This window comes from Streptomyces sp. NPDC057474, from assembly GCF_042802555.1.
Lineage (GTDB): Bacteria > Actinomycetota > Actinomycetes > Streptomycetales > Streptomycetaceae > Streptomyces.
Map to the genome: position 1 here is coordinate 1 of NZ_JBHVDX010000063.1, position 43,399 is coordinate 43,399.

Here is a 43,399-nt window from a genome sequence, read left to right on the forward strand (position 1 = left end):
GGCTCATACGGGCGCCGCGAGCTCGCCCGTCCCCAGTTCGCCTGTTCCGAACTCCTTTTCCGGGTCCAGTACGGCCTCCCCGTACTGCTCCAGCGGCCAGCCCGGCCGGTAGATGGTGTCGAGGTAGCGTTCCCCGAGGTCCGGGGAGACGGCTACCGCTGTGGTGTCGGGCGAGCCGTTGCGGGTCAGCCACTCGGTGGCGCCGCTGACGACGGTGCCGGTGGAGCCGCCGAAGAGGAAGCCGCGCCGGGCCATGCGGTGACAGGCCCGTACGGTGTCGGTCTCCTCCACCCGGACGACGTCGTCCACATAGGACGCGTCGAGCAGCGCCGGGGTCACGCTCGTGCCGAGCCCCGGGATCATCCGGCGGCCCGGCGCCCCGCCGAACGCGACCGAACCGACGCTGTCCACGGCGACGATCCGCACCCGGCGCCGCCGCTCCCAGAACCACTGGGCGCAGCCCATCAGCGTCCCGGAGGTGCCGACCCCCACGAACAGCACGTCCAGACGCGGGAACTGCCGGGCGATGGCGGGCGCGGTGGTGCGGTAGTGCGCCTGCCAGTTCGACTGATTGGTGTACTGGTCGAGCCACACGTACCCCGGGTCGGCGGCGCACAGCGCGCGTACGTACGCGATCCGGGCGCCGAGGAAACCGCCGTGCGGGTCCGGCTCGGAGATGACGTGCACCCGGCTGCCCAGCGCCTCGATCATGCGCCGGGTCTGCGGATTGCACCGGGAATCGGTCACACACAGAAACCGATAGCCCCGGCTCGCCGCGATCATGCTCAGCGCGACGCCCAGATTGCCGGACGACGACTCGACGAGCGTCGAGCCCGGCCTGAGACGTCCCTCCCGTTCGGCGGCCCGCACCATCTCGGACGCGGCCTTGAGTTTGATCGAACCGGCGAAGTTGAACCCCTCGCACTTCAGGAAGAGCTTGTGTCCGACGACCTGGCGCAGATCGACGTACAGCTCCTCCTCGTTGAAGTCCGTGGGAACGGATATGACTGGCACTGCGGCCCCCCTGGTTGTGCAATGTCGTACTCGCTGCGCCTGGCGGTCAGCCGTGGCGGCGCAGCTCGTGGAAGAAGTCGTCCACGACCCGCAGACCACCGGAGCGGGCCACTTGGTCATGAACATGACTGCCGACCGCGAGGTCCAGGACCCCGAGGCCGAAGGGCGAGAAGATCACCGGTCGGTCCGCCGGCACGGTGGCCCGGCCGGTGAGGACGTCGTGGAGCGTTCCATCGAGGAAGTCCCGTGCGCCGGTGAGCTGTTCGGTCAGGTGCGGTGACGTGTTCGCCTTGAGGCAGTGCTCGACGTCGTCGACGAAGTTCGCCGACGCGAGCAGCACCTCGGGCGCGAGATCGCGCAGCGACACGTGCAGCACGAGTGGGTTGTGGGCGAACCACTTCGGTTCGTGGATGTGCGGCTCGCCCGCGATCGTCGCGAAGACCACCAGGTCGCTCGCCCGGATCACGTCCTCGGCGCTGTCGTGCACGGTCACCCGACCACTCGCGTTGGACCGCTCCAGATACCCCCGGAACCCGGTCGCGCTGTCGGCGGACAGGTCGTGCACCCCCACCTCCTCGAACTCGAAGCCGGTCGCCGCGAGGAACGTGTGGATGTACCGGGCGATCAGGCCCGTGCCGAGGAAACCGACCCGCGTCGGGCGCGGCGCCCCCCGGCGCGCGTCGCTCAACCGGTCGGCCGCCAGCGCCGCCGACGCGGCCGTCCGGGTGGCGCTGATGATGGAGGCCTCCAGGCACGCGAACGGATAGCCGGTGGCGTGGTCGTTGAGGATCAGCACGGCGGACGCGCGTGGCAGCCCGGACGCCGTGTTCTCCGGAAAACTGGAGACCCATTTCAACCCGTCCACCTGGAACTTCCCGCCCAGCGAGGCGGGCAGCGCGATGATCCGCGAGGACGGACGGTCGGGGAAGCGGAGGAAGTACGACGGTGGGTTGACCGTGTCGCCGGTGTCCCCGTTCCCGTGCAACAGGTAGGCGGACTCGACCAGTTCGACGATCTCCCGTTCCCGGCCCCGCAGGGCCTGCTGCACCTGGGCGCCGGAGATCACGGCGAAACCCGGAACCTCGGTCATCAGAAGCTCACCTCGTCCTTCGAGTCGGAGTCCTGCTTGTCGGAGTGCTGCGTGCCGCAGTCGGTCGGCCGTACCGGATCGGCCATGCCCACCAGCACCTCGCGCGGCCCCTCGAAGGGCTCACGGCTGTGGGCGGAGCGGATGTTGTCGACGAGGAGCAGGTCACCGGGCCGCCACGGTTCGCGGACGGTGTGCGCCTCGTAGACCTCGTTGAGCGTCTCGACGACGTCGGCGCCGATCGGATCGCCGTCGCCGTAGCGGGTGTTGAAGGGCAGCCCGTCGGCCCCGTACATGTCCACCAGGTACTCGCGCACCTCGGGGTCCATGGTCCATTCGCTGAGGAACGCGATCTGGTTGAACCAGCAGCGGCGGCCGGTCACCGGATGCCGGAGCACGGCGGCGCGCCGCTGCCGGGTGTGCAGGGAGCCGTCGACCTGCCAGGCGAACTCGATGGAGTGCGCCCGGCAGTAGGCCTCGACGACGGTCCGGTCGTCGGTGCCGAACGCCTCGGCGACCGACGCGCCGATCTCGTCGTTGTACGAGCGGGTGAGCAGCCAGCCGTCCCGCTCGAACCGTTTGGTCAACTCGGGCGGCAGCGCGGCCAGTACGGCCTCCGCGTCGGCGACCCCGGTCGCCCCGCCCCGCTCGGCGGCTCCGAGGCAGGCGAAGAGCATCAGGCCGGGGAACTCCAGCGTGTAGCTCAACTCGTGGTGCATGCACATCGGTTGGTTCGACGGCCAGGCCGTCGACGAGTACACGCCGTCCGCGTACGTCCGCCGCGGCGCGAAAGCCTCCTTCTCGGTCATCAGCGTGTCGGTCAACTCGCGGAAGACCACGCCCACTTCGGCCGCGTCACGCAGCCCGAGGCCGCGGACGAGGACCGAGCCGTGCTCGGCGACGACGGCACGCAGGGCGTCCCGCTGTCCGGCCGCCCAGTGGGGAGCGGGTTCGGCGGGGGAGACGGTGAGGAGCGGCGGCCTGCCGGGAGAGATCTCGATGTCCGGCAGGAGCAGGGGAGTCGAGAACGACGGGGTCACCGCCCCGTCCTTTCGATGGCGCGCGGCAGAGCGGCGACGGCTCAGGAAGCTCACAGCGAGGACCTCCCCTCGGTCTCGGCGGCGGTGTGCGCGACGGCCCTCGTGTCGATCAGCCCGGCCAGCTCGGACAGCACCGGATGCCCCGTCATGTCCTTGGGGGACACCGCCCGGTCCAGGGCGATCGCGAGTTTCACCGCGGACAGCGAGGTACCGCCCCGGTCGAAGAAGTGGTCGTGCCGGCCGATCCGGGCCCGTGGCACACCGAGTACCTCGGCCCACGCGGCAGCCAGCCGCTCCTCGGTCGGCGTCGCCGGCGGCTCGCCCGACGTGCTGTCCACCGAGTCGAGTTCCTCGGCCAGCGTCGTCAGCGTCCGCCGGTCGATCTTGCCGTTGGCGGTCAGCGGCAGGCTCTCGCGCCAGTGGAACACCGACGGCACCATGTACGCCGGCAGCGAGGCCGCCAGCCGGTCCCGCAACTCCTCGACCGCGAGCGGCCGGCCCGAGTGGAAGGCGACCAGACGCGCGCCCCTGGCGACCACCACCGCGCCGTCCCGCACACCCGCCACCTTGAGCAGCGCGTTCTCCACCTCGCCGATCTCGATGCGGAAGCCGCGCACCTTGACCTGGGTGTCCCGACGGCCGAGGAACTCCAGTTTGCCGTCGGGCCGCCAACGACCGTGGTCCCCGCTGCGGTAGAGCCGCTCGCCGGGCCGGTACGGGTCGGTGGTGAAGGCCCGCGCGGTGCGCTCGGGATCGTTGACGTACCCCCGCCCGACGCACACCCCGGAGAAGACGATCTCCCCCGGCGCGCCCAGCGGCACGAGGGAGAGGTGCTCGTCGACGACGTACACGCGGACGTTGCGGACGGCACGGCCCAGCGGTACCCGGTCCCCCTCCGGAGCCCGGTCCATCACCTCGTGGTTGGTGTCGTCGGAGGTCTCGGTCAGCCCGTAGGCGTTGACCAGGGGTATCCCCGGCTCGGTGGCGAACCAGCGCTCCGCCAGCTCCTTCTTCAGCGCCTCCCCGGTGACCGAAACCCGGCGCAGGCCGGGCAGTTCCCGGGGGTGCTGCTCCAGATGCGCGAGGACCGCTTCGAGGTACGACGGCACGACCTGGACCACGTTCACCCGGCCGTCGGCGATCCGGTCGACGAACCGTTCGACGTCCAGGATCACCTCCTGTTCCACAAGCAGCGTCCGCCCGCCGACCAGCGGCGCGGCCAGCAGCTGCCACAGCGAGATGTCGAAGCACTGGGGAGCGGTCTGCGCGACCACGTCCCCCTCGCCGATGCCGAGGTCGTCGAGCTTGGCGTGGAGGTGGTTGAGCATCCCGGCGTGCTCGCACATCGCGCCCTTGGGCTCGCCCGTGGAACCGGACGTGAAGTAGATGTACGCGAGCCGGTCCGGCGTGATCTCCATGCCGAGGTCGGAGTCCGGGTGGGCCTCGTCGTACGCGTCCTCGACCAGCAGCCGCTGCACCCCGGGCAGCGCGGACAGGGCCTCGTCCAGCGTGGCCGTGCTGCCCCGCTCGGTGAGCACCAGCTCGCACCCGGCGCGGGCGAGCGTGGTGGCGATGCGTGCGGCGGGGAAGTGCGGCTCGACGGGCAGATAGGCGCCGCCCGCCTTGAACACCGCGAGGACGGCCGCCATCCAGTCCAGGTTCCGCTCGGTCACCACCGCGACGACGCCCTCGTGGCCGAGGCCCCGGACCAGCAGGGCCCGACTGAGCTGGTTGGCGCGGGAGTTGAGCTCTCGGTACGTCCACCGCCGGTCGCCATGGACGGCCGCGACCGCGTCCGGATGCGCCACGACCCGCTGCTCGAACAGCTCGTGCACCCGGCGGTCGGGCAGCTCGCGGGGCGGCCCCGCCAACCCGTCGATCTGGAACCTCAGTTCGCCGTCCGACACCAGACTCCGCCGCCCGTGCTCGGCGTCCGGTTCGGCGGCCAGCAGGGTGAGCGCGGTGACGTGGTACCCGGCGATCCGGGCCGCGCCGTCCTCGTCGAGCACGTCCGTGCGGTACCGCAGCCGCAGCGCCGGACCGTCGTCGCGGTGCACCAGCCCCACCCGCAGGACCACGTCCTCGTCGAGATCGCCGTCGCCTCCGCTCGTGTCGAGCACGGTCTCGAACGGCGGCTCGGCGAGGCCGAGTTCGTGCCGCAGGGCGTCCACCGGGTAGGCGGCGTGCGTCAGCAGCTCCGCGGTGACCCGGTGGGTGTGCCCCAGCAGCGCGCGCCAGGTGTCGCCGTGTGCGGCGGTGAGCCGGCACGGCAGTGTTCGGCCGTCCTCCAGCCAGCCGGTGGTGACCTCGCCCTCGCCCGCCAGCGCGGCGAGCACCTTGGCATGGGCGGCGAGCAGCGCGGCCGTACCGTCCGAAGCGGTCAACAACCCCTCTGGAAGAGCCACTTCGTAGGCGGCGACCCCCTTCACCGGATCGGCGCTCCACCGCGGTATCACGGTCCGCCCCCCGGCGGTGAGCACCTCGTGCCAGTACTTCCGGGCAGCGTCGCCCGACTCCAACTGATCCATCTCTTTCCCCCGATTCACCGTGATCCGGTGTTCTCCGTCGCCGGGTTCCCGCCCCAGCGCGCGTGCGGCGGCACCTCCTCGCCCTTCATCAGGAAGGAGTCCGGCGCGAGCACGGCTCCCTCGCCCAGCACCACGCCGTAATGGACGAACGCCTGGACCTCCAGCGTGCTGCCGGCCCCGATCGTGACGTGGTCGGACTTGAAGGTGCCGTCCTCCTGCGAATGCGCCTGGATCTTGCTGCCGGCCGCGAGCGTGCAGTCGTCCCCGACGGCCGTCAGCGTCCGCTCGGTGATGAACACCCCGTCGTCGAAGACCCGACGCCCGATCCGGACCCCCAGCAGCCGCCAGACGAGGCTCTTGTACGGGGTGCCGTTGAGTACCTCCAGGTGCTTGTCCGGCAGCTTCCACAGCCGCTCCTGCCGCCAGAAGACGGGGTCGTAGATGGAGCACAGCCGCGGCCGCAGCGGCCGGAAGCGGGTCAGGGACCGTTCCACCAGCGCGTAGTACAGGACGGTGAACACCAGCGCCGCCGGCGGGAGCGCGGCGAGCGCGAGCAGTCCCGTCACGCCGTCCCCGTGCCCGTACAGGTCGAAGGCCGCGAAGCCGAGCACGGTGAGGGCGAAGGTGTGCAGCCAGCGCAGGAACAGGAACAGTCCCATCGAGCGCAGGTTGAAGCGGTTCTTCGCGGCGAGCCGGCGGTGCAGTTCCTCGCCCTCGCGCAGATGGTCGAAGCGGCTGTCGCGCTCCACCGAGCGGGGGATCTCGAAGGGCGGCGAGCCGAGCAGCCCGACCCCTTCGCGGATCTCGCCGTCGAGCGGGACCAGGACCTTCGTGGCCAGCAGACAGTTCTCGCCGGTCCGGCCGCCCACCGGGTAGGCGATGGCGTTGCCCAGGAAGTTGTGCCCGCCGATCGCCGTCCGGGAGACCCGGAACGACGCCGCGGAGTAGTCCGCGTTCATGACCGAGAGACCGTCCGCGACCATCGTGCCGCTGCCGACCTTCACCAGGTACGGCGTCTCGTGCTGCACCGCGGTGCCGAAGTTGGACCCGGTCTGCTCGACGCGCGAGAGGTCGTATCCGAGGGCCTTGAGGTAGGGGACGATGTACGAGCTGTCGCCGCACAGCCACGTGAAGAACTTGAGGTTGGTCAGGCGGGCGATGGCGCGGTGCACCGAGTAGTGGAAGCCGTACAGCGGATAGGTGCGGTCCGGCTTCACCAGCGGGCGCAGCAGCCGCGGCACGACGAACACGACGACTGCTCCGACGACGATCGAGCCGGCGAACAGCGTGAGCGACAGGGCCGTCGCCTCGACGTAGAAGCGTGCCGAGGAGATGTGCTGCGACGCCGGGTCGAGCAGGGTGTCCAGCTCGGGCGCGGCGGTGAGCAGCAGATAGGCGCCGCCGACGGTCAGCGGTACGTACAGCAGCAGTGTCTGGAGCAGGGCGCAGAGCCCGTATCCGGCCCGCCGGAGCGTGCCGCAGGGGAGCGGGGCGACCCGGATGTGGTCCACGTCCGTGCGCCGGGCCGGTGAGCCGTGCCAGCTCTCGCCGGCCGGGACCGACTCGTCGGCGCGCAGCGCGGAGGAGTGGCCGAGCTGGGAACCGTCGCCCAGGGCGGTGCCGATGTCGAGGACGGTGTGCTCGCCGACGAAGGCGTCCCGGCCGAGGGTCACCGGTCCGGTGCGGATGCGCCCGGCGCGCGCCCGGTAGCAGAGGAAGTAGGAGTCCTTGCGGACGATCGTGCCCGCGCCGATCGTCAGCAGGTCGGTGCAGACCGGGACGGTGTGGCTGAGGATCGTGACGCCCGGCCCGATGCGGGCGCCGAGGGCCCGCAGATACAGCACGTACAGCGGGTTGCCGACGAACAGGATCATCGGGCTGGTGTGCAGCAGTGCCTTGACGATCCAGAACCGCAGATACGCCGGGCTCCACACCGGGAACTCCACGGGCTTCCACCGCCCGATCAGCAGCCACTTGACGGCGACCGGCAGGATGCACAGGGCGAGGAAGGCGAGCAGGCCGAAGACGGCTGATCGCAGGTAGATCCCGACGATCCCCGAGGCGTCCGCCACCCACTCGTATCCCTGTACGTATCCGGAGGTGGCGAGCAGACAGTAACCGGCGAAGAGGAGCAACTGCAGCGCTCCGCACAGGACGTACCGGAACGTGCTGCCCGGGGGCGCGGGCTCGGCGGGCACCGGCGGGGCGGCCGGCTGCGCCGGCGCCTCGGTCAGCGCGGCGGCGAGGCTGCGGACCGTGGGGTGGCCGTAGACGTCCCGAATGGACACCGACGGCAGATCGGGGTGCTTCCTGACGCGGGCACAGAAATGCGCCATCGTCAGTGAGTTGGCACCGAGGTCGTCGAAGAAATGGCTTTCTGCGGGCACATGTTCGATGTGTGCGACGCCGGCCAGGACTTCGGCCAGGAGTCGCTCGGTGGCGGTGTACGATTCCGCCGCGTCCGGCTCGGCCCCCTGGACCTCGCCCGGTTTTTCCGCCACGGGTCGTGGCGCTGGCAATGTCATTGAATTTCTCCGCGACAGGTATTGCGATGGAAGGCGCCCGGGGGTGAACGGGACGGCGCGCGGAATGACAGAAGAGGAGGGGGTGGGAAGCGGTGACGCGTGTGGCGGAATTGATCAGGCCTGGTCGGAGCCTGGAAGAATCCCCCGGTGTGCGCTGTGCCGGCACCTGGTCCAGGTGGGCGCAGCGGAATGCAATCCGGATTCTTTCGGTACATTCGGGAACGGGTCAAGGGAGGTCGGGTAATTGACGCTTTCCCGCCCCTTTTTCGATCTCTTCCGGCCTCTCGGACCGGATCCCACCCGGCGCTTCAGCGGGGAACTTTCCAAAGAGACGGTACAAACACGCCCGAACGTTCCACTTACGGCCCCTCAATGATTCGGCCAGCAAGTTCATGACAGAAAAGGCGATTCGGAATCACCTTTGGTTTCTTCTGGGTTTCCTTTTGTTTGCTGACCCGTGACGCGACCGGAGGGAAGCGTGCGCCGCACGCGGACCCTGTCACGGCCGACGGCACCGGGAGGTGAGGACGGCACGCGCAGGCGGATACCTTTAGGGCGTGCAGCCAGCAAGTCAGTCACCCCCACCGTCCGAGAGCCCCCATGGGCGTCTCCACCGCGCGCGTGCCCTCTACCGGGACGTCTCCAAGCGCCGGACCGCCTGGCTGCTCCTGAAGGACACCGTCAACTCCTGCATCGAGTACCGCATCCTGGGCCTCGCGGCCGAGGCGGCGTTCTTCACGCTGCTCTCCGTGCCGCCGCTGCTGCTCAGCATGATCGGCCTGCTCGGCTACGTCGACGACTGGACCGGCGCCGACACCATCGCCAGCCTGGAGCTCAACCTCCTGGAGGCCTCGCGCACCGTCCTGTCCGACAGGGGCGTCGCCGAGATCGCGCAGCCCATCCTGGACGACGTGATGAAGGGCGGACGCCCCGACGTCATCTCCATAGGCTTTCTCTTCGCCCTGTGGTCCGGATCCCGCGCGGTGAACGTCTTCATCGACACCATCACCGTCATGTACGGCCTCGACGGCGTCCGCGGCATCGTCAAGACCCGCCTCATGGCGTTCCTGCTCTTCATCGTGGCCCTGCTGATCGGCTCGGTCGCCCTGCCGCTGATGGTCGCAGGACCCGACGCCGTCGTCCGGATCGTCCCGTGGTCGGCGACCGTGGTCCAGGTCCTCTACTGGCCCGTCGTGATCGTCCTGTCCATCGTCTTCCTGACGACGCTCTACCACGTGTCGGTGCCGGTCCGTTCCCCCTGGGTCGAGGACGTACCCGGCTCCCTCATGGCCCTCGGCATGTGGGTCCTCGGCAGCTTCCTGCTCCGCATCTACCTCACCAGCACGGTCGAGGGAGCGACGATCTATGGCTCCCTCGCCGCAGCCGTCGCCGTCCTCCTCTGGATCGGCGTGAGCGCCTTCGCCGTCCTGGCCGGCGCCGCCGTCAACGCCGCCATCGACCGCGTCTGGCCCGCTGCCGCCACGGCCGCCGCCCGCGCCGCCAACGAGCGCCTCCGCGAGGAACAGGCCGCCGAGTACGTCGCCCGCGCCGCCGCCGCCCGCTCCCACGACCCCGAGGACCCGGACATGCCCTCCGAGTTCCCGGAGCGCTGGTCCCGCTTCCTGCCACCCGAGGACGTGACATCGAGGCTGCGGTCACCTGCGAAGAAGGGGGAGGATTAGAGCGGCTTTTTGGGGGCGCACCCTGGAGGGCGCGGCGGTGGCCACCGGCGTAGCCTTTTCGTGTGTATGCGGAAAGGGCGTCTCGGCTGGGTGGGGCCGTCGTGTGGACGAACAGCCCCGGTGGTTCGGACGGGCCCGGCCCCGGGCGGGTGCTGCCGGACGGGTGCATGGATCTGCTGTGGAACGAGGGGCGGCTGATGGTCGCCGGGCCGGACACGCGGGCGTACGTCACCGAAGGAGGTCCGAGCAGTTGGGCGGGCCTCCGGTTCTATCCGGGCTCCGCGCCCGCCTTTCTCGGTGTGCCCGCGCACGAGTTGCGCGACCGGCGGGTGGAGCTGGCCGAGCTGTGGTCCCCGGTGGTCGTGCGGCGGCTCACCGCCCGGGTGAACGCGGCGGGTGATCCGGCGAGCGGGCTCGAAGAGGTGGTCCTGGAGCGGGCGGCCGAGGTGGGGCGGCCCGATCCGGTGCTGCGGCAGGTCGTCGTCGCCCTCGACGCGGGGCGGCCCGTCGCGGCGACCGCCGACGAACTCGGGCTCGGGGCTCGGCAGTTGCACCGCAGATCACTCGCCGCTTTCGGGTACGGGCCGAAGACGCTGGGGCGGGTACTGCGGCTGCAACGGGCGCTCGCGCTCGCCCGGGACGGGGTGCCCTTCGCCGAGGCGGCGGCCCGGACCGGGTACGCCGATCAGGCGCATCTGGCGCGTGACGTACGGGAGTTGGCGGGGCTGCCGCTCGGTGAGCTGCTCGGCGGACGGTAGCGGTGACGGGCGGCGGCGGGCTCTCCGGCGGGCCGGCCACTCGGCGACGGGCGGCTGCGGGGCGGCTACTCGGGGGCGGGCGTCGGCAGTGGTGCGAAGAGGTCGACGCCGTTGCCGTCGGGGTCGAGGATCACGGCGTACCGCTGGCCCCACACCGCGTCCCACGGCTTGAGCTCGCCGTCGTACCCGGCGTTCACCAACTCCTCGTACACCGCGTCGACTTCGGCCGGACTGTCGCAGAGCAGGGCCAGCCCGGCGCCGCCTCCCGTCCCCGGGCGGTACTGGGGGTAGAAGGAGCGGACGGTCTCCTCGGTGTCGAGCATCAGCCGCAGTCCGCCGGGCAGTTGGGCCTCGGCGTGCGGCTGGTTCTCGGCGCCCTCCGGGAAGGCGAAACCGAGCCGGCGGTAGAAGGTGACGGAGGCGGCCATGTCCGTGGCCACCATGCCGATCGCATCGAGTCGTGGAGTCATACGGCCACCGTAGGCGGACCGGCGCCGGCCGGTCTTGAAGGAATCGGACACCCATGCCCGTCGTGGGACCCCGCCACCCCACTCCGCTGTGGCGCGAAGGGAACCGCGAACCGTGTGAGTAAGCGCTCTCGCCAGAACGGACTCTTTGGCTCACCTGTGGAACAACTGTGCGGCAGGATGTAGGGCATGCTCATGCTCCGTACCGCGCGTGTTCTGCTGCCCCTGGCGTTCCTGCCGTTGCTGCTCACCGCCTGCGGGACCGAGAAGGTCGTGGTCGCCGGCCGCGAGCCCCTGAGGCCGGCCCCCGACCGGGCCGAGCTCCACGCCCGGGCCGAGGCGCTGGGCCTCGCGCCCGGGCTCGTCTATGTCACCGAGTCCCCCGGATTCACGCTGGCCCGGCAGTCGGTCGGCGTGTACGGCGCCGACGGCTTCTCCGCCGCCTACTGGTCCCGGAAGAACAGCGCCCACCTCCTGCTCCTCGTCGACCACGGCACGATGACCGCCGGGGACTGCCCCGAGCAGCCGGTCGGCCCGGGCACGGGCGAGTCGGTCAGCTGTGAGCGCGACGGGGACACCTGGTACCGCACCTCGGCGGGACAGCACGAGTACGCCGTGCCGGAGAACGGCCACCTCGTCCGGGTCAGCGCCACCACGGCCGCGGTCGAGCGCGACGCCCTGCGGGCCGCCGCCCTCGCCGCCCACCGTCCCACCGACGTCGAACTCGCCGGCCTCCTCCCGCCCCGCCACCACGACAAGCCCCCGCCCCCGCACAACGGCAGGCCGATCGAACGCGGCGACCTGCCCCCGGCGGGCGACGGAGCACCGAACAACGAGGTGGGCGCGTCGGGCTGAGCCCCACGCCATGCCTGGAACGTGCCTGGAACGTGCCTGGAACGGTCCAAGGGCGTGGCCTGGCGTGGTGGTCAACGGTGGCGTGGCGTGCCGATGATCAGGACGCGCCACCCGGCTGCTGCGGGCCGAACGCCGTCATGAAACGGTCGCGGAACTTGTCCATCCGCCACACCGGCGTGGCGTCGGCGGGCTTGAGACCGTCCGTCCAGCCCCAGTCGGAGATCTTCTCCAGCACCTCGGGGTCCTGGGCGACGATCGAGACCGGCACATCATGGCTGGGGTTGTCGCCGGTGACCGTCTTGTTGGGCTGGTGGTCGCCGAGGAAGATCAGGACGGTGTCCTTGGAGCCGTACTTCGCGACGTAGTCGACGAGACTGGTCACCGAGTACTGGATCGACTTGCGGTACTCGTCCCGGACGTCCAGGGGATCCTTCCAGACCTCCGTGGGGTCCTTGCCCTCGGCCTTCTGCAGCGAGTGGTAGACCGACCCGTCGCCGATCTGTTCCTCGGGGATCGTGCTCGGGATGGGCGCCCACGGGTTGTGGCTGGAGGTCAGGATGATCTCCGCCATCATCGGCTCGCGGTCCTCCTTGCCGTGCTCCAGCTCCTCGAAGGCCTTCAGCGTGTACTGGTCGGGCATCGTCGACCAGCTGAACTTCGGCCCCTTGTAGCCGAGTTGGTCGGAGTCGTAGATGTTGTCCAGGCCGAAGTACTTGCCCTCCGGCCAGGCCATCTGGGTGCCCGGCACGATGCCGACCGTGCGCCAGGCGCCGGTACGGCGGAACGCCTCGGTGAGGGTGAGCCGGTCGCTCGCGACGAGGTTGGAGTAACGCGACTGGTTCTTGATCCACAGACCGGACAGGAACGTGGAGTGCCCCAGCCAGCTGCCGGCGCCCGTGATGGGGGAGCGCAGCCAGCCGCTCCGCGACGCGTACCCGGCGTCCTTCAGCTCCTGCGTCTTCTGCGTGAGCGTCTCACCGAGCGGCTCACCCATCCGCGGGTCGTCGATCGCGGAGCGGCCGTAGCTCTCGATGAACGTGATCAGTACGTCCTTGCCACGCAGCCCCGTCAGCAGCTGCTCGGGCGGCACGTCGGCGAAGGCGTCCACCGCGGCCTGCTTCCGGAACGCCTCGCCGTCCTTCAGCCCGTCGCTCACCGCCTCGATCCGGTTCTCCACGAGCGTCGCCGCGCTGTGCGAGGCCACCGGCACGTCGGCCGTCTCCAGGGTCAGCGTCGAGCAGGTGATCCACGCGGTCCCCAGGACGAGCAGCGTACGGCTCGCCGTGTGCCGGTTGCGCACCATCAGTCGGCTGATCCGCACGACCGCCAGCGTCATCAGCACCGGCAGCGCCAGCGCCAGCGCGATCACCCCGATCGTCGCGGCCTGCGCGGCCGTGCCGCCGAGCGAGTCCTTCATGAACGACTGCGCGTCGTCCAACAGGATCCAGTCGAGCACAAGGTCGAACGGACGGTCCAGGGTCCAGTACGACCCCATGTCCAGCACCTTGACGATCGTCAGCAGCGCGAGCGCCACCCCGACCACCACCACCGCCACGCGCCGCGCCTTCGCCGGCAGCGCGAGCAGCAGCCCCGCCACGAGGATCCCCTCCGCCGGGATCCGCAGGAACCGTCCGAACCCGATCTCGGTGACGTCGTTCGGCACGAGCAGCGCGAACATGACGAGAGCGATGGCCAGCCCGCTCACGGTCCAGGCGACGGCACGCGCGGCCCGGGGGTGCTTGGCCCGCCAGCCGGAGGGTGCGGCAGGGGGCTCGGCAGAGGGTGCGGCAAGGGGCTCCGCAGAGGGTGCGGCAAGGGGCTCCGCAGGTGGTTCCGCCGGGGGGCGAGCAGGGGATTTTTCAGGAGCGGGCTCGGACTCCGGCTCCACGTCTGCCTTCGACTCTGACTCCGACGCCGATTCCGGTTCCGGTTCCGAATCCGGTTCCGGTTCCGGCGCCGGATTCGGTGTCGGTGTCGGTGTCGGCGCAGAGTCCGAATCCGGCTGCGGCCCTGCTTCCGCCTCCGGCCTGGGTCCCGGCTCGGGCTCGGGTTTCTGCTCGGGTCCGGTTCGGGGCTGGGTCCCGGGTCGAGGCTCGGATTTCGTCCCCCGCTGCGGCTGTTGCCTCGGCTCTTCGGCTTCGGTCTCAGCCTTGGCTTCGGTCGCTGCCGCTGCCGCTGCCTCGGCTTCTGCCTCGGCCTTCGCTCCCGCGTCCGGCGAACTCTCTACCGACGTCGGCTCCGGAGGGGCGGCTTCTCCCGGGGCCTTGTCGTCGTCCGGTGCCGGTGTCGGTCCCGGAAGCTGCGGAGAGCGTATGTGCGACAACCCGAAGGTCCTTCCCTGTGGAGCATGTGGAGCTCAGTGCTGGTGGAGCGGAGTGGGCCGGGGGCGGCGGGACCGCCGGGACACCCGGCCGGCCATCCCTATGCGTACGGTCCCACGACGCCAACCGTTCACTCGAACTCAGGGTCCCCGCAACCACTTCACCGAACCGCAACGTACCCGGCGCCCACCGGCTCAGGCCGAGCGCAGTGCCTTCGTACTGGACCGCTCCACCAGCCGCGTCGACAACTCGGTGCGCGTGCCCTCCGGTTGATCGCCCTCCATCATCCGCACCAGCAGTCGTAGGGCGGTCTGGGCCATCTCCGATAGTGGCTGGCGGACAGTGGTCAGGCCGGGAGTCGCCCAGCGGGCCTCGGGAAGGTCGTCGAAGCCCACCACACTGATGTCGTCCGGCACCCGCAGCCCCCGCTCGGCCAGGGCCTCGTACACGCCGAGGGCCATCTTGTCCGAGCAGACGAACACAGCGGTCGGCGGCTCGGGGAGGTCGAGCAACTGGAGCATACGGTGGCGGGCGGTGGTCTCCATGAAGTTGCCGTAACGGACGTACTCCGGCCGGTACGGCATCCCCGCGGCCGTCAGCGCCGAGCGGTAGCCCGCAACCCGGGCGCTGCTGCACATCTTGCGCCGGTACCCGGCGATCACGGCGATCCGTTCGTGCCCCAGGGTCAGCAGATGGTCGGCGGCGGTCATCCCGCCCTGCCAGTTGGCCGCGCCCACCGACACCACGCCGGGCGGCGGTTCCAGGACCGGGTCGATCAGTACGAACGGGATGCGGTGCTGGGTGAGCCAGGAGTACTGGGCGGGGGACAGCTCGGCCAGGTTGAACAGCACGCCCGCCGAGCCCCGGGTGGTCAGCTTGTCGAACCAGCCGCGTTCGGGGCGAGCGCCCCGGGTGCGGGTCAGGCCGGCCGAGACCACGACCTCCAGGCCGGCGTCGTGGGCGGCCTGTTCGACGCCGTGCAGTACCGCGCCCGACCAGGAACTCTCCAGCGAGTGCACCACCAGGTCGACCATGTGCGGCGGCTTCGACGCCTCGAACCGGGGTCTGCGGACATAGCCGAGCCGGTCCAGCGCCTCGGTGACCCGGCGTCTGGTCTCCGGGGCCACGTCCTCCCGGCCGTTGACCACCTTCGAGGCCGTTGGCACGGACACCCCGGCCTCGCGCGCCACCACCGCCAGCGTCGGCCCGGCCGTCGCGCTCCCGCCACGCACCATCGCGACTCCACCTCTCAGGGCCCGTCCCGAGGGCCGGTGAAAATTTCGAACAGCATCGCTCGCGCGATGGAAGCCCCCACCGCGTAGCAAGCGCTTCCTACGGTAAGCCCAACTCATCACGGCGGGAAGAAGCAGGGAATCAGAGGACCGCACCAGCCAAAACTTTCGAAACTTCGAACAAGTGGGGCCCTGTCGGGTGCTGGCCGGAGGGCGAGGTGGGGGCCGGACTTCTGGGAGGCCGGGATGCCCCGTGGGGGAGGGCGAACGCGCCTCCATCGGGGGTGGTCCATCTCGCCGCGCCGGCCTGCCGAGGTGCCTTCCGCCGCGTAGCCGACGGCGGTTTCCCGGCTGCGCGGCAGGCATGCTCGCATCAAGAAAGCCGGAGGCGTGACCGACCCCCGGCCGTCTGGCCTGGGGGTGACTGGACCCCTTACAGGCCGACCGGACGGGCCTGCCCGGACTCCGGTCGCCGCCCAGGGCCGGGCCCGGGCGGGCGACCAGAAATCCCCGCGGTCACCTCAGCTCACTTCTTCATTCCGCCTCGCACACCAGACTTCCTCATTCCGCCTCGCACACCAGCCGGAATCCGCCGAAGTCCGCTGTGAACTCCGCGGCGACGAGGTCCTGGGCGTGGATGCCGGCCAAGGTGCCGGTGAAGCGCAGCTTGGAGCCGTAGTCGTCGGAGAGGTGACTGATGTCCAGGACCGGTCCAAGAGGAGTGCGGTGGCCGTCATGGAGGTACCAGAAGCGGGCCTCCGTGCCGTCGATGTTCGCTCCCAGGGTGACCGGCTGCTCCGGTTCGACCTCGACGACGGCCATCTGCCGGGCCCCGTCCTCGTCGCGTTCGAGGAGGCTGAGCACGGTACGGCCCCCGCCCCGCCACTGCTGGCCGCGCTGCGGCTCGCCCTCGGTCTCGGACCAGGTCAGGTCGAGGGTGACGTAGGAGGCGGTGTTGTAGCGGAGGGTGAGCCCCGCGGCCTCGCCGAAGGTGCGCGGTCGCGCTTCGACGGTGACCTCCACCTCCGCCCGGTGCTCGGTGATCCGCTGGGCCAACAGGCTCTGCTCCCACAGAGACTCGGGGCCCTGCCGACCCCGCAGCCGGATCCAGCCGGGGCGCGCGGCGGTGTCCGCCCACGACGCGTCCGGCTCGGCACGCGGACTGCTCCACGGCCAGGTCAAGGTGCCCTCGTGCGTGGCGGACACGACGGTGGACGTCGGCGCACCGGCCACCTCCACAGTCGGCACCTCCACAGTCGGCACCTCCACCTCCACCGCCGGATGCCAACCCCCCTGCCGCAGCCTGGGCCAGGCCTCCGCGTCCCACACCACCGCCTGGACGGCGGTCTCCCGGCCCAAGGGGCAGCGCATGCCCTGTTCGGTGAGCAGGGGGCGGGCGGCGAGGTGGCTGAGGAACCACTCGCCGGTCGGTGTCTCGACCAGTTCGGCGTGCCCGGCCTTCTGCAACGGCACCTTGGGGTCGTCCCGTGTCGTCAGCAGGGGCAGGTCGTCCAGTACGTACGGGCCGGTCAGCGCCCGGCTGCGCGCCACCCGCACCCCGTGTTCGACACCGGTGCCGCCCTCGGCGAGGACCAGGTAGTGCCAGCCGCCACGGACCAGGAGCTTGGGGCCCTCGATCAGCTGGTCGTGCTGGAGCAGAAGGTGGGTGTCGCCGAGGGGGCGCAGGGTGGAGCGGTCCAGCTCCGTCAGGACGATTCCGGCGAACCGTTTGCCGCCCGGACGGTGGTCGCTCTGCATGTTGAGCAGCCAGAGCCGCCCCTCGTGGTGGAACAGGGCGGGGTCGAAGCCGTGGCTCGCCACGCGGCGTGGAGCGGTCCAATCGCCGTCCACCGCCGGGGCCGTGCTGACGTACGTGTCCAGGTCGAAGTACCGCGTGCCGACCGACCGCACGATCGTGTAGACGACCCAGAAACGTTCGCCGTCCCAGCTCAGCGAAGGCGCCCAGATACCGCCCGAGTCGGGGACGCCCGCGAGAGAGCCGCCCGGCGCCGCGCCGCGCACATGACCGGCGTACTCCCATTGCGCCAGATCCCTGGACCGGTGCAAGGGAATCGTCGGGAACCACTCGAACGAACTGGTCGCCACGTAGTACCACTCGCCGACCCTGATCAGGGAGGGGTCGGGGGCGAAGCCACGGATGACGGGATTGCGGGCCACGGTCACGGTCACGTCCACGTCACGGGCTCCCGACGGTCCCGGCGCTCCGGAGGAGACGGTCACTTCAGTGCCCCCAGCGTGACGCCCGACCGCCAGTAGCGGCGCATCGCGGTCATCATGATCGCCAGCGGGACGATGGAGAGCAGGGCGCCGGTCAGGACGAGGCTGGTCAGGTCGATGCCGGATTCGAGGCGTTTGCCGGTCCAGTTGTAGAGGCCGAGGTTCAGGGTCCAGTTCTCCTCGCCGCGCAGGACGGTGAGGGGGAGGAAGAAGGCGTTCCAGGTGTTGACGAAGGCCAGCAGGAAGACCGTGGCGCCGCCCGTGGTCATCATCCGCAGCACGATGCTGAAGAAGATCCGCAGCTCACCGGCGCCGTCGATACGGGCCGCCTCGAGGAGTTCGAAGGGGATCGTCGCCTCGGTGTAGACCTTCGCCAGATACACGCTGAAGGGGTTGATGAGGCAGGGGATCAGCATCGCCCAGGGGGTGTCGACCAGGCCGATCTCCGAGAACATCAGGTACAGCGGGAGCGTGAGCAGGGCGATCGGGATCAGGAACGAGCCCACCACGCACGCGAACACCACACCCCGGCCGGGGAAGTCGAAGCGGGCCAGACCGTAACCGGTTGCCAGTGCGATGAGTGTGCCGCCGAGGGAGCCGACACCGGCGTACAGGAACGAGTTGGCGGTCCAGCGGAGGAAGATGCCGTCCTCGTAGGTGAACAGCTGGTGCAGGTTGTCCCAGAGGTGCATGCCGGAGAACCACAGGCCGTTGCTCTGGTACAGCCCGACCCGGTCCTTGGTGGCGGCGACGATCAGCCACCACACGGGGAACAGGCTGTAGGCGCTGGCCAGTATCAGGCCGAGCAGGATGAACCGCTGGCCGCCGCGCCCGCGTGAGGCGGGGTCGGGGCCGGCGATCCGCCGTACGGGAGGCACGCCGGACCTCCCGGATTTCTCAGGCTTCCCGGTTTTCCCGGTTTTCCCGGGCTTCATGGGGGAGTCGGTGGTGGTCGTGGCCATCAGTCGACCTCCTTCGAGGTCAGCCGGTAGAAGAGGAGCGAGGCGATGCCGAGGATCAGGGCGAGGAGCACCGACAGGGCGGCGGCGTAGTGGTAGTTGCCCGCGTTGAACGCCTGGTTGTAGATGATCATGATCGGGGTGAAGCTGTCGTCGACGGTCTCCGGGGTGATGTTCCGGAACAGGGCCGGCTCGTTGAAGATCTGCAGCATCTGGATGATGGAGAGCAGTCCGGTCAGGACCAGCGCCCCGCGTACGAACGGAATCTTGATGCTGAGCGCGATCCGGGTCTCGGAGGCGCCGTCGAGACGGGCGGCCTCGAACAGCTCGCGGGGCACGCCCTGGAGCGCCGAGTAGATGATCACCATGTTGTAGCCGATGCCGTGCCAGGTGAGCAGGTTGCCGATGGACGGCCAGACCATGGAGGGCGCGAAGAAGTTCCAGTCGAACCCGAAGAGGTCGCCGATCGGGGTCAGCGGGCCCACCTCGGGGCTGTACAGGTTGATCCACACGATCGCCGCGACCACGCCCGGGATCATGTACGGAACCAACAGCACGATCCGGAACCGGTTCGCGGCCTTCGAGGTGAGCGAGTCCAGGAACAGCGCCAGGACCAGGCTGACCAGCAGCATGAACGGGATCTGGACGCAGGCGAACAGCACCACCCGCAGGATCGAGCCCATGAACGCCGAGTCGGTCAGCCCGAGTCGGTAGTTGTCGAACCCGGAGAACTCCCGGGTCGCGCCGCCGAGCCCGAGCCCGGACTGCTTCTCCTGGAACAGCGACTCGTAGACCGCGTACCCGATGGGCAGCAGATAGAGGAAGACGAATCCGAGCTGGAAGGGCACCGTGAACGCGGCACCCTTCCAGCGCTGGGAGCGAATCATCGAAGGATGCCTCAGCCCTTGACGTTGATACCGCGCGACTTCAGGTCCTTGACCGTCCACTCCTGCATGTGCGCGAGCAGATCGGTGACCTTCTGTTCCTTGCTGACGACCTTGCCCCACTCGCTCTGGAGTTCGGTGAACATGGCGGTCCAGTTCGGGCCGTAGACCCAGTCGGCGGTGATGGTGCCCAGGCTGTCCGTGACGACCTTCTCGCCGGGCGCGTAGTTGTCACCGAGCAGCTTCTCGGAGATCGCCTCGGAGACGTAGGAGTCGCTGTCGGACAGAGCCGGCATGACACCGCTGCCGGTCTCCGGGCTCGCCATCGACTTGACCGCGCCGGTGTCGGTGGACAGCCACAGGGCCGCCTCGGCCGCCTGCTTCTTGTATTTGCACTGCTCGGTGACCAGGTTCATGCCACCGCTCTGGTTGGTACCGGCCGGCGTCTTGGCTGCCTCGCCCTTGTACGTCGGCCACGGCGAGAGCGCCCACTCGCCGAAGGAGTCGGTGAAGTTCTGCACCATGCCGGACATCTGCCAGGTGGAGATCTGACGGGTGACCGTGCCGCCCTTGTCGTAGTTGCGCTGCACGGCCGCGTAGTCGGCGAAGGAGAGCTTGGAGTTGAGGTCGTTGTCGATGATCTGCTGGATCACGTCGGCGGCCTTCAGGCTGCCCTCGTCCTGGAAGTCCACTTTCCAGGAGTCGCCGTCGATCGCATACCAGTGCGCCCCGGCCTGCATCGCGAGCACCTCCAGGGTGCTCGGGTCCTCACCGGCGTAGTTGGTGATGTGGATGTCGTGCTTCTTCAGGACCTTGCCGGCGGCGATGAAGTCGTCCCAGGTCGCGGGAGCCTTGAGGCCGTACTTGTCGAAGACGTCGGTGCGGTAGATCGTGAAGGCGGGCGCCGAACTGGTGGGCACGCCGTAGACCTTGCCCTGCACCTGGACCCCGGCCCACGCACCGGCGTTGAACTTGTCCTTGCTCGACCCGACGTACTCGGTGATGTCGGCGAGCGCGCCCTGCGACACCCAGGTCGTCACGTACTCGGCGGTGTTCTGCAGTAGACAGGGGGCGTTGCCCGCCTTCACCGCGTTGCTGAGCTGCTTCTGCATGGTCAACTGGTCGGTGACCTTGGTGTACTTGAGCTGGACGTCCTTGTGGGAGGCGTTGAACGCCTTGACGAGGGCCTCCTGGCCGTTGGCCCAGCCCCAGAAGGGGAGGGTGACCGGACCGGAGGCTCCGGAGGAACCGTCGTCGCCCGAGTCCGAGCCGCCGCACGCGGCGAGCAGACCTGTCAGCGCCACACTCGCGACGGCGACGCGGGCGAACCTTCTCCGGGGGCTGGTGGAGTTCATCGTACGGTCATCCTTCGAGACGTAGACGATCGCGGAAGCGGGGGAGGTGGGGGGAGTGGGGGGCGAGGGGCGACTCGGTGGGGCGACGGTGAGCGAGGCGGACCGTCAGCTCGTGTCTCGGGACCCCTGCGGAACGTTGTAGTAAACGGTTGTCGTGAAACGTAGGTCGCCTGATCGGCTCACGCAAGACCGCGACGACAAATTATTACGCCGGATTGTCGGTGGGGTTGCCGGAAGACGCCGTTCGGCGGCCGCTATGTGACGAAGAGGGCGCAGGTCAGAGGTGCGCCGAGCAGCGGGAGGGCCGTCGTGGGCGCGACGCTCGCGACGCCCCGGGGTGAGAAAACGTTTACGTAACGCGGCTCATCCGGCGAGCACCGTCGTCACTGGACGGGCGGCCGTACCGACTGCCGTACGACCACATGCGTGCCCAGCACCAGATGGCCGGCGTCCCCGCCCCGGCGGCGACCGCCACCCTCGCGGCGGTCAGCCACGGCGCGCAGGGCGGCGCGGCCCATCTCCTCGTAAGGGACGTGCACGGTGGTGAGTTGCGGAGTGAGCTGGGAGGCGAGCGGGATGTCGTCGTAGCCGACGACCGAGACATCCTCGGGAACACGCAATCCGGCCGCGCGCAGCGCCCGGGCGGCGCCGGCGGCGACCACGTCGGTGCCCGCGAGGACCGCAGTGAAGGACTGTTTCTGCCGCAGGCTCTCCTCGACGGCCTCGTAACCGTGCTCGTACTCGTAGTACCCGTGCCGCACCAGGCCGGCGTCGAACGGCACGCCGTACGCCTCGAAGGCCCGCCGTGCGCCCTTCAACCGGCCCTGGGCGGTGGTGAGTTCGGAGTGGCCCGGCAGTACCAGGACCCGGCGGTGGCCCGCGGACAGCAGATGGCTCGCCATGGCGTAGGCGCCGCCCTCGTTGTCGTAGTCGACCGTGGTCGCCGGGACCTCGCCCTCCAGCGGAGGTCTGCCCACCAGGACGAGGTGGGAGTCGGCCGCGTCCAGGGAACGGGCGAACCGGGCCATGCGCAGCTGGTACTCGTCGTGGTCGTACGCGCCGCCCAGCAGGATCACCGCGGCCACGCCCTGCTGGCGCATGAGGTTGAGCAGCGCGAGTTCACGCTCCGGATCGTCCCCGGTGGTACCGACCAGGGTGAGCCAGCCGCGCAGTGAGGCCGCGCTCTCGACGCCCTTGGCCACATGGGTGAAGGCGGCGCCGGTGATGTCGTTGATCAGGACGGCCACCGTGGGCGTCCCGCCGCCGGCGAGGGAGCGGGCGTGGGCGTTGGTGACGTAGTCCAGGTCCCGGACCACCTTCAGCACCCTGCGGCGCAGTTCGTCCGAGACCGGGTAGTTGCCGGACAGGACGCGGGAGACGCTGGCCACCGAGACACCCGCCCGCCGGGCCACGTCCCGGATGGTCGCCCGGCCCGGCTCGCCCGACGCCTTGCGTTGACTCACCGTGCGGCTCCCTCGGCATCGTGTTTCCCCCGCCGGACGCCCGTACGAACCGGGATCCGCCCCATGGGTGGGGGAACCGTATCCCATTGTTTCCCGGGGTGTTTCCGGCGCGGAGGTGCAGAGTGGAGCGGAGGTGAAGGGGGCGCGGAGGTGAAGGGTGGCGCGGCGTGGGGAGGGGCGTGCGCCGTGCGTGCGGGCGCGGCGGCACGGTTCAGGCGACCCGGGCCAGGTCCGTGTGCCGTACCTCGTGGGCCGGTGGCAGACCCGAAGCGAGGCGCTCCAGTTCCTCGACGACGGTGCGGCCGAGGCGTTCCAGCTCATTGCCGAGGGAACCCGCGATGTGCGGGGTGAGGAAGACGTTGGGGAGGTTGTAGAGCGGGGAGCCGACGGGCAGCGGCTCGGGTTCGGTGACGTCGAGGACCGCGCTGAGCCGGCCGGAGAGCAACTCGCCGGTGAGCGCGTCGGGGTCGACCAGGGCACCTCGGGAGGTGTTGATGAGGACGCCGCCGTCCCGGATGAGCGTGAGTCTGCCGCGGTCGAGCATGCGGTAGGTCTCGGGGATGTCGGGGGCGTGGAGGCTGACGATGTCGCTGGTCCGCAGCAGGTCCTCCAGCGCCATCGGCTCGGCGCCCAGCGCGGCGGCCCCCGCCGTGTCGACGTACGGGTCGTACAGCGAGACGGCGAAGTCGAACGGCTTCAGCAGTTCAAGGAGTCGGCGGCCTACTCGCGAGGCCCCGATGACCCCGACCCGGCGGCCGACGTTGCCGATGGCCGCGGTCTCGGCGGGGGAGGGGTAGGTGTGCGTCTGCCGGAAGCGTTCGCGCTGGTCGAAGGTGTCCTTCCCTGCCAGCAGGATCATCGCGAGGGTGTACTCGGCGACCGGCAGTGCGTTGCCGGCCACCGCGCTGCAGACGGTGACCCCGCCCTGCCACAGGGCCTCGCCGACCAGCGCGCGCACCGAGCCCGCGGCGTGCAGGACGGTACGCAGCCGGGGCGCCGCCACCAACACGTCCGCGTCGAGGCGCGGGCAGCCCCAGCCGGTGATCAGTACCTCGGCCCCGGCCAGCGCGGAGACGGCGGCGGGATCGGTGAAGTCCCGTACGACGAACGAGGGGTCGATCTCGACCACCTGCCGCAGCCGCGACATGAGCGGCGGCGGGAAGAGCAGGGGCAGATGCACCGGATCCATGGCGAACACGGCTCGCGTCGACTGGGCGCTGGGCATGACTCTCCTGGAGAGCTGGGGGTGGACGCAGGGGCTGCTGCGGGAACAGTTTAGAAAACGTCTTCTACCGTAGATCCGGGTCCGACGGGTGGTCAATCGTCGTGATCGGGTGTCGTGTGCGGATCACGGCTGAGGTATGTCCGTAAATGCGCAGGTCGTACGGCTGTGGAGTGGGGGGCGAGGGGGAGCTCGGCGGGGTTCGTCGGGGGTGGAGGTGTCTGCCGCTGTGGTGGGGTCGGTGGAATCTGTGGTCTGGCGTAATCGGTTACCCCTCGTCGCCGGTTGCTGAAACGGCGGAGGCGGCGGCGAGATCCGTACGGCGATCCCCGGAGAGGGCTGCGGAGGGGCCTCGGGGTGGCCTCGGGGTGGCCTCGGGGTGGCCTCGGGGTGGCCTCGGGGTGGCCTCGGAGGTCGCCTCAGAGGTGAGGGTAACCGGTTCCTATGTCGATGAGGGTCGAGGTCGGTGGACCGGCCGGGGCGCTGGTCAGAAATTGCAGCTGACCTGGAATGTTCACTCTCGCCGCGTGGCCGTCGGTGGCGCCCGGGACGGCATCCAGCCATGTCCCAGGGGTTACGCGGAGTTTTTCGAAAACTGGTCAAGACCCTTGACGCGGTTTGCGGTCAGGAACAAGCTCTGCCCGTCGACCGGTAGAAACCGGTTGTTGCTCAACGGGTGGTTGCTCTCGAAGGTGAGGTGTCCATGCATACCCGTGCCGGTGGTCCCATGAGCCGTCGTCGATTCCTCGCCCTCTCGGCGGCCGGCGCCGCGGCAGGCGGGGCGGCGCTGAACGGCTGTGCGCTCCCGGTGTCCAGCGGGGTCGGCGGCTCCGGGGAGAGCGTCACGCTGATGGTCAAGGCCGAGGACATCTCCCCGGAACTGATCAGACAGGCACAGCGGGACATCGGCGTCCGGATCGTCACGGTGAAGTACGACATCACCAAGCTGATCGCCATGCTGACCAGCGGAAACCCGCCGGACCTGGTGCGCGGCGTGGGTGCCGTGGACGCGCCGTACTTCGTGGCCCGGGACGTGGCCGAGGAACTGGACCCGTACTTCGCCGGGAGCGGTGTGCTGAAGGCCGACGACCTCGACCCGGTCAACGACCTGTGGCGCTACGACGGCCGTACGCAGGGCAAGGGCCCGCGGTACGGCATGGTGAAGGACTTCTCCCAGGACTCCATGTACTGGTACAACACCGCGCACTTCGACGAGGCGGGCATCGGCTATCCGTCCGAGTCCGAGCCGGTCACGTACGAGGAGTGGTTGGACCGTGCCAAGCGGCTCACGCAGCGGAGGAACGGTCAGACGTTCGTCTTCGGCGGCAGCTACAACGGTCTCTACGAGGCCACCAACCTCTCCACGCTGACCGTGGCCGCGGGCGGCCGTCTTTTCAACGACGACTTCTCCCGGATCGACTTCACCGCCCCGGAGGCCCGTAAGGCGCTGGGCTGGTACATCGACTACTGCCGGACCAGGGTGGGCCCGAGCGCGATCCAGCCCGACCCCAACGCCTGGGACGGCCCCACCTATCAGGCGGGCCGGATGGCCATGACCAACAGCGGCTACTGGCTCGGCGGCATGATCAACACCGACGAGAAGCTGGCGAAGGTGTCCCGGCTCGCCCCCGCCCCGGTCTTCGAGGGCGGTGCGCGGGTCAGCCCCTGTCAGGGCGGCACCGGTTTCTGGATGCCGAGGAAGGCACGGAACAAGGACGCCGCCTGGCGGGTCTTCGAGTGGTTCTTCGGCGAGGCCCCGGCCAAGGCCCGCGCGGGCGGTGGCTGGGGCATCCCGAGCCTGAGGTCCCTGCGCCCGCTGATGCCCGCCGAGCAGGACTACCAGCGGCGGGTGCTGAAGGCGCAGGAGGCCGAGCTGGAGCACTTCTCGGTGATCTCCTTCACGCCGTACATCACGGCGGAGGGCTTCAAGGCGCTCTTCAACCAGGTGGCGCCCGCCGCGATGAAGGGCGAGATCTCCGTCGACACCCTCGCCGAGCGTCTGAACTCGACCATCAACGAGCAGCTCGATCGCGGTAAGGAGCAGGTCGCATGACGGCCGACCAGATGTCAGCCGCGGCGAAAGGGCCCGCGACCGGCGGCGGCGCGATGTCGGTCGGTGCCCGGTCGCGCACCTCCATGACCACCCGCAGGCACCGGGCGTTCTACATGTTCGCCTCGCCCTGGATCATCGGCTTCCTGCTGCTGACCATCGTCCCGATGGCGTACGCGCTGTGGCTGAGCCTCACCACGTACGACGGGATCTCGCCGCACTGGCGGTTCATCGGGCTCGACAACTACCGTGAACTGCTCGCCGATCCGGTGACCTGGGACGCCCTGGGCCGCGCGGGACTGTTCGCGGTGACCTCGGTGCCGCTGTCGATCGTCGCGGGGCTCGGGCTCGCCGTCCTGGTCAACCGGCCGATCAGGGCCCGGGGCCTGTTCCGTACCCTGCTCTATCTGCCGGCCGTCGTACCGCCGGTGGGCGCGGGCCTCGCCTTCAAGTCGCTGTTCGACCAGAACTCCGGCGCCGCCAATGGGGTGTTGAACATCTTCGGCATCGACGCGCTCGGCTGGCTCGCCGATCCGTACGCCCGCTACGTCCTGCTGATGACCGTACTCTGGGCGGCGGGCAACGTCATGATCATCTCGTTGGCCGGTCTCCAGGACGTACCCCGTGAGCTCCACGAGGCGGCCCGGATCGACGGGGCGGGCGCCTGGCGGACGTTCCGCAGCATCACCGTGCCGCTGCTGTCGCCCGTGCTGCTCTTCCAGACGGTGACCGGGGTGATCGCCTCGGTGCAGACCATCATGCCGCTGCTGCTGGCCGCCGAGCCCACCACGGGCGGCGTCACCGCGATCCCGCAGTCCAACTACATGTACATGATGCATGTGTTCGCCGAGTACTTCGCGCTCGGCCGCTACGGCTACGCCTCCGCGCTGCTGTGGGTGCTCTTCGTCCTGATCCTCGTCGTCACCGGACTCATCTTCAGGTTCACGTCCGGAGTGGTGTTCTACAACGTCGATCCGGAGGCGAAGAAGTGACCGTCACGAGCGACACCGCAGGCAGCGCCGTTCCGGGCGGCGCCACCGCCACCGGTCGGCCCCTGAACCGGTCCAAGTCCCCGGAAGGGCCTGCTCCGGCCCGCGTCCGGGTGCGTACCGGCCGGCTCGTCCTCTACACCGTGCTGGTCGTCGTCACCGGCCTGTTCCTCGGCCCCTTCGGCTGGCTGGTCCTCACCGGTCTGAAGACCTCCGCCGAGACGGCCGCCGCGCCGGTGCACTGGCTGCCCGCGGACTTCCAGTGGCACAACTTCGCGGACGCCTTCAACCTGATCGACTTCCTCGGCTACGCCCGCAACTCCCTGATCATCGCCTTCCTCTACGCCACCCTGGTCACCCTCAGTTCCGCCTGGGTCGGCTACGGCTTCGCCCGGCTGGACGCGCCCGGGAAGAAGACGCTGTTCGGCGTGCTGCTCGGCTCGATGATGCTGCCCCAGATGATCACCCTCCTGCCGACCTACCTGATCTTCGCCAAGCTCGGCATGGTCGACACCTACTGGCCGTGGGTGCTGTGGGGCCTCGCGGCGGCGCCGTATCTCGTCTTCCTCTTCCGGCAGTTCTTCGCGGGGCTGCCCCGCGAGCTGGAGGAGGCGGCGATCGTCGACGGCTGCGGATACGCGACGATCTTCTGGCGGATCTTCCTGCCGCAGTCCTGGCCGGTGCTCTCCGCGAGCTTCGTGATCGCCTTCACCTGGACCTGGGGCGACTACATCGCACCCCAGCTCCTGCTGTCCACGGACCGTTCCACACTCGCGGTCGCCGTGATGTCCACCTACGTCACCTCGGCCGGGACACCCGTCACCAACCTCCAGGCCGCCGCCTCGGTGATGTACGTCGTCCCCATCCTGCTGATCTTCCTCGTCGCCCAACGCGGCTTCGTCGCCGGGATGTCCACCTCCGGGCTCAAGTAAGTCCCGTGCCGTCCCGGGCAATCGCACGTGCCTTCCCCTGACTCCCCGCGCATATAAGGAAGTTACTCATGACCGACATCCAGGGCTCCGGTCTGTCCCGGCGTACCCTCCTCCAGGCCGCCGGCGCCACGGCCGCCGCGTACTCCCTGCTCGGAGCGGCCACCGGCACCGCGAGCGCGGCCGACAGACCGCAGGCCGACCTCCTGGTCGTGTACCCCGTGCCGACCGGACTGCCGCTGAACGCCAGCTTCTCCGTCAAGGCCCGTACGCCCGGCGGCGAATGGCAGTCGGTGCCCGTGCTGCGGGCCCGTACGAAGACCATCAACGAGAAGACCGGCTCCGGCACAGTCCGCAGCTCCTCGGTCGCGAGCCTCGACTTCCGCGGCACCGTGGAGGTCCAGGTCACCTCCTCGAAGGGCACCATCCCCTCCGCGCGGATCCGTCCCCTGTCGTACGACATCGCGCACGAGGCCGGCGGCGACACCATCACCTTCAGCCTCACCGAGCCGCGCAACCTCTCCATCGAGATCGGGGACGCAGACGGCGGCGCGTTCGACATCTACGACAACCTCCAGCTGCACGCCAACCCGATCGAGAGGTGGCGGCCGGAGGAGGACGACCCGGACGTCATCTACTTCGGCCCGGGTATCCACACCGTCACCGACAACGTGGTCAAGGTGCCCAGCGGCAAAACGGTGTACCTGGCCGGCGGCGCGGTGCTCAAGGCGCGGGTGGAGTTCAGCAACGTGGAGAACGCCCGCCTGCTCGGCCGGGGCATCATCTACGACTCGGACGCCGCGACCCTGGTGGCGTTCTCCAAGAACATCGAGATCGACGGCATCCTCGCCCTCAACCCCAAGACCGGCTACTCCTGCACCATCGGCCAGTCGCAGCAGGTCACCGTCCGCAACCTGCACTCCTACAGCTTCGGCCAGTGGGGCGACGGCATCGACGTGTTCAGCAGCGAGGACGTGCTGATCGAGGGCGTCTTCATGCGCAACAGCGACGACTGCATCGCCGTATACGCCCACCGCTGGGACTACTACGGCGACTGCCGCAACGTCACCGTCCGCAACTCCACCCTCTGGGCCGACGTAGCCCACCCGGTGAACATGGGCACGCACGGCAACCCGGAGAAGCCCGAGGTCATCGAGAACATCGTCTTCAGCAACATCGACGTCCTCCAGCACCGCGAACCGCAGGTCCTCTACCAGGGCTGCTTCGCCCTCAACCCCGGCGACAGCAACCTCATCCGGAACGTCCGCATCCAGGACGTCCGCGTGGAGGACTTCACCTGGGGCCAGTTGCTCAACATGCGTGTGATGGCCAACCGGTACAACGCCTCCCCTGGCCGAGGCATCGAGGACGTGTACGTCCGCAACCTGACGTACAACGGCACCCACGCCTCCATGGCCATCCTGACCGGCTACGACGCGGACCGTCCCATCAAGAACCTGACCTTCCAGAACCTGGCGGTCAACGGCACGGTCGTCCACGACAAGATGAAGAAGCCCGGCTGGTACCTGACCACCGACATGGTCCCGATGTTCGCCAACGAGCACGTCCAGAACCTCCGCTTCCTGGACGCCGACACGGCGGCCGCCACCACGGCCCCGGAGATCACCAGCGCGGGCGAGGTGACGGCCACCAAGAAGCGGGTCTTCAACCACCTCGTCACGGCGACCGGTCTGCCCACGTCGTTCGCCGCCGAGGGCCTGCCCAAGGGCCTGAGCATCGACACGAAGACAGGCCTGATCTCCGGCGTCCCGTCCCGTCCCGGCTCCTGCACGGTCACCGTCTCGGCCACCAACAGCGCCGGCACGGCCACCAAGTCCGTCAAGCTCACCGTGCGGCACCCGTAGGACCAGGAGAAACCAGTGCTTCCCCTCAGCCGACGGTCGTTCCTCGGAGCGGCCGGGTTCACGGCCGTGGCCGGGGCCGGACTCCTGTCCGCCTCCGCCACGGCCGCGTGGGCCCGCTCCACCGAAGCGACCCTCACCTTCAGCCACCCGGGCCTTCTGCACACCGCCGCCGACTTGGACCGGTTGAAAGCCGCCGTCGCCGCCAAGCAAGCGCCGATCCACGACGGCTATCTCGCATTGGCGGCTCACGCCCGGTCCAAGGCGACGTACACCGTCCAGAACACGGGCCAGATCACGTCCTGGGGGCGTGGCCCGAGCAACTTCATGGGGCAGGCGGTCGCCGACTCGGCCGCCGCCTACCAGAACGCGTTGATGTGGTGCGTGACGGGCGAGCGGGCCCACGCGGACAAGGCGCGGGACATCCTCAACGCCTGGTCGGCGTCCCTCACGGTGATCACGGGCGCCGACGGACCGCTCGGCGCGGGCCTGCAGGCCTTCAAGTTCGTCAACGCCGCCGAACTGCTCCGGCACACCGGCTACGACGGGTGGACGGACTCCGACATCGCCCGCTGCGAGCGGTCGTTCCTCGACGTCTGGTACCCGGCGGTCTCCGGCTACATGCTGTACGCCAACGGCAACTGGGACCTGACGGCCATTCAGACCGTGCTGGCCATCGGCGTGTTCTGCGAGGAACCCGTCCTCTTCGAGGACGCGCTGCGCTTCGCAGCGGCGGGCGCGGGCAACGGCAGCGTCCCGGGCCGCATCGTCACCGCCGCCGGTCAGGGCCAGGAGTCCGGTCGTGACCAGGGGCACGAGCAGCTGGCCGTCGGTCTGATGGGTGACGCGGCGCAGGTGGCCTGGAGCCAGGGCGTCGACCTGTGGGGCTTCGACGGCCACCGTCTCCTGGCGAACGCCGAGTACGCCGCCGGCTACAACCTCGGCGGCGACGTCCCCTTCACCCCCGACCTGGACCGCACGGGCAAGTACATCAAGAAGACCGTCTCGGCCGTCGGGCGCGGCAACCTGCCGCCGATCCACGAGATGTACTACGCCCACTACGCCGGAGTTCGCGGCCTCGACGCCCCCGCCACCGAGGCGGCCGTCTTCCGGGGTGCGAACGGTGCCCGGGTGGTCGAGGGCAGCAATGACGACCTGCCAGGCTTCGGCACCTTCGCCTACGCCGGGGCGTCGGCCCCCGCGTCGGCTCCCGCGCCGAAGCCTCCGACCGGGGTGACGGCGGTGGGCGACCGCAAGGCCGTGACCGTGGCGTGGCTGCCGTCGGCGTGGGCCACCGGGTACACCGTCCGGCGGTCCACCCGCCCCGAGGGCCCGTACGAGAAGGTCGCCACCGGGCTGGACGAGCCGACGTACACCGACACGGACGTGCGCAGGGGCCGGACGTACCACTACACCGTCACTGCCACCAACTCCCGCGGGATCAGCGGCACTTCGAGCCCGGTAGCCGCCTGCGCCGGTCTTCCCGAGCCCTGGTCCAGCCAGGACCTGGGGACCGTGCAGATCCCCGGTTCCGTCATGTTCGACGGCGAGCGGTTCGTGCTCCGGGCAAGCGGTACGGCGGACACGTACCGCCTGGCGCATCTGCCGCTGCGCGGCGACGGCACGGTCACCGCACGGATCGTGTGGCCGCTCAGCTCCCAGTACTCCAAGATCGGCGTCACACTCCGCGACTCGCTCGACGCGGACGCCGCACACGCCTCCATGCTGATCCAGGGGCTGCCGCTGCACACCTGGAGCGGAGTGTGGAGCGTACGGAGGGGGTCCGGCTCGGAGATCTCCGCGACCGGCAGCACACCGGTGCCACCCACCCAGCAGCAAACCATCACCACGTCCGCCGCCTTCCCGATCTCCAGCCTGGGCACGCTGCCGGAGTCGGCGACACCGCTGGAGGCCCCGTACGTCGAGGGTGCGGGCGACGGCTACCGGCTGCGTGCCCCGTACTGGGTGCGGGTGACCCGCAAGGGCCGTCGCTGCACCGGGGCGATCTCCCCGGACGGCATCCGCTGGACCGAAGTCGGTACCACCGAGGTCGAGTTGGGAAGTACCGCGTACGCGGGGCTGGTCCTCACCTCCTGCCTGGGCGTGGCCGAGGAGTACGCCGACACCGGCACCGGGGCCTTCGACAACGTCAGCGTCGTATCCGCCGCAGGGGGAGAGGTCTGGTCGGTGGGCCGTCCTGCCCGGCGGGTCACCGACCTCAGGGCGACGGCACGCGCCGACGCGGTCGAGTTGACCTGGACCGATCCAGACCTCTCCGCACGCTACAAGGTGCTGCGCGCCACCCGCGCCGACGGCCGCCACCTGACGATCGCGACCGGTGTCGCCCCGGTCGGCTTCGGCGCCCGCCTCCGGTACGCCGACGCTACGGGCACCCCCGGCACGACGTACCACTACGTCGTCACCAAGACGAACACCGGCGGACGCGGCCCGCACTCGAAGTCGGCCGCCGCCACGATGCCGACGCCCTCGCTGCCCCAAATCCCCTCGCTCACCACGGCGTTCGCCAATAGGGGGGATGCCTTCCAGTACCTGATCCGCGCCTCGCACGAACCTGTACGGTTCACCGCGAGCGGACTCCCCGACGGCCTCCGCGTCGACAGGCGCACCGGTCTGATCTCCGGAACCCCCACCCGGCCCGGCGAGTTCACCGTCACCACCACCGCCGGCAATGCCGCTGGGGACGGGACCGGCACGCTCACCCTGTCCGTCGGCACACCCCCGCCGTCCCCCTGGACGTACGGCGACCTCGGCGACCCGGTCCTCGACGACCGGAAGTTCGGAACCCTCGGCGTGGTCGCCGTCAGCACCCCCGGCAGCACCGCGTACGAGGAGGACGGGACCTTCGTCGTACGCGGCGCGGGCGTCGACCTGACCGTCAACAACCAAGGGATGACAGGCCAGTTCGTACGGCGGCCGATCACCGGTGACTGCGAGGTCACCGTCCGGCTGGACTCCCGTACCGGGGCCACCGCCGATCGGGTCGGGCTGCTGATGGCCAAGTCGCTGTCGCCGTTCGACCAGGCGGCCGGGGCCATCGTCAGCGGCGGGACCAGCGCCCAGCTCATGCTCCGCACGACCGTGGCCGGACGGTCGGCCTTCACCGGCAACGCCACGGTCACCACCCCCTGCCTGCTGCGGCTGAAGAGAAACGGGACCGTCTTCGCCGCAGCGGTTTCCACGGACGGGGGCGTCACCTACACCCCCCTCGCCGAGGGAGAGATCCCCGGCTTCGGTGACGCCCCCTACCACGTGGGCCTGGTGGTCTGCTCCCGCAGCCCGCTGACCCATGGCACCGCGCGATTCAGCGAGGTGAGCATCACCCCCACATGAGCGGAGCCGGGGAGGGGCGGACAGGGACTCGCCCTTCCCCGGAGCCGCCGACCTCCATGGATTGGAGACGCACCGATGAGCCGCACTTCCCCCCACACGGGCCCCGAAGGGCTCGCCCCCGAGGGCGAGTTGAGCCGCCGCGGTCTGCTGAGGACCGCCGGCGGTCTCACCGCCGCCCTCGCGCTGGGCGCCGCCTCCGTCGCGACGACGGCCGAGGCGGCGCCGGCCACCTTCACCCACCCCGGCATGCTGCACGCCTACGGCGAACTCAACCGCGCCAAGGTGCGGGTGGCCGCCGGAGACGACCCGTGGCTGTCCGGCTGGAACCGTCTGACAGCCAACTCCCACTCCGCGAGCACCTGGACGCCCAACCCGCAGGCCACCATCATCCGCGGCGGAACGGGCCAGAACTACGGCATCCTCTACAACGACATCCACGCGGCCTACCAGAACGCGCTGCGCTGGAAGGTCGCCGGCACCACCGCCAACGGCGACGCCGCGGTCCGTATCCTCAACGCCTGGTCGTCGACGCTCACCAGCGTCACCGGCAACGCCGACCGGTTCCTGGCCGCCGGCATCTACGGCTACCAGTTCGCCAACGCCGCCGAGCTCATGCGCGGCTACGGCGGGTTCGACCTGGACCGGTTCAAGACGATGATGCTCAACGTCTTCTACCCGCTCAACAACCAGTTCCTGAACAACCACAACGACGCCTGCATCACCAACTACTGGGCGAACTGGGACCTGTGCAACATGAACTCGATCCTCGCGATCGGGATCCTGTGCGACGACGGCGCCAAGTACGACCAGGCCGTGAACTACTTCAAGACCGGCGCGGGGAACGGCTCCATCACCCACACCGTCCCGTACCTCCACACCGACTCCGCCGGCTACGCCCTCGGCCAGTGGCAGGAGGCCGGCCGCGACCAGGGCCACAGCGTCATGGGCATCGGTCTGACGGGTGCCTTCTGCGAGATGGCCTGGTCGCAGGGCGACGACCTCTACGGCTACGACGGCAACCGGTTCATGAAGGGCGCCCAGTACGTCGCCAAGTACAACCTCGGCCAGGACGTGCCCTTCACCAGCTATACCTGGGGCACCGGCCAGAACTGCGCCCAGCAGACCCACACCGTCGTTTCCTCCGCCGGCCGGGGCCAGCTCCGCCCGGTGTGGGACATCGTCCACTACCACTACGCACGGCGACGGGGTCTGTCCGTCCCCTACATCACCGCGATGGCCGAGCAGGTCCGCCCGGAGGGCGGCGGCGGGGACTACGGCTCGGCCAGCGGCGGCTACGACCAGCTGGGCTTCGGCACCCTGATGTACGCCAAGTAGCCACCGTCCCTCGTACGCGGACAGCAGCCGCGTGCGCCGAACGGCCGTGCCGTACCTCGAACGGCGGCGGCGTCCCCCGAACGGCCGTCAAAACCCCGGCACGACCGGAATACCGCGAAGGGATGTGGTGCTCTGATGTGAACGACGGTTCACGAGCGGGCGGGCGCGAGGAGCTGGTACGCGATGACGGCAGACCGGCTGGGCCCCGTGGCCAGGACGCCGTACGGGGACGTACGCGGCACGCACGAGTACGGGGAAGGCTACGAGGACGGGATCGCGGTCTTCCGGGGCATCCCGTACGCGGCCCCGCCCTTCGGGCCCCGCCGGTTCCGCCCGCCCTCACCGCCCGACCCCTGGGCGGGGGTGCGTGCCGCCGTCGCCTTCGGGCCGACGCCTCCGAAGCCGCCGTACTCGGAGGCGTTCGCCCGCTATCTGTCGGACCCCGTCGTCCCGGGCGACGACTGCCTCAACCTGAACGTGTGGACACCGGAGCCGGGCCATGGGGCCCGGCTGCCGGTCATGGTCTGGATCCACGGCGGCGCCCTCACCCGGGGCTCGTCGGCGGTCCCGGTCTACGACGGTGCCGCCTTCGCCCGCGACGGCGTGGTGCTGGTGTCCCTCAACTACCGGCTGGGCGTGGAGGGTTACGGCCTCTTCCCGGACGCCCCGCCCAACCTCGGGCTGCGCGACCAGCTGGCCGCGCTGGAGTGGGTGCGGGAGTCGATCGCCGGGTTCGGCGGCGATCCGGACCGGGTGACCCTCTTCGGCCAGTCGGCGGGCGCCATCAGCGTCGGCGCGCTGCTGGCCGTCCCTCGGGCGCGGGGCCTGTTCCGGCGGGCCGTCCTGCAGAGCGGGTCGCCCGAGGCCTTGGACCGGGACAAGGTGCGCCGCATGGTCCGCCGGATGGCGGCCCGGCTGAAGGTCCCGGCGACCGCCGCGGCCTTCGCCGCTGTGGACCGGTCCACTCTCGTCGAGGCACAGGCCGAGGTCGGCCGCCTCAGCAGCCCGGTGCTGGGCGGCCCCGCCTTCGGCATCGTCGTCGACGGCGATCTGGTGCCCACCGACCCGCTGGAGGCGCTGACCGAGCACGGCGCGGCCCCCGGGATCGACCTCCTCATGGGCTGGACCCGTGACGAACACCGCCTCTGGCTCGTCCCGGGCGGACTCCAGGAGCGCGTGGACCGCCTCGGCACGGTCGCCCTGGCCGGCGCCCGCGCCCGCTGCCACTGCGGCCCCGAGCTGCCCCGCGGCTACCGCGGCCTCCACCCGGACATGGGCACCGCCGATCTGGTCGGCCGACTCGTCACCGACCACCTCCTCCGCGTCCCCCTGCACCGTGTGGCGGACGCCCGCCTCGAGCAAGCCCGGTCCTACCTCTACGAGTTCGCCTGGTCCTCCGGCATCCCCGCCCTCGGCTCCTGCCACGCGCTCGAACTCGGCTTCGTCTTCGACACCAGCGACACCTCCGCCTCCGCCAAGCTCGCCGGCGAGAACGCCCCCCGCGCACTGGCCACCGCCATGCACTCGGCCTGGGTGCGTTTCGCGACGGACGGCACCCCCGGCTGGCCCGCCTGGGACCCCACCCATCCGGTCCGCGTCCTCAACTCCCCGGACGTCCCGGACGTCCCGGATGACAACGGGATCGCCTTCGGCCCCTACGACCCCGAACTCGCCCTCTGGGACGCGGAGGCGAAACGGCCCCGAAGAGTCCAGGGCTCCGGCACCTTCGTCACATCAGGCGGAGGCCCACTCCCGGCCCTGCGCCGCTTCCGTCGAAGTCCGTGAGGACGGCTGTCTATCCGTGTTCCGAGCCGGGCTCGGCAGCGCCGTCCGAGGGCGTCCGGGGCTTGGTGTGGAGGATCTCGCGGGCCTGTTCCGCGGCGCGGGCGGTGCTCTCGCTGACGAAGTCGAGGAAGCGGGCGACGTTCTCGAGGCGGGCGGCGGCCGGGGTGCCGGGGCCGAGGATGCCGACGCCCTGCCGTGCGACCTCGACGACTTGGGCGATGGAGCGGGCGCTGGCCATCATCGACTGGTACCAGACGTCGTCGTCGACGACGTAGCGCTCGCGGCGGCGTTCGCCCTGTTCCCGGCGGACGAGGCCCTGGCTGTCGAGGAACGTGATCGCCTTGGAGATGGACGCCGGGCTGACCTGGAGGCGCTGGGCGAGTTCGGACGCGGTGAGGCTGCCGGTGTCGGTCAGGGTGAGGCAGGCCATCACCCGGGCCATCATCGTGGGCATGCCCGAGGCCATCATGACGGTCGTGAACATCTCTTCGTACTCGCGTACGGCTTCGGCGTCGCGTCCGTGGGCCTGCGGGGGCGTCTGCGGCCCTCGGGGCGCGGTCTGCCTGCGGCGATGGGCGCGGTGTTCGGTGGCGCGGTGGGCGAGGTCGGCGCGGTAGGCGGTGGGGCCGCCGTTGCGCATCACCTCGCGCGTAACCGTCGAGGTCGGACGGTCGAGGCCTCGGGCGATCTCGGCGTAGGCGAGGCCGTCGGCCAGCCCGGTTGCGATCTGCTGGCGTTCGGGCTGGGTGAGCCTGCCTCCCGGCATCGCGGTCTCCTTCGTGCCTACGGGTGGTGACTGGTGCCGCGAGTATAGCGTTCATTCCCTATTCATTGCAACGGACCTGGCGGTGGTTGTTGCGTTATGCGTCAGGCCGTTGCAACGATTTCTCGTGTTTCACCTGCAGGAATACTGATTACGCGCAACGAGTTCATTGCGGAACATGTGAATGCAACGTAGCTTTTCCATCGTTCGAAACAACGAGTCGAAGGAGAGCACGATGCAGAAGTTCGCCACCCCCGCCCCGATCTCCGCCGTCCTGAACATCCCCGCCGGACGCGTGCAGCTCATCGCCGCGGACCGGGCCGACACCACCGTCGAGGTCCGGCCCGCCAACGCCGCCAAGGCCCGCGACGTCAAGGCCGCCGAGCAGACCACGGTCGACTACCGCGACGGGGTTCTGCGGATCGAGGCCCCGGAGGCCAAGAACGAACTCTTCGGACCCTCCGGAACCCTGGAGGTGACTGTCCGACTGCCGTCCGGCTCCCGGGTCGAGGCGAAGGCGGCCGCCGCCGAGTTCCGCGGCGTCGGACGGCTGGGCGATGTCGCCATCGACGGCGCGCACGGGCAGGTCAAGCTCGACGAGGCCGCGAGCGCCCGCCTGACCCTCCTGGCCGGCGACGCCTCGGTCGGCCGCCTGGGTGGCCCCGCCGAAATCACCAGCGGCAAGGGCGACCTGCGCATCACCGAGGCCGTGCGCGGCACCGTCACCCTGCGCACCGGGCACGGCGAGATCTCCATCGGCGCCGCTGCCGGGGCCTCGGCCTCCTTGGACGCCGGCACCTCCTACGGCCGGGTCCACAACTCGCTTCTGAACACCGAGGGCGCCGCCGCTCAACTCGACATCCACGCGACCACCGGCTACGGCGACATCACCGCCCGCAGCCTCTGACAACCACCGGAAGGGGAGCACCCACCATGACGAACCTGGCCATCGCGGCGAACGGGCTGCGCAAGTCCTATGGCGAGAAGACCGTCCTCGACGGCGTCGACCTGTCCGTTCCCGAGGGAACGATCTTCTCCCTGCTCGGCCCGAACGGCGCCGGCAAGACCACCGCCGTCAAGATCCTCTCCACGCTCATCACCCCCGACGCCGGCGAGATCCGCATCGGCGGCCACGACCGCCCCCAGGCGATCCGCTCCGTGATCGGTGTCACCGGGCAGTTCTCCGCCGTCGACGGCCTGATCACCGGCGAGGAGAACATGCTCCTCATGGCCGACCTGCACCACCTCTCCCGCAGCGACGGCCGCCGCACAGCCGCCGAACTGCTGGAGCGCTTCGACCTGGTCGAGGCCGCGAAGAAGCCCGCCTCCACCTACTCGGGCGGCATGAAACGCCGCCTCGACATCGCCATGACCCTGGTCGGCAACCCGCGGATCATCTTCCTCGACGAACCCACCACCGGCCTCGACCCCCGTTCCCGCCACAACATGTGGCAGATCATCCGCGAACTCGTCACCGGCGGCGTCACCGTCTTCCTCACCACCCAGTACCTGGAGGAGGCCGACGAACTCGCCGACCGCATCGCGGTGTTGAACGACGGCAGGATCGCCGCCGAGGGGAGCGCCGAGGAGCTCAAGCGGCTCATCCCGGGCGGGCACGTCCGCCTCCGGTTCACCGACCCGGCCGCCTACCGCTCCGCCGCCTCCGCACTGCGCGAGGTCACCCGGGACGACGAGGCCCTCGCCCTGCAGATCCCCAGCGGCGGCAGCCAGCGCGAACTACGCGTCGTACTCGATCAGTTGGACACGGCCGGCATCGAGGCCGACGAACTCACCGTGCACACCCCCGACCTCGACGACGTGTTCTTCGCCCTGACCGGCCCGGTCAACGTCCCCAACCAGCCCAAGGAGACCGTCCGATGAGCACCTTCTCCCTCGCCGTCCGTGATTCGTCCACGATGCTGCGCCGCAACCTCCTGCACGCGCGCCGCTACCCCTCCCTCACGCTGAACCTGCTACTGACCCCGATCATGCTGCTGTTGCTCTTCGTCTACATCTTCGGCGACGTGATGAGCGCGGGCATCGGCGGCAGCGACCGCTCCGACTACATCGCCTACATCGTCCCGGGCATCCTGATGATGACCATCGGCGGCACCGTCGTCGGGACCGCGGTGTCCGTCTCCACCGATATGAACGAGGGCATCATCGCCCGCTTCCGCACGATGGCGATCCACCGTGGCTCCGTCCTCATCGGGCACGTCGTCGGCAGCGTGCTGCAGTGCGTCGCCAGCGTGGTTCTCGTCGGCGCCGTCGGCGTGGCCATCGGCTTCCGCTCCACCGATGCCACGGTCCTGGAGTGGCTGGCGGCGTTCGGGCTGCTCGCGCTGTTCTCCCTCGCCCTCACCTGGATCGCGGTCGGCATGGGCCTGTCCAGCCCGAACGCCGAGGCGGCCGCCAACAGCGCACAGCCGCTGATCCTCCTGCCGCTCATCTCCAGCGCCTTCATCCCCTCCGACACGATGCCGGGCTGGTTCCAGCCGATCGCCGAGTACCAGCCGTTCACCCCGGCCATCGAAACCCTGCGCGGACTCCTCCTCGGCACCGAGATCGGCCACAACGGATGGCTCGCCATCGCCTGGTGCCTCGGCCTCGCCGTCCTCGGCTACTTCTGGTCGGCCTCCAAGTTCAACAACGACCCCAAGTAACCGCCATGACAACGCGGGCCCCGACCCGCAGCCCCGTCCCACCCCGGGGCGGCGTACACCGACACCACGTCGGCGTACGCCGCTCCGTTCGTATGCGGGCCCGGCACAGACACCGAAGTGCCACACCCCGAGCCGTCCAAGGGGCGCGGGGTCGTGTAAATATGCGGCTCCGCCGCGTGGGCGAGACCAGCCACAACGCACCCGCACCCGCACCCGGCAACACACCTCACCGGGCAGACGAGGAACCGCCCCCCACCATCCCCACCGAAGCACGCACCACCACATGCGTCCCCAACAACAAATGCTCGTCGGGCGACGCATCGCGCCCCCGCCCCCGCTCCAACGCCGTCCGCACCGCAAGCCGCCCCAACTCCTCGTACGGCACCCGCACAGTCGTCAGCGGCGGACACAGATCCCGCGCGAACGGGATGTCGTCGTACCCCACCAGGGACACGTCCCCCGGCACGGCCACCCCCGCCTCGTGCAGCGCGGTGAGCGCCCCCGCCGCCACCATGTCGGTCGCCGCCATCACCGCCGTGAAGTCCAGCCGTTCATCCAGGGCCCGTCGCATCAGCCGGTATCCGGAGTCGCGCGTGAAGTCCCCGGCCAGCCGCAGCGCGGGATCCGCCTCGACACCCCGCGCACGATGGGCCGCCAGATACCCCCGTTCACGCCCCTGCGCGGTGGTGTGCTCCGGCTTGCCGCCGAGGAAGAGGATCCGTCGGTGGCCCTGGGACAGGACATGCCCGCACAGGGCGTACGCGCCGCCCTCGTTGTCGTACTCGATGACGGTGACCGGCGCGCCGGGGTCCAGCGGCGGCCGTCCGCACAGCACGAGCCGTGATCCGGCGGCCGCCAGCGCGTCGGCGACCCGGGCGGTGCGCGACCGGTACTCGGGGGTGTCCGCGCCGCCGCCGACCAGGATGACCGCGGCGGCCCGCTGCGCCCGCATCGTCTCGATGAAGTCCAGCTCGTGTGCCGCGTCACCGTCGGTGCTGCACACCAGGCAGAGATGCCCGAGCCGGGTCGCCTCACGCTCCACACCGTGCGCCATCAGCGCGAACGAAGGCCCGGTGATGTCGTCGAGGACGAACCCGAGGGTGGGCGTGCCGACGCCGGCGATCGCCTTGGCACGGGCGTCGGCGACGTAGTCCAGTTCGCGGACGGCCCGCAACACCTGCGTGCGGGTCGCCGCGCTCACCGGGTAGACCCCGCCGAGCACCCGCGACACCGTCGCCGCCGAGACCCCGGCGCGCGCGGCGACGTCCCGGATCGTGCTGCGGCCCCCGCCGTCGGCGTTCTTCCTCGTCATGCCCCGCCCCACCCAGCCTCTCGGCAACACCTCGGTAACCGGTTTCCCCGGAACGGAGGCTAGCAGCGGGGGAGCGGCGGATACGCCGTCTCCGTCAGGCCGGCGTCTTCGTACGTCAGCCCAGCGTCTTCGCGATCGCCGAGATCGCCTCGGGGCCCACCCGGCAGCATCCGCCGATCAGCCGGGCCCCGGCCGCCCGCCATCCCTCCACCTGTGCGGTGGTGAACGTCGACCGCCCGGTCCAGGCCCGCGCCGACGCGTCCCAGGTCTCGCCGCTGTTCGGATACACGACGACCGGTTTGCCGGTGACCCGCACGGCCGTCTCGATCGCGCCGTCCACATCGTCGGGCGAGCAGCAGTTCACGCCCACGGCGACGACCTCCTCGGCGTCGGCGGCCGGCGCGAAGGCCTCCTCCAGCGGCTGCCCGGCGCGGGTGCGGTCGCCGGCGACGGTGTACGACAGCCAGGCGGGCACGTCCAGACCGCGGATCGCCCGCAGCAGCGCCTCGGCCTCGTCGGTGTCCGGGATCGTCTCCAGGGCCAGTACGTCGGGGTGGGTGGCGGCCAGCGCCTCGAGGCGGGGCCGGTGGAACCGTTCCAACTCGGCCACGCTCAGCCCGTACCGGCCGCGGTACTCGGAGCCGTCCGCGAGCATGGCCCCGTACGGGCCGACCGAGGCGGCCACCAGCAGCGGACGCGTGATGCCCTTCGCCTTGGCCTCCACCGCCGCGTCCACGGCCAACTCGACACTCAGGGACATGAGTTCGGCCGCCCGCTCGCGCCGGATCCGGCGTTTGGCGAAGCCCTCGAAGGTGGCCTGGTAGCTGGAGGTGATCGCCACGTTCGCGCCCGCCTCGTAGTAGGCGAGATGGGCCTCGGTGATCGCCTCCGGCCGCTCGGCGAGCAGGCGTGCCGACCACAGCTCGTCGCTCAGGTCGTGCCCGGCCGATTCGAGCTGGTTGGACATACCGCCGTCGAGGACGAGCACCTCGGCGGCGAGCACCTCGGCGGCGAGGGCCGCGGCGAAGGGGCCGACGGGAGGACCGGGGATGTGGGGGAAGCTGCCGGGTGTGTTGCTGGTCATGCCGACGACGGTAGTCGAGCCGCCGAGGCGGGCACACCCGATTGTGTCCAGTGCATGAACAGATTGACCACCATGTGGAACGCGGCGGTACGATCACGCCCTCCCCGTCCCCACCCCGCCCCATCCCCGGGAACCGCCATGACCACCACCAGCACCCCCGAGGCCACCGAGCCCGAACCGACCCCGGCCACGGAATCCGGGACCACCCCGGCGACCGAGCCCGGCACGAGCGCGGCCGCCCCGGGCCGCAGGTTCGGCCTCGCCGCGGCCACCGCCCTCGTCACGGGCAACATCATCGGCGGCGGCATCTTCACCCTGCCCGCCGCCGTCGCCCCGTACGGCACCGTCAGCCTGCTCGCCTTCGTCATCCTGTCCGTGGCCGCCGTACTGCTGGCGCTGCTCTTCGGAAAGCTGGCCAGGCGCAGTCCGGTCACCGGCGGCCTCTACGTCTACCCGCGCGACGCCTTCGGGCCCTTCGCGGGCTTCCTGTCGGCCTGGTCGTACTGGACGATGTGCTGGGTCAGCATCGCCGCGCTCGCAGTCGGAGTCGTCGGCTACGTCGACGTGCTGATACCCCTGGGCGACAGCAAGGTCGTCCTTGCCCTGGTCGCCCTGGCCGCCCTGTGGGTGCCGGCCGCCGCGAACTTCGCGGGCACCCGCTATGTCGGCGCCGTGCAGATCGTCTCCACGGTCCTGAAGTTCGTGCCACTGCTGCTGGTCGCCACCATCGGCCTGTTCTTCATCGACACCGACAACTACGGCCCCTTCAACGCCTCCGGCGAGAGCACCCCCGGCGCGATCGCCGCCGCTGCCGCGCTTCTCCTCTACAGCTTCCTGGGCGTCGAGTCGGCCGCCGTCAGTGCCGGCGAGGTCCGCGACCCGGAGCGCAACGTGGGCCGCGCCAGCGTCCTCGGTACGCTCGCCTCCGCGCTCGTCTACATCCTCGGCACGGTCGCCGTGTTCGGTTTGGTCCCGCACAAGGAACTCGTCGACTCCGGGGCGCCCTTCGCCGACGCGGTCAACTCGATCGCCGGCGGCAGCTGGGGCGGGACGGTGATCTCGCTGGTCGCCGTCGCCTCGATCGTCGGCTGCCTCAACGGCTGGGTCCTGCTCAGCGCCCAGATGCCGTACGCCGCCGCCCGCGACGGCCTCTTCCCGAAGCCCTTCGCCCGCGTCGGCAAGGGCGGCGTCCCCGGCTTCGGCGTCCTCGCCACCGCCGTCCTCGGCACGCTCCTCATCGTTGTGAACTACGCGGACGACCCGGACACCGCCTTCCGCGTCCTGGTCCTCATCACCACGTTCACCGGCTGTGTCCCGTACCTGCTCTCCGCCGCCGCCCAGCTCTACTGGCTGGCGCGCGGCACCCGCGAGCGCGTCCGCCCGGCCGGCCTGGTCCGCGACCTCATCGTCGCCGCCCTCTCCTTCGCCTTCTCCTTCTGGCTGATCGCCGGCGCCGGCTACGCGGCCGTCTACCAGGGCGTCCTGTTCCTCTTCGCCGGCATCCCGGTGTACGTGTGGCTGCGCGGCCGGCAGGAACAGCCGGGAGAGGCAGGCACCGAGGTCGAGGCCGAACCCAAGGCCGACGTCATCGCCTAGCGACGACCGGAGTCCCGCATAGGGGCGGGCGGCCGCTGACCCCCGTACAG

Annotated in this window: 31 protein-coding genes; 14 read left to right on the forward strand and 17 right to left on the reverse strand. The window is 70.2% G+C overall.

All coding sequences use genetic code 11. The features are described 5' to 3' along the window. Positions 1-3: 3 nt before the first annotated feature. Genes sbnA through ACFU53_RS19565 form a run of 5 tightly spaced genes read right to left on the reverse strand, consistent with a single transcriptional unit; the run spans position 4 to position 8,194 of the window. A complete protein-coding gene (gene sbnA, locus ACFU53_RS19545; RefSeq protein ID WP_383993571.1) occupies positions 4-1,014 on the reverse strand; it encodes a 2,3-diaminopropionate biosynthesis protein SbnA in 1,011 nt (336 codons plus the stop codon). Positions 1,015-1,060: 46 nt separating this feature from the next. Continuing rightward, positions 1,061-2,104, reverse strand: coding sequence for a 2,3-diaminopropionate biosynthesis protein SbnB (gene sbnB / locus ACFU53_RS19550; RefSeq protein WP_383993574.1), 1,044 nt, complete (start codon positions 2,102-2,104; stop codon positions 1,061-1,063). Continuing rightward, positions 2,104-3,141: a TauD/TfdA family dioxygenase gene (locus tag ACFU53_RS19555; RefSeq protein WP_383993577.1), complete on the reverse strand. Its 1,038-nt coding sequence runs from the start codon at positions 3,139-3,141 to the stop codon at positions 2,104-2,106. Before ACFU53_RS19555 ends, sbnB begins: the two co-directional genes overlap by 1 nt. Positions 3,142-3,191: 50 nt before the next feature. Continuing rightward, on the reverse strand, positions 3,192-5,669 hold the full coding sequence (locus tag ACFU53_RS19560; RefSeq protein WP_383993580.1) for an amino acid adenylation domain-containing protein: 2,478 nt from the start codon (positions 5,667-5,669) through the stop codon (positions 3,192-3,194). Positions 5,670-5,683: 14 nt separating this feature from the next. Then, positions 5,684-8,194 (reverse strand): Pls/PosA family non-ribosomal peptide synthetase, encoded by a 2,511-nt coding sequence (locus ACFU53_RS19565; protein ID WP_383993583.1) that lies wholly within the window; start codon positions 8,192-8,194, stop codon positions 5,684-5,686. A 557-nt stretch (positions 8,195-8,751) separates the two neighbouring features. On the opposite strand from ACFU53_RS19565, the gene ACFU53_RS19570 reads away from it, so the two are divergent. Further along, positions 8,752-9,876 (forward strand): YihY/virulence factor BrkB family protein, encoded by a 1,125-nt coding sequence (locus ACFU53_RS19570; RefSeq protein WP_383993586.1) that lies wholly within the window; start codon positions 8,752-8,754, stop codon positions 9,874-9,876. 62 nt (positions 9,877-9,938) lie between these two features. After that, a complete protein-coding gene (locus ACFU53_RS19575) occupies positions 9,939-10,634 on the forward strand; it encodes a DUF6597 domain-containing transcriptional factor (protein ID WP_383993589.1) in 696 nt (231 codons plus the stop codon). Positions 10,635-10,699: 65 nt separating this feature from the next. On the opposite strand, the gene ACFU53_RS19580 is transcribed toward ACFU53_RS19575, so the two are convergent. Beyond that, positions 10,700-11,104 carry a VOC family protein gene (locus ACFU53_RS19580; protein ID WP_383993592.1) on the reverse strand — a complete coding sequence of 135 codons (405 nt, stop codon included), beginning with the start codon at positions 11,102-11,104 and terminating at the stop codon, positions 10,700-10,702. Between the two features lie 192 nt (positions 11,105-11,296). Between ACFU53_RS19580 and ACFU53_RS19585 the strand changes: the two genes are divergently transcribed. After that, a complete protein-coding gene (locus ACFU53_RS19585; protein ID WP_383993654.1) occupies positions 11,297-11,956 on the forward strand; it encodes a hypothetical protein in 660 nt (219 codons plus the stop codon). Between the two features lie 97 nt (positions 11,957-12,053). On the opposite strand, the gene ACFU53_RS19590 is transcribed toward ACFU53_RS19585, so the two are convergent. The 8 genes from ACFU53_RS19590 to ACFU53_RS19625 form a co-directional block, all read right to left on the reverse strand. Continuing rightward, positions 12,054-13,661, reverse strand: coding sequence for a sulfatase (locus tag ACFU53_RS19590; protein ID WP_383993595.1), 1,608 nt, complete (start codon positions 13,659-13,661; stop codon positions 12,054-12,056). Positions 13,662-14,471: 810 nt separating this feature from the next. Then, positions 14,472-15,512, reverse strand: a complete 1,041-nt coding sequence (locus ACFU53_RS19595) for a LacI family DNA-binding transcriptional regulator (protein WP_383993598.1) — start codon at positions 15,510-15,512, stop codon at positions 14,472-14,474. 558 nt (positions 15,513-16,070) lie between these two features. Next, positions 16,071-17,693: a family 43 glycosylhydrolase gene (locus ACFU53_RS19600; RefSeq protein WP_383993657.1), complete on the reverse strand. Its 1,623-nt coding sequence runs from the start codon at positions 17,691-17,693 to the stop codon at positions 16,071-16,073. 53 nt (positions 17,694-17,746) lie between these two features. Then, positions 17,747-18,709 carry a carbohydrate ABC transporter permease gene (locus ACFU53_RS19605; protein WP_383993601.1) on the reverse strand — a complete coding sequence of 321 codons (963 nt, stop codon included), beginning with the start codon at positions 18,707-18,709 and terminating at the stop codon, positions 17,747-17,749. Continuing rightward, positions 18,709-19,593 (reverse strand): carbohydrate ABC transporter permease, encoded by an 885-nt coding sequence (locus ACFU53_RS19610; protein WP_383993604.1) that lies wholly within the window; start codon positions 19,591-19,593, stop codon positions 18,709-18,711. The genes ACFU53_RS19605 and ACFU53_RS19610 overlap by 1 nt, the downstream gene beginning before the upstream one ends. 11 nt (positions 19,594-19,604) lie before the next feature. Further along, the gene (locus tag ACFU53_RS19615) at positions 19,605-20,945 is read right to left on the reverse strand and encodes an ABC transporter substrate-binding protein (protein WP_383993607.1); all 1,341 of its coding nucleotides are present in this window, start codon (positions 20,943-20,945) and stop codon (positions 19,605-19,607) included. A gap of 383 nt (positions 20,946-21,328) precedes the next feature. Beyond that, positions 21,329-22,408: a LacI family DNA-binding transcriptional regulator gene (locus tag ACFU53_RS19620; protein ID WP_383993610.1), complete on the reverse strand. Its 1,080-nt coding sequence runs from the start codon at positions 22,406-22,408 to the stop codon at positions 21,329-21,331. A 211-nt stretch (positions 22,409-22,619) separates the two neighbouring features. Beyond that, the gene (locus ACFU53_RS19625) at positions 22,620-23,633 is read right to left on the reverse strand and encodes a hydroxyacid dehydrogenase (RefSeq protein ID WP_383993613.1); all 1,014 of its coding nucleotides are present in this window, start codon (positions 23,631-23,633) and stop codon (positions 22,620-22,622) included. A 724-nt stretch (positions 23,634-24,357) separates the two neighbouring features. Between ACFU53_RS19625 and ACFU53_RS19630 the strand changes: the two genes are divergently transcribed. The 7 genes from ACFU53_RS19630 to ACFU53_RS19660 all read left to right on the forward strand — a co-directional run bounded on the left by ACFU53_RS19630 (position 24,358) and on the right by ACFU53_RS19660 (position 35,931). Beyond that, positions 24,358-25,683 (forward strand): extracellular solute-binding protein, encoded by a 1,326-nt coding sequence (locus ACFU53_RS19630; protein ID WP_383993616.1) that lies wholly within the window; start codon positions 24,358-24,360, stop codon positions 25,681-25,683. Beyond that, the gene (locus tag ACFU53_RS19635; protein WP_383993618.1) at positions 25,680-26,672 is read left to right on the forward strand and encodes a carbohydrate ABC transporter permease; all 993 of its coding nucleotides are present in this window, start codon (positions 25,680-25,682) and stop codon (positions 26,670-26,672) included. Before ACFU53_RS19630 ends, ACFU53_RS19635 begins: the two co-directional genes overlap by 4 nt. A gap of 62 nt (positions 26,673-26,734) precedes the next feature. Continuing rightward, positions 26,735-27,601, forward strand: a complete 867-nt coding sequence (locus ACFU53_RS19640) for a carbohydrate ABC transporter permease (protein WP_383993660.1) — start codon at positions 26,735-26,737, stop codon at positions 27,599-27,601. A gap of 68 nt (positions 27,602-27,669) precedes the next feature. Next, positions 27,670-29,463, forward strand: coding sequence for a putative Ig domain-containing protein (locus ACFU53_RS19645; RefSeq protein WP_383993621.1), 1,794 nt, complete (start codon positions 27,670-27,672; stop codon positions 29,461-29,463). A 15-nt stretch (positions 29,464-29,478) separates the two neighbouring features. Next, the gene (locus tag ACFU53_RS19650) at positions 29,479-32,811 is read left to right on the forward strand and encodes an alginate lyase family protein (RefSeq protein WP_383993624.1); all 3,333 of its coding nucleotides are present in this window, start codon (positions 29,479-29,481) and stop codon (positions 32,809-32,811) included. Between the two features lie 75 nt (positions 32,812-32,886). Beyond that, the gene (locus ACFU53_RS19655; RefSeq protein ID WP_383993628.1) at positions 32,887-34,146 is read left to right on the forward strand and encodes an alginate lyase family protein; all 1,260 of its coding nucleotides are present in this window, start codon (positions 32,887-32,889) and stop codon (positions 34,144-34,146) included. Positions 34,147-34,329: 183 nt separating this feature from the next. Continuing rightward, on the forward strand, positions 34,330-35,931 hold the full coding sequence (locus tag ACFU53_RS19660; RefSeq protein WP_383993631.1) for a carboxylesterase/lipase family protein: 1,602 nt from the start codon (positions 34,330-34,332) through the stop codon (positions 35,929-35,931). Positions 35,932-35,941: 10 nt separating this feature from the next. On the opposite strand, the gene ACFU53_RS19665 is transcribed toward ACFU53_RS19660, so the two are convergent. Beyond that, complete coding sequence (locus ACFU53_RS19665) at positions 35,942-36,697, reverse strand: helix-turn-helix domain-containing protein (RefSeq protein WP_383993634.1); 756 nt, start codon at positions 36,695-36,697, stop codon at positions 35,942-35,944. Positions 36,698-36,929: 232 nt separating this feature from the next. Here ACFU53_RS19665 and ACFU53_RS19670 point away from each other — a divergent pair, with 232 nt between their 5' ends. Genes ACFU53_RS19670 through ACFU53_RS19680 form a run of 3 tightly spaced genes read left to right on the forward strand, consistent with a single transcriptional unit; the run spans position 36,930 to position 39,357 of the window. Beyond that, the gene (locus tag ACFU53_RS19670; RefSeq protein ID WP_383993637.1) at positions 36,930-37,601 is read left to right on the forward strand and encodes a DUF4097 family beta strand repeat-containing protein; all 672 of its coding nucleotides are present in this window, start codon (positions 36,930-36,932) and stop codon (positions 37,599-37,601) included. 26 nt (positions 37,602-37,627) lie between these two features. Beyond that, entirely contained in the window at positions 37,628-38,575 is a 948-nt protein-coding gene (locus tag ACFU53_RS19675) for an ATP-binding cassette domain-containing protein (RefSeq protein WP_383993640.1), read from the forward strand. After that, the gene (locus ACFU53_RS19680) at positions 38,572-39,357 is read left to right on the forward strand and encodes an ABC transporter permease (protein WP_383993643.1); all 786 of its coding nucleotides are present in this window, start codon (positions 38,572-38,574) and stop codon (positions 39,355-39,357) included. The genes ACFU53_RS19675 and ACFU53_RS19680 overlap by 4 nt, the downstream gene beginning before the upstream one ends. A 226-nt stretch (positions 39,358-39,583) precedes the next feature. Here the strand turns inward: ACFU53_RS19680 and ACFU53_RS19685 are convergent, their stop codons facing one another. Together ACFU53_RS19685 and mmuM are read right to left on the reverse strand one after the other, a co-directional pair. Beyond that, on the reverse strand, positions 39,584-40,669 hold the full coding sequence (locus tag ACFU53_RS19685; protein WP_383993646.1) for a LacI family DNA-binding transcriptional regulator: 1,086 nt from the start codon (positions 40,667-40,669) through the stop codon (positions 39,584-39,586). 115 nt (positions 40,670-40,784) lie between these two features. Next, positions 40,785-41,753 carry a homocysteine S-methyltransferase gene (gene mmuM, locus ACFU53_RS19690; protein WP_383993648.1) on the reverse strand — a complete coding sequence of 323 codons (969 nt, stop codon included), beginning with the start codon at positions 41,751-41,753 and terminating at the stop codon, positions 40,785-40,787. A 138-nt stretch (positions 41,754-41,891) separates the two neighbouring features. On the opposite strand from mmuM, the gene ACFU53_RS19695 reads away from it, so the two are divergent. After that, on the forward strand, positions 41,892-43,349 hold the full coding sequence (locus tag ACFU53_RS19695) for an amino acid permease (protein WP_383993651.1): 1,458 nt from the start codon (positions 41,892-41,894) through the stop codon (positions 43,347-43,349). Positions 43,350-43,399: the final 50 nt, after the last annotated feature.

Coding starts and splice junctions, on each gene's coding strand:
- sbnB (WP_383993574.1), bottom strand. CDS start 2,104: ATGACCGAGGTTCCGGGTTTCGCCGTGATCTCCGGCGCCCAGGTGCAG.
- ACFU53_RS19560 (WP_383993580.1), bottom strand. CDS start 5,669: ATGGATCAGTTGGAGTCGGGCGACGCTGCCCGGAAGTACTGGCACGAG.
- ACFU53_RS19565 (WP_383993583.1), bottom strand. CDS start 8,194: ATGACATTGCCAGCGCCACGACCCGTGGCGGAAAAACCGGGCGAGGTC.
- ACFU53_RS19580 (WP_383993592.1), bottom strand. CDS start 11,104: ATGACTCCACGACTCGATGCGATCGGCATGGTGGCCACGGACATGGCC.
- ACFU53_RS19585 (WP_383993654.1), top strand. CDS start 11,297: ATGCTCCGTACCGCGCGTGTTCTGCTGCCCCTGGCGTTCCTGCCGTTG.
- ACFU53_RS19595 (WP_383993598.1), bottom strand. CDS start 15,512: ATGGTGCGTGGCGGGAGCGCGACGGCCGGGCCGACGCTGGCGGTGGTG.
- ACFU53_RS19605 (WP_383993601.1), bottom strand. CDS start 18,709: ATGGCCACGACCACCACCGACTCCCCCATGAAGCCCGGGAAAACCGGG.
- ACFU53_RS19610 (WP_383993604.1), bottom strand. CDS start 19,593: ATGATTCGCTCCCAGCGCTGGAAGGGTGCCGCGTTCACGGTGCCCTTC.
- ACFU53_RS19615 (WP_383993607.1), bottom strand. CDS start 20,945: ATGAACTCCACCAGCCCCCGGAGAAGGTTCGCCCGCGTCGCCGTCGCG.
- ACFU53_RS19625 (WP_383993613.1), bottom strand. CDS start 23,633: ATGCCCAGCGCCCAGTCGACGCGAGCCGTGTTCGCCATGGATCCGGTG.
- ACFU53_RS19630 (WP_383993616.1), top strand. CDS start 24,358: ATGAGCCGTCGTCGATTCCTCGCCCTCTCGGCGGCCGGCGCCGCGGCA.
- ACFU53_RS19635 (WP_383993618.1), top strand. CDS start 25,680: ATGACGGCCGACCAGATGTCAGCCGCGGCGAAAGGGCCCGCGACCGGC.
- ACFU53_RS19645 (WP_383993621.1), top strand. CDS start 27,670: ATGACCGACATCCAGGGCTCCGGTCTGTCCCGGCGTACCCTCCTCCAG.
- ACFU53_RS19655 (WP_383993628.1), top strand. CDS start 32,887: ATGAGCCGCACTTCCCCCCACACGGGCCCCGAAGGGCTCGCCCCCGAG.
- ACFU53_RS19660 (WP_383993631.1), top strand. CDS start 34,330: ATGACGGCAGACCGGCTGGGCCCCGTGGCCAGGACGCCGTACGGGGAC.
- ACFU53_RS19665 (WP_383993634.1), bottom strand. CDS start 36,697: ATGCCGGGAGGCAGGCTCACCCAGCCCGAACGCCAGCAGATCGCAACC.
- ACFU53_RS19670 (WP_383993637.1), top strand. CDS start 36,930: ATGCAGAAGTTCGCCACCCCCGCCCCGATCTCCGCCGTCCTGAACATC.
- ACFU53_RS19675 (WP_383993640.1), top strand. CDS start 37,628: ATGACGAACCTGGCCATCGCGGCGAACGGGCTGCGCAAGTCCTATGGC.
- ACFU53_RS19680 (WP_383993643.1), top strand. CDS start 38,572: ATGAGCACCTTCTCCCTCGCCGTCCGTGATTCGTCCACGATGCTGCGC.
- ACFU53_RS19685 (WP_383993646.1), bottom strand. CDS start 40,669: ATGACGAGGAAGAACGCCGACGGCGGGGGCCGCAGCACGATCCGGGAC.
- mmuM (WP_383993648.1), bottom strand. CDS start 41,753: ATGACCAGCAACACACCCGGCAGCTTCCCCCACATCCCCGGTCCTCCC.
- ACFU53_RS19695 (WP_383993651.1), top strand. CDS start 41,892: ATGACCACCACCAGCACCCCCGAGGCCACCGAGCCCGAACCGACCCCG.